Genomic DNA, 50,906 nt, shown 5'->3' on the forward strand with positions numbered 1-50,906 from the left:
TTGCGAGGGTGGGTGTCATCTTGCTCCCCTCCCCTTCAGGGGAGGGGCCGGGGGTGGGGACTCGCAGCCTTGCGCAAGGCCGATGGCCCCCACCCCAACCCCTCCCCTGAAGGGGAGGGGCTCTAATGGATTCATCGCAAATGGATTCATCGCAGCGTTCACAACAGCACCATATGGTCGCGGTGGACCATCGCGCTGCGCGGCGCATAGCCGAGCGCGGCTTCCTGCGCCTCGCGGCCGAGGCCGACGATGTTCGCGGCGTCGGCGCCCGGATATTCGGAAAGGCCGCGCGCGATGACGCGTCCGTCGGGACCGGCGATGTCGAGAATGTCGCCGCGTGCGAAGCTGCCGCTGACCGCGGTGACGCCGGCGGCGAGCAGGCTCGCGCCGCCTTGCAGCGCCTTGGCGGCGCCCGCGTCGATCTCGACCCGGCCCTTCGCGGTGAGCCCGCCCGCGAGCCACGCCTTGCGCGCGCTTGCGCCCTTTTCGGCGGCGAACAAAGTGTGCCGTGCCTCGGTCGACAGCGGCCGGTCGATCCGGCCCGACGCGATCGCGAGATGCGCGCCCGCGGCGTTGGCGATGCGCGCCGCCGCGATCTTCGATACCATGCCGCCCGATCCCATGCCCGAGGCGGAGCCGGTGTCAGCCATCGCCTCGATAGCGGCATCGATGCGTTCGACGCGCGCGATATGGTTCGCGCCGGGAAGGGCAGGATTTTTGTCGTAGAGGCCGTCGATGTCGGAGAGCAGGATCACGCCGCCCGCCGCCGCGGCTTGGGCAACGCGTGCGGCAAGGCGGTCGTTGTCGCCGAAGCGGATTTCTTCGGTCGCGACGCTGTCATTCTCGTTGATGATCGGCACGACGCCGAGGCTGAGCAGCCGGTCGAGCGTCGCGGCGGCGTTGAGATAGCGGCGGCGATGCTCGAGATCGTCGAGCGTGACGAGCATCTGCGCTGCGGTCAGTCCTTCGGCGCCGAGTACTTCGGCCCAGACCTGGCTCAGCGCGATCTGTCCGGTCGCGGCGGCCGCCTGCGCATCCTCGAGCGTTCCGCGTCCGCCCTTGGCAAGCCCCAGCCGCCGCGCGCCGAGCGCGATCGCGCCGGACGACACGACCGCGACCTGCTGGCCCGCGCGCGTCCGCTCGCCGATATCGGCGGCGATCCCGGCGAGCCAGTCGCGCCGGACCGCGCCCGACAGATCGACGAGCAGCGCCGATCCGATCTTGACGATCAGACGGGGGCAGGAAAGGGGCGGAAACAGGCTCATGCCGCCGCCGATAGCGCGATGCGCGCGCGCCGCCAATGCGAATGTCCCGGCGATCGACGCCGCTGCGAGGTGGGACGGAAGTTGACGAAGTTGACGCCCCTCACGCGCGAGGAGCGAAGGGCTGCGGAGTGCGTGGGAGGGGAGGGCGGTGTCATCGGGGCAGGCTAGTCCGGCCCGATTTTGTAGGACAGCGTTTTTCGACGGCGTGGAATGGGCGGCTTTGGGGTGGTGAGCGGACATTCCACAACCGTCGCCCCCGCGAAGGCGGGGGCCGCTAGCGGCCTTACTCAGCGGCATTGTGTAAAACGACAGCGGCCCCCGCCTTCGCGGGGGCGACGGCTAGGTTCGGTCGAAACCCGCCAACCAAGAAAGCCCCGCACGTGGCGGAGCCTTTCCGTCTCCTGGCCCACACAAAAGAATGCCCCTATGCCTTCCTGGGTCGCGGTCGGAAGGCATCTTAGCCCGATGACGGTAACAGCTGTCATGGCACCGTGTAATTGATCCATGTCGGACCAGAATTCATTTGGGGTCGTCCCGCCTTCGGAGGGTCGTGTCGAGAGGCTTGCTGGTTCGGTGGAGCCGGCGGAGCAGGCTCGGGAAGGAGCGAACGTTCCGCGCAGGTGGACGCGCATAGCTCAGGCTTTGCGTTTTCGGTTCCAAGTGGCCCCAATCCCGACCGCGATATTGCCGATACGCCGAATGGCCGCAGCCGGTCCATCGCCCAAAAATGAAGTCCGCCGGCAAGCCGGCGGACTTCAAGAGAGCAAGATGGCCTTGGTTCCACCTTCCTCGGGTCGCGGATCCTTCATCGCCGATTCGCGGCTTCGTTTCGCTACCCACCTGGGTAGGGAGCGGATTTTTTTCATTTTGTCGCATTGCGCTTGCCATCGCGGTTCGGCTCGCCTCAAATGCGGTGGCTGCGTATCTTCTGTGGGGAGAAGTACATGCAGGGCGATCAGCGACCGGCCTTTCCGACCGACCATAATGCGCCGGCCGAATGGGAGGTGCTCAACGCGCTGATCGGCGAAATATACGATTCGGTCCTGCATCCCGAAAGCTGGAACGAGACCCTCGCCCGCATCACCGGCACGCTCTGCCCGCTGAACTGGGACGCGGCTTTCATCCTGTGGGAAAACAGCAACCCGCCGAGCGCGCGTTTCGTCGCCGCGACCGGCCTCGCGGCGGGCATCCAGGAAATCTACACCGCGGTTTACGCCGGCCATCACCCCTGGTCGCGCAAGTTCCAGCGTTACGGCAACGGCAGCGTCGTCGACAGCTTCGACATCATGACGCGCGAGGAATTCTATGAAAGCGAGTTTTTCCGTAACTTCCTGAAACCCTATGGCATCGACCGGCTCGTCGGCGTGCTGCTTGATCGCCGCGATGGCGACCGGCTCGGGCTGATGCTGCCTGGCCCCGGCGACCGCGACGTCGAACGGTTGAAGCGCGGCTTGCGCGTCCTTGCCCCGCATATGCAGCGCGCGATGCGGATCAGCGATCGGATCGCGACGCTCGACCTTGCGGCGGGCGCGGCGCGCGCCGCCGCCGATGCCGCGCCCTTCGCGATCTTCAGCCTCGACGATCAGCTGGGCATCCTCGCGGCGAACGCCCGCGCCGCGCGTTACGAACGCGCGGGGTTCATCCGCACCGCGCAGGATCGTTTTGCCTTCACCCATCCGCCGAGCCAGAAACAGCTGCTCGATCTCGTCAGACGCCCCGATCCCGCCGGCCTCGCCTTTCAGACCGTCGCGCCTTCGGGCAAGGAGTGCCCGGTGCTCGTCGCACGGGTGACGCGGCAGTCGGCGCAGCAACTCGGCGGCGTCCGCCTCGGCGCCTCGCTGATTGTCACGCTGGGCAGCGCGCCGGGCGAAACCCCGGTGCTCGAGATCGACCGCGTCGCGCAATGGTTCGGCCTGACCCCGGCCGAAGCGCGCCTCGCGGTCGCGCTCGCCGCGGGCGAGACGCTGCAGGGCTATGCCGCGCTGCGCGCGGTCAGTCTCAACGCGGTGCGCTTCCTCTTGAAAGGCATTTTTCGCAAGACCGGCGCGGGCAGCCAAGCGCAGCTCGTGGCGCTGCTCGCGCGGCTGCCGGCACCGGGCGAAACCTAGAGCCGCCAGGCGGGACGGCTCAACGGCCGCCGCCGAAGGTATAGCTAAGCGCGATGCCCCCCGACGGCTGGCTGCGCGAACCGAGCTGGCGCGTAACGGGCGAATCGGCGGCGTCGCCGACGAGCCGGTCGTAGCGGCCGTAGACCGCGACCCCCCAATTCTTTCCGACCATGCGGTGATAACCCGCAGTGACGCCGACCGACTGAACGCCGCCGCCCAGGTCATAGGCGGGCAGGCCCGACGTGGCGGCCGCAGCGGGGGTGACGCCGAAATAGGCGCGGTGGTATTTCGAATCGCCGAGCGTGACGCGCGGGCCGATCGAAAAGAGCCAGCCGTCACCCCGCCGCGCGATATAGTCGGCGCTGATTTCGCCGACCCAGCCCTTATGCCCGCTGAGCCCCTTGCGTCCTTCGGCGCGGATGCGGAGCGACGGGGCCAGATAGGCCTGCGCGAAGCCGCCGGCCTCGACCGTGAAGCCGACCTTAGGCAGGTCGGCGCCGATGTCCGACGCCTTGCGCTTGCCGATGAAACCGAAGGCGGGGCCGAAGGCGAAATCGCCCGAATGGACAAGCGGGGAGCCGAAGCTTTCGTCGGGCGCCTCGAACTCGAATGCGCTGTCGCGGGTGCGCGAGACGTCGATATAGGGGCCGACGCTGAACTTGTCCGCGCCCGGCCACGACGGCGAAAGCTGCGGCCCGAGGATGATGCGCGTGCGCTTTTCGGCATTCTCGCTGCCTTCCTGCGCGTTCGCCGGGGCGGCGGCCGCGGCCGCGGCCGCGGCGAGCGCGACGAGCAGCAGCGCGGGAAGCGGGTTGCGTTCGGTCATGCGGAAATCCTTGTTGTTCCGCATGAAATTCCCTGCGGCGGCATTTCGTTCCCCGGGGACAGGGTGCTAAATCGGCGACCAGTCGTCCGGTTCTTCGCTCTCGTCCTCGCCGGGTTCGGGATGGCCGATCGCTTCGAGCAGCTTGTCGAGCACCGCGGGCACGCCCGCGCCGCTGGCGCCCGAGAGCGCCATCACCGGGTGGCCGCTTTCGGCTTCGAGCTCGGCGGACAGCGCGGCGATCAGCTCGTCGTCGAGCGTGTCGGTCTTGTTAAGCGCGACGATCACCGGCTTATCGATCAGGTCGGCGCCATAGGCTTCGAGTTCGTCGCGGACGATGCGGTAGCTCGTCGCCACGTCTTCGTCGTTCGCATCGACGAGGTGGAGGAGGACGCGGCAGCGTTCGATATGGCCGAGGAAGCGGTCGCCGACCCCGGCACCTTCGGCGGCGCCCGCGATCAGCCCCGGGATGTCGGCGACGACGAACTCATGCCCCTTGTGGCTGACGACGCCAAGCTGGGGGCGGAGCGTGGTGAAGGCATAGGCGCCGACCTTGGCCTGCGCGTTGCTCACCGCATTGATGAAGGTCGACTTGCCGGCGTTGGGCAAGCCGACGAGGCCGGCGTCGGCGAGCAGTTTCAGGCGCAGCCACACCCACATTTCCTCGCCCGGCCAGCCGGGTCCGTGCTGGCGCGGCGCGCGGTTGGTCGAGGTCTTGTAGCTCGCATTGCCGCGGCCGCCGTCGCCGCCGCGCAGGAAGTGGATGCGCTCGCCCTCTTTGGTCAAATCGGCGAGCAGGCTGCGCTCCTCGTCGTCGTCGAGGATCTGGGTGCCGATCGGGACCTGGATGACGAGGTCGGGGCCGCCCGCACCGGTGCGGTCGCGGCCGGCACCGGGGGTGCCGCGCTTCGCCTTGAAATGCTGGGTATAGCGAAAGTCGATCAGCGTGTTGAGGCCGGCCACGGCTTCGAAGACGATGTCGCCGCCCTTGCCGCCATTGCCGCCGTCGGGGCCGCCATATTCGATATATTTCTCGCGCCGGAACGACACGGCGCCGGGGCCGCCATCGCCGGACTTGATGAAAATCTTGGCTTGGTCGAGGAAGTGCATGGCGGGGCCTTTAGGCGGAATGGCGCGATTTTACTAGCCGGGCATCCACGAGGGAAGGCGCGCGATACGGATGGCGGCTTTGGGGTGGGAAGCTGTCATCAGTTTGACCGTCATCCCGGCGAAGGCCGGGATCTCGCCGGTGCGGTAAACCGATAGGACGAGATCCCGGCCTTCGCCGGGATGACGAGGAGTGTCGCGCAGCGATGGGGAGGGGGACCGCCGCCGCAGGCGGTGGTGGAGGGGCCGCGACGGTGCGCCATAGCCCCTCCGTCAGCGCTTCGCGCTGCCACCTCCCCATGCCTGCGGCACAGGGAGGATCCAACGGCAACTAACGGTCGGTAGCGGCTATTCATCGCCTCGTTTCAGCTCGCGGGCTTGCCGCCATGTTCGGCCCAGAATTTGGCGATGCGTCCGGTGATGAGTTCGGTCGCGAGCACGCGCGCGGTGTCGCGCGGCAGGCCGAGCGCCTCGGCCATCGGGCCGCCGAGCTGCGCATCGCCCAAGGCCATCAGCACGAGCGCGAGCGTATCCTCGTGCATCAGGCGTTTTTCATGCGCGTCGGGGGCCATGCCGTCGATCAGGCGGTGGATCGCAGCGACGATGGGGTCGAGCGCGTCGTCGTTGCCCGTCGCCGCCATCCAGGTCGCGAGCGCGCCGGCGCCCCCCTCGTTGAAGGCATCGAAGGCGAGGTCGACGATCTCGCGGACATTGCGCTCGCCCGGCGGCGATTCGGCCATTTTCCGGCCGATCGTGTCGCACACGGTTTCGGCCTGATAGGCGGCGAGCGCCTTTTGCAGCCCCGCGGCGCTGCCGAAATGGTGGAGCAGATTGGCGTGGGTGCGGTCGATCCGCGCCGCGACGGCTTTCAGCGTCACCGCCGCCGGCCCCATTTCGACCAATATCTGGCGCGCGGCCTCGAGCGCCGCCGACCGGCTTTCCTCGGGACTCAAACGCTTCTTCACTATTGACATATATGTAAGTAAACCCTATTTTCTGGCCCCGACAACCCTTTTCGACGGTATGAGCCATATGTCCAGCCTTTCCCGGTCGCCGACCCCCGCCGATCTTTCGATCACCCCGCGCGATATGCGCTTCGGCCGCGACGACCGGCAGGGGCGCTGGTGGCTGAACGGCGATCCGATCGCCTCGGCCTTTCACACCGCGCTCTCGGTGACCTTTCCGCGCGGCGAAGCGATGTTCATCGAGGCGGTGAAGGCGCACCGCGACGGCGTCCCCGACAAGCTGGCGCGCGAAATCCGGGCCTTTACCCAGCAGGAGGTGATCCACAGCCGCGAGCATGTCGTCTTTAACAAGAAGGCGGCCGAAGCGGGATATGATCTTTCCGAGCTCGAGGACGACGTCAACCAGGTGCTCGACCTCATCAAGACGCGCCCGCAGATCGTCAACCTGATGGCGACGATCGCGCTCGAACATTATACCGCGATGATGGCGGCGGTGATGCTGCGCGAAGACAAGATGTACGCCGGTGCCGAGCCCGAATGGGCGGCGCTGTGGAAATGGCACGCGATCGAGGAAATCGAGCATAAGGGCGTCGCTTACGACACCTGGCTGCACGCGACGAAGGACTGGAGCCGCTTCAAGCGCTGGCGCGCCAAGTCGCTGATGATGCTCCTCGTCACCACGCGTTTTTGGCCCAAGCGCGTCAAGGGGATGAAGGCGCTGCTCAAACAAGACGGCCTCACCGGCTGGCGCGTCACGGCGCGCATCTGGTGGTATCTGCTCGGCACCCCGGGCGTGCTGCGCAAGAGCTTCTTTCCCTGGCTTTCCTATTTCATGCCGGGTTTCCACCCGTGGAACCACGACGACCGGTCGCTGATCCAGAAATATGAAAGCGACTATGCCGACGCGATCATGCCGGCGCATTCGTCGAAACCCGGGCTGGCTGCGGCGGCAGCCTGACCCGCGAAGGCGGGCACCCGGAGCGGTATTCTCTCTCTCCCCTCTCCGGGAGCCCGCCTTCGCGGCGATAATGTGCCGATCCCCGCTGGACGCCGCGGCGCCCGTCCCATATCGCTGAGCGCGTGGGGAGGGGACCATGCGACCACATCTGACCGCCGCCGAAATCGCGCAGATCGAGCTGCAACTCGCGGGGCTGTCTTCGCTGCTCGAATTCGGCTGCGGCGAAGCCACGCTGGTTGCGGCGCGGCAGGTGCGGCGGATCGTCAGCGTCGATGGCGATCCCGCCCGGCTCGGCCGGATACAGGACGAGGTCGCGCGCGAGGCGGTCGAGTTCACCCCCGTCCATATCGACATCGGGCCGGTCGGCGAGGGGGGCTATCCCGCGGATGAAGGCCGCATCCGCGACTGGCCGCGCTATCACAGCCATATCTGGCGCGGCATGGGCGGCAGCCCCGATGCGGTGTCGATCGCGGGGCGTTTCCGTGTCGCCTGCCTGTTACAGTCGATCATCCACTGCAAGCCCGACTGCGTTTTCCTGTTCCACGATTTCAACGACGGGCCGCATTATCATGCGGTGCTGCGCCATGTGGAGGTGCTGGCGCGGGTCGACGGGCTGGGCGTGTTGCGCGCGAAGCGGCAGGTCGACGGCACCGCGGTGCTGCACGACCTGTTCGATCATTATCTCAACCCCGATTGACCGTTTCGCCGCGCTTCGGCACACCGCGTCCATGGCTTCCGCAACCTTCAGCGCTCCCCCCGTTATCGAAACCGACCGCCTGCGCCTGCGTCCCGGGCGCCTTGCCGACAAGGATGTTCACATCGACATGTGGGCCGACGAACGCGTCACGCGCTTCATCGGCGGCGAACCGCGCGCCCCCGACGTCAGTTGGGGCAAGTTTCTGAGTTCGGCGGGGCTGTGGCCGGTGATGGGATTCGGTTACTGGGTGTTCGCCGACCGCGCGAGCGACGCGCTGATCGGCATGGGGGGGCTCAGCTATTTCTGCCGCGGCATCCCCGAGCTCGAAGGGCGGCCCGAGGCGGGCTGGGCGTTCGACGCCGACCATTGGGGCGCGGGCTATGCGACCGAGGCGATGACCGCCGCGCTAGGCTGGGCCGACGCGAATCTCGATGCGAAGGATGTGCGCTGCATCATCGATCTCGGCAACGAGGCGTCGGAGCGTGTCGCGGCCAAGCTGGGGTTCCGGCGCATCGGCGACAGCGATGCGCTGGGGCATGTGGTGGCGATTTATTTGCGGCCGCGCGGCGGCTAGACCGGCTCGACCAGCAGCACGCCGCCGTCGGCGCTGACCACGCGGACCTTGGTACCTTCGGCCACGTCGGGACCGCGCACCGGCCATTCGCCGTCGCCGACCCTGGCGCGGCCGCGGCCGTCCTCGATCGCTTTCGTTACCGTCAGCACCTCGCCGACGAGGCGGCCGCCGCGCTGGTTGAGGTGCGGGTCGGCCGTGGTGATCGGGTTCGCCTTCAGCCAGCGGCGCCCGCCATAGAGCGCGACGAACGCCAGCGCGGCGAAGATGCCGAGCTGGAGCGGGACGCTGAGCGGGACGACCCAGGCGATGACGCCGGTGACGACCGCGGCGGCGCCGATCCAGATGAGGAAGAAGCCCGGCGCGACGATCTCGGCGGCGGCGAGCAGCACGCCGAGCGAGAGCCATGCCCAATGCGGTTCCATGTTGGTCAGCCAGTCGGGCATGTCAGGCCCCCGTCTTGCGTTCGAGCGCATCCTTGGCGAGTTCGCCGATGCCGCCCAAGGTTCCGATCAGCTGCGTCGCCTCGACCGGGAAGAGGATGGTCTTGCTGTTCGGGCTGGTCGCGAACTGACTCACCGCCTCGACATATTTCTGCGCGATGAAATAGTTGATCGCCTGCGCGTTGCCGCCGGCGATCGCGTCGGACACCATCTGCGTCGCCTTCGCTTCGGCTTCGGCCTCGCGCTCGCGCGCCTCGGCGTCGCGGAAGGCGGCTTCGCGGCGGCCTTCGGCCTCGAGGATCTGGCTCTGCTTCTGGCCCTCGGCGCGCAGGATTTCGGAAGCGCGGCTGCCCTCGGCTTCGAGGATGTTCGCGCGTTTTTCGCGCTCGGCCTTCATCTGCCGCGCCATTGCGTTCGAGATATCGGCGGGCGGGCGGATGTCCTTGATCTCGACGCGGGTGATCTTGACGCCCCACGGGGTGGTCGCATCGTCGACGACGTGCAGCAGCCGCGTGTTGATCTCGTCGCGCTTCGACAGCGTTTCGTCGAGGTCCATCGAGCCCATCACGGTGCGCAGGTTCGTCGTCGTCAGGTTCATGATCGAGAGATAGAGGTCGCTGACCTCATAGGCGGCCTTGGCGGCGTCGAGCACCTGGAAGAAGACGACGCCGTCGACCGCGACCATCGCATTGTCCTTGGTGATGATTTCCTGCCCCGGGATGTCGAGCACCTGCTCCATCATGTTCACTTTCCGACCGACGCGGTCGAAGATCGGCATGATGAAGTTGAGCCCGGGCTGCGCGGTGTGCGTGTAGCGGCCGAAACGTTCGATCGTATAGGCATAGCCCTGCCGCACCGGCGTCAGCGCCCAGATCAGGAACACCAGCGCCAGAACCACCAGTGCGAGTGCGAATTCCATCGATCATCCCCTCTTTGCAAATTGCGTCTCTGCAAACCCGCTTCCTTATTGCGGCAACGGCAGGGTTGCGCCACAGAAAAGCGCATGACCCCAAGCGACTATTCCGCCGACTATCCGCCGCGTTCCTTGCTCTATGTTCCGGGGTCGAATGCGCGCGCGCTCGAAAAGGCGGGCGGCCTTGCCGCCGACATGCTGATCGTCGATCTGGAGGATGCGGTGCCCGCCGATCGCAAGGCCGAAGCGCGCGCCGCGATGCGGGCGGCCGTAACGGCGGGCTTTCCCGGCAAGCGCGTCGCGGTGCGCGTCAATGCGACAGGCAGCGCCGAGCAGGCCGCCGACATCGCCGCGCTCGCCGGATTGGCGCTGGATGCCGTCGTGCTACCGAAGGTCGATGCGCCGTCCGATCTCGACCCGCTGTGCGATCTCGGCCTGCCCATCCTCGCAATGATCGAAACGCCCGCGGCGATCTATGCCGCGCGCGATATCGCCGCCGATCCCGCCGTGACCGGTCTGATCGCGGGGCTCAACGATCTGGCGCACGAGCTGAAGCTGCCCGACGGCATGGACCGCGGCGCGATGAGCCATGCGATTCAGGCGATCATACTTGCCGCGCGCGCGGGCGAGGTCTGGGTTTTCGACGGCGTTTATAACGCGATCGACGACGCCGCGGGTTTCGCGGCCGAGGTTGCGGAAGGACGCCGGCTCGGCTTCGATGGCAAGACGCTGATCCACCCGTCGCAGGTCGACCCGTGCAACACCGCCTTCGCGCCGTCGGAGCGCGAGATCGCGGCGGCCGAAGCGCTCGTCGCCGCGGCGACCGGCGGCGCGCAGCGGCACGACGGCCGGATGATCGAGGATATGCACGTCGCGGCGGCTAGAGCATTGCTGGCGCGGGCGGGGCGGTAGGTAACAAGCCCTCTCCTTCAGGGGAGGGCAGCGAGACTTGCCAGCTTGCTGGCTTAGTCGCAGCGGGTGGGGGCCATCGGCCTTGCGCAAGGCCGATGGCCCCCACCCCAACCCAGTGTCAGGTAAACCGTCCCCCGGACGGTTTAGGTCATGCCGGGGGCATGACCGACCTGACACTCCTAAAGGGGAGGGGCTCTTATACCCGCCGTTCGTCGTTCGACGAACCGCCTTGCCGGGATGCTGCGGACATGCGATGCGGCGCGTCCATGAGACATAGCTCCTTCCGCGCCGCGATCGCGGCTGTCGCCCTGCTTTCCTTCGCCCCCGCCGTTTCGGCCGCGCCCGCCAAGGGTGATGCGCCGGTCACCGAGGCCGACCTCGCCGCGCATATCAAGATACTGGCGGACGACGCGTTCGAGGGCCGCGCGCCCGGCACCGAGGGCGAGGATCGCACGATCGCCTATGTCGTCGGTGAATGGGCGAAGGCCGGGCTCGAACCCGTGCCGGGCAGCGCGACGCCGTGGGTCCAGCCCGTGCCCTTCGTCGAGACGCAGGCGCTCGGCGGAACCGCGAAGTTCAAGGTGAACGGCCGCGAGATCGTGCCGGGCGATGACGGCATTATCCTGACCGGCCGCGACGCGTCGGTCGCGCTGGCGGACGTGCCCGCGCTTTTCGTCGGCTATGGCGTCGACGGCGCGGGGCAGGTCAATGCCGACGTCAAGGGCAAGCTCGCGATCATGCTTTTCGACAATGCGCCCTTCGGCGACAAGCTCCCACGCTATCGCGAGCGGCGGCAGATGCTCGCCGACGCGGGGGCGAGCGCGGTGCTCGTGATTTCTACGGGCGCGGTGCCGTGGCCGGCGCTGCGCGAAAGCGTCGGCGGCAAATATGTGCGGCTGGCGAGCGCGAAGCCGGGCGCGCCGGTGAGCGGCTTCCTTTCGCCCGAAGCCGCCGACACGCTGCTCAAGGCGGCGGGACAGGATAGCGCCGCGCTGCGCGAGGCCGCCAAGTCGCCCGATTACAAGGGCGCCGCGCTGCCGGTGACGGCCGACTTTACTGCGCAATCGACCGTCCGCCCCTTTGCCAGCCACAATATCGTCGCCAAGCTGCCGGGCGCGAAGCCCGACGGCAAGGCGGTGCTGTTCCTCGGCCACTGGGATCATCTCGGCATCTGCGAGCCCGAAGGCGCCGCCGACCGCATCTGCAACGGCGCGGTCGACAATGCGAGCGGGATCGCGGTGCTGATCGAGGTCGCCAAGCGGCTGGGCAAGGGCGCGCGGCCCGACCGCGACATTTATTTCATGGCGACGACGGCGGAGGAAAAGGGCCTGCTCGGCGCGCACTGGTTCGCCGATCATCCGGTGGTGCCGCTGGCCGACATCATTGTCGCGCTCAACGTCGACACGATCGCGATTTCGCCGCGCGGCACGCCGGTGGCGACGATCGGGCGCGGCAAGCCCGCCTATGACGCGGTGGTGCGCGAGGCGGCGACCAAGCTCGGCCGCAAGCTCGACGAGGATGGTGAGGCCGATGCCTTCATCCAGCGGCAGGACGGCTGGGCCTTGGGCGCCAAGGGCGTGACGTCGCTGATGGTCGGCGGCAGCTTTTCGGACATGAAGCTGCTCGAAGCGTTTCTGGGCAGCGACTATCACCGCCCGGCGGACGAATTCTCCCACAAGATCCCGCTGGGCGGCGCGGCCGAGGATGCCGATTTGCACGTCGCGCTGGGCCGGGCGTTCGCCGATACCAAGCGGTGGCCGGGCAAGTAGAGGATGTTGGTTTAGAGGTGGAGAGCGGCGGTTGAAAATCCTCCCTGTCGTGTAGCGATGGGGAGGGGGACCGTCGCCGCAGGCGATGGTGGAGGGGCTCAACCTCGCGTCATAGCCCCTCCGTCAGCGCTTCGCGCTGCCACCTCCCCATGCCTGCGGCACAGGGAGGATCTTATGACAACTATCGGTTGAAGCCCGCCGTACTTGTCGCAGGCTTGAAAAGACAGGATCGCCGTTAAATCAAGCCGCCTGCTTCGCGCGATCCGCCATTTCCTGATTGAGCATTTCGGCGAGCAGGAAAGCAAGCTCGAGGCTCTGCCCCGCGTTGAGGCGCGGGTCGCAATGGGTGTGGTAACGGTCGGCCAGATCCATCTGGGTCACGTCCATCGCGCCGCCGGTGCATTCGGTGACGTTCTGGCCGGTCATTTCGATATGGATGCCGCCGCCATGCGTGCCCTCGGCGCGGTGCACCGCGAAGAAGCCGCGCACTTCGGCGAGAATGCGATCGAACGGGCGCGTCTTGTAACCGTTAGGCGTCTTGATGACATTGCCGTGCATCGGGTCGCACGACCAGACGACGGGATGCCCCGATTCCTTCACCGCGCGCACCAGCTTGGGCAGATGCGCCTCGATCTTGTCGTGGCCGTAGCGCGTGATCAGCGTCATGCGCCCCGCGACATGATTGGGGTTCAGCGTGTCGAGCAGGCGCAGCAGCGCATCGGGCTCGAGGCTCGGGCCGCACTTCATCCCGACCGGATTGCCGATGCCGCGCAGATATTCGATGTGCGCCGACCCTTCGAAGCGCGTACGATCGCCGACCCACAGGAAATGGCCCGAGGTGTCATACCAGCCGCCGGTCAGGCTGTCCTGCCGTGTGAGCGCCTGTTCATAGGGAAGCAGCAGCGCCTCGTGGCTGGTGTAGAAGCTGGTCCCCTTGATCTGCGGGACGGTTTCGGGCGTCACGCCGCATGCTTCCATGAAAGCGAGCGCTTCGGAAATGCGCGCGGCGGTTTCCTGATATTTCTTCGCCCACGGGCTGCGGTCCATGAAGTCGTGCGTCCAGGCGTTGACCTGGTGCAAATTCGCATAGCCGCCGTTCGCGAAGGCGCGCAGCAGGTTGAGCGTCGCCGCCGACTGGTTGTACGCCTTGACCATGCGCTGCGGGTCGGGCTCGCGGCCCGCGGCGTCGAAGGCGATGTCGTTGATGTTGTCCCCGCGATAGCTCGGCAGCGACACGCCATCGATCTCTTCCATGTCGGCCGAGCGCGGCTTGGCGAACTGGCCCGCCATGCGGCCGAGCTTCACCACGGGCATCTTCGAGGCGAAGGTAAGCACGACCGCCATCTGGAGGAGGACGCGGAAGGTGTCGCGGATATTGTTCGGATGAAATTCGGCAAAGCTTTCGGCGCAGTCGCCGCCCTGAAGCAGAAAGGCTTTGCCTTCCGCCACGCGCGCGAGTTCGCTTGTCAGTTCGCGCGCTTCGCCCGCGAAGACGAGCGGCGGATAATTTGCGAGTTCGCGTTCGGCCGCCGCGAGCGCATCGGCGTCGCGATAGGTGGGAAGCTGGCGGGCCTCGTGCGAGCGCCAGCTATGCGGTTGCCAATTTTTCGTCATCTGCCTGTCTTTTCGCGTTCGAATCGAGCGCCACATGGCGCCTATGACGCGCCGAAGCAATGTTTCCGGCACGACCAAAGTCGAAAATTAGCATTATCGTGACATTTGCGCACCTATGCTTTTCTTCAGGGCCAGGAACTGATAGTTTATTACGGACCTTGATGCGGCGATGGGCGCGCGTATCCAAGGTTTTTGGCTATCGGTAACGTCAACCACCCAATGACCGAGGCCCCAATGCGGGGCGGGGTCGGGATGCGAGCGATTGGCTGTGACGAATTTCGATTCCGCGTGGTTCCTCTATGGGGCGCTCTTCCTCCTTTTGGCGACGAGCTTCGTCGTGCGCATCGACTATGCGCGCGTCGGCCTTGCCGCCGCGGCTTTCGTCGCGCTGCCGCTGACACTCTTTCGCGGGTCGGACCTCGGCTACAGCCTGCTCGTGCTCGCGATATTGGCGGTCAATATCGGCATATTGGCGCGCCTGTGGCTGCGCGGAACGAATATCAGCTTTTCGGCCGAGGAAGAGGCGCTGAGGCGCGAGCATTTCACGGGGCTGGGCGCGGGGGCGGCGCGCGATCTGATCGACCAGGGGCACTGGATCTCGGCGAAGCGCGGCGAAGTGCTGATCCGCGAGAATCAGGCGGCGCCGAGCCTCTTCTATCTGGCCGAGGGACAGGCGGCGGTGCTGCGCGACGGCGTCGAGGTCGGGAAATTGTCGGGCGGCGCGCTGATCGGCGAAGCGACCGCGCTCGACGGCGCCCATGCGACAGGCACGGTTGTGCTCGGCAGCAACGCGCGGCTGTGGTTCGTACCCGCGGCGGCGCTGCGCGCCTATCTCGCCGCCAATCCGGCGATCGCGGGCGCGCTCCACGAGGGCTTCGCCCGCGCGCTTCGCGGCAAACTCGCCAGCGCGAACACGCGCATCGCGGACCCGCCCCCGATTTCTTGAGCGCGTCCGCTTCGCGGCCTCGAATCTGCAATCCGTGCCTGCTAGGTTTTGACCCATGACGATGATTCTTTATGGCATTTCGAACTGCGACACGGTGAAGAAGGCGCGGCGCTGGCTCGACGAGCAGGGCGTCGCCTATCGTTTTCACGATGTCCGCAAGGACGGGCTCGACGCGGCGCGGCTGCAGGGCTGGATCGACGCGCTCGGATGGGAAAAGCTGCTCAACAAGGCGGGAACGACCTTTCGCAAGCTGCCCGAGGAGCAGAAACAGGGGCTCGATGCCGCCGCGGCGAAGGCGTTGATGCTCGAGCAACCGGCAATGATCCGGCGGCCGGTCGTCGAAGCCGGTGACGACATGAGCGTCGGCTTTTCGGTTGCGGACTGGCAGGCGCGGTTTGGCGCATGATCCGGCCGCTCATGGCCGTGGCGGCGCTGATGCTGTCCACGGGCTGCACGGCTGACGTCGTGACCGCGCAGCCGACCCTCGACGGACAGCCGCCGATCGTGATCGCGCATCGCGGCGCATCGGGCGAGCGGCCCGAGCATACGCTCGCGAGCTACCGGCTCGCGATCGAGCAGGGCGCCGACTTCATCGAGCCCGACCTCGTGCTGACCAAGGACGGCGTGCTCGTCGCGCGGCACGAAAATGAGATCTCGGAGACCACCGACGTCGCCGCCCATCCCGAGTTCGCGGACCGCAAGACCGAGAAGACGATCGACGGACAAAAGGTCGAGGGCTGGTTCACCGAGGATTTCACCCTCGCCGAATTAAAGACGCTGCGCGCGCGTGAGCGGCTGCCCAAGCTGCGCAGCACTGAATATGACGGGCGGTTCGAAATCCCCACCTTCGAAGAAATCCTCACGCTGCTCGCCGAGGTCAACAAGGATCGCGACCGGCTCGTCGGCGTCTATCCCGAAACCAAGCACCCGAGCTATTTCGTCGCGATCGGCTTGCCGCACGAGGCGCCTCTGCTCGCGATGCTGGGTCGCTTCGGCTATCGCGGCCGCACGGCGCCGGTGTTCATCCAGAGTTTCGAGGTCGGCAATCTGATCGACCTGCGCGCGAAGAGCGACCTGCCGCTGATCCAGTTGATGGACGTCGAGGGCGGGCCCGCCGATCGGCCCGGCACCAGCTATGCCGCCATGGCGTCGCCGTCGGGGCTGAAAATGGTTGCGGCCTATGCCGACGGCATCGGTCCGAACAAGGCGATGGTGATCCCGCGCGCCACGCTCGGCCGGCTCGGCAAGCCGACCGCGCTGGTGCGCGATGCGCACGCCGCGGGGCTGAGGGTGCATCCCTGGACGTTTCGCCGCGAAAATTACTTCCTGCCGCTCGGCGACAAGGCCAGTATCAATCCATCGGGCCATGGCGATTTGGCGGGCGAGATCGACGCCTATCTCGCCGCGGGCGTCGACGGGCTATTCAGCGACAACCCGCGCGAGGCGGTGGTCGCAGTTGAAAAAGGAGTTTCGCGATGACCGAACGCGCGCTGGGCCAAAGCGGCCTGTCGATCCGCCCTTTCGTGCTTGGCGGCAACGTCTTCGGCATGACGGCGGATCGCGAGGCGAGCTTCGCCGTTCTCGACCGCTTCGTCGAGCATGGCGGCGGGATGATCGACACCGCCGACGTCTATTCGGCGTGGGTCCCGGGGCACAAGGGCGGCGAGTCCGAAAGCATGATGGGCGCGTGGCTGAAGGAAAGCGGCGCGCGCGACAAGGTCCTGATCGCGACCAAGGTCGGCATGATGCCCGGCGGCCTCAAGCCCGACCGCATCCGCGAAGCCGTGCAAGGGTCGCTCGACCGGCTCGGCACCGACGTCATCGACCTTTATTTCGCACACAAGGACGACCCCGACGTGCCGCTCGACGAAGTACTCGGCGCCTTTGCCGAGCTGGTCGACGCGGGCATCGTGCGCGCGATCGGCGCATCCAACTATTCGGCGGAACGGTTGGCGGAGGCGTTGCGCTTGGCCGACGACAAGGGTCTGCCACGTTTCACCGCGATGCAGCCCGAACTCAACCTGCTCGACCGAACGCAATATGAGGGGCCCTTGCAGCAGCTTTGCATCGACGAGGGGCTGGGCGTCGTCACCTATTTCAGCCTCGCCTCGGGCTATCTGTCGGGCAAATATCGTGAGCCCGGCGACCTCGGCAAGAGTCCGCGCGGGGCCCGGGTCAAACCCTATCTCGAAGGAAGAGGCCCGGCGGTGCTCGCGGTGATGGACGCCATCGCCGCCGAGACCGGCGCGACGCTGTCGCAGATTGCGCTGGCGTGGGTCGCCGCGCAGCCGGGCGTGACGGCGCCGATCGCGAGCGCGACAACGGTGGCGCAGCTCGACGAGCTCATAGGCAGCGTTGCTCTGAAACTCAGCGAAGATCATCTGGCGGCGCTGAGCGCGGCCTGACGCGCCCTCGCTGCGCTGCAACAAAAACGGGCTTTCGCGCTTTCGCGCCGCTCTTTTAGCGGCTAAACCCTCGCGCCATGTCCACGCTCCCCAAAACGCTCACCCTCGACACATCGACGAGCCGCGCCAATCCGACGCCGCAGCCGATGAAGCGCCTGACGGTGCCGCGTATCCGTCAGCGCAAGGGCGGCGAGCCGCTCGTGATGCTCACTGCCTATACCGTCCGCATGGCGCAGCTGCTCGATCCGCATTGCGACATGCTGCTCGTCGGCGATTCGCTCGCGCAGGTGATTTATGGCCTGCCGCACACGGTCGGTGTGACGATGGACATGATGGCGCTGCACGGCGCCGCCGTGGTACGCGGAAGCTATCATGCCGCGGTGATCGTCGACATGCCGTTCGGCAGCTATGAGGGGAGCCCCGAGCAGGCGTTCGACAATGCCGCGCGGCTGCTCAAGGAAACCGGCGCCGCGGCGGTGAAGGTCGAGGGCGGCAAGGTGCTGGCCCCGACGATCGAATTCCTGACCCAGCGCGGCATCCCGGTGATGGGCCATGTCGGGCTGACGCCGCAGGCGGTCAACATCCTCGGCGGCTATGGCGTGCGCGGCAAAAGCGAGGAGGAAGCGCGCTCGATCGTCGAAGACGCCGTTGCTGTCGCGCAGGCCGGCGCCTTTTCGATCGTTATCGAAGGGGTGCTCGAATCGATCGCGATCGAGATCACCAACAAGGTCGATTGCCCGACGATCGGGATCGGCGCTTCGGCGCAGTGCGACGGCCAGGTTCTCGTCACCGACGACATGCTCGGCATGTTCGAACGCGTCCCGAAATTCGTGAAGCGTTTCGGGAATATGGCGGGCGTCGTCGAGGCTGCGGTCAAGGACTATGCCGACGAAGTCAGGTCCCGTTCATTCCCGACCGAGGATCAGACCTACGCAGGTTGATGGCGCAGGTTGATGGCGCAGGCTGATGGTGCTGGCCGACGGCGCGGCGACGACCCAAAGTGAAACGCTTGGCCTTTCCCCGCGCCATCGCTAAGGAAGCGGGCCGGCCCAGCGCCGCTATTGAGTTATGGAGGTTTGATTGGCCCTGAGCCCGACGAATGACGCTGCGCTGTTGCAGGAAGTCGACGAAGCCGTCCGCAAGGACCGGCTCGACACGATCATGCAGCGTTACGGCCGGTGGATCATCGGCGGCGTGGTCGCCGCGCTGCTGGCGTTCGGGGGCTATCTCTTCTGGGATCACCGGCAGGATGCCGCGCGCGGCGAGCAGGCCGAGGAATTGATCGCGGCGTTCGAAAAGCTCGGTACCAACCAGCCGCGCGCCGCGACCGCCGAATTGCAGAAGATCGCGGTGGAGGGCGACCCCGCCTATCGCGCGGTCGCGCAGATGCAGGAAGCGAACATCAAGGCGCAGGCCGGCGACCTCAAGGCCGCCGCCGCGCTGATGGCCAAGGTCGCCGCCGACACCAAGCTCGATCAGGCGCTGCGCGACCTCGCACTGATCCGTCAGACCGCTTTCGAATATGACACGCTGAAGCCCGAGACGGTGATCGCGCGAATGAAGCCGATGGTCGATGCCAAGGATCCGGCGTCGAGCTGGTTCGCGAGCGCCGCCGAACTGTCGGCCACCGCGCATTATCAGCTGGGCCAGTTCGACCAGGCCGGCGCGCTCTATGGCCGCATCGCCAAATCGCCCGACGTGACGCGGTCGCTGCAATCGCGTTCGGTGCAGATGGCGGGCATGCTCGGTGTCGATGCGGTTACCGACAGGGCGGCGGAAAGTGCCGCCGCCGAAAAGAAAGGCGATGCTGCGCCCAAGGCAGCGGCCGCCAGCAAGACTGAGAAAGCCAATTAATATGCGGCCAGATATTATGCGCAGCGCGCGTTACGGACTTTATGCGACGCTGCTGGCGCTGCCGCTTGCGGCGTGCGGCGTGTTCAAGGGCGACGGTCCGGCGAAGACCCCGACGGTCGGCGAGCGCGTGTCGATTCTGTCGAACGACAACAGCATCAAGGTCGATCCGGCCACCGCCGCGATGGCGGTCGTGCTGCCCGAGCCCGCGGTGAATGCGGCCTGGGCGCAGTCGGGCGGCAATGCCTCGAAATCGATGGGGCATCCGGCGCTGGGCGCGACGCGCGCGAAGCTGTGGGAAGCGAGCATCGCGGGAAGCACCAACAAACAGCGTCTCGCCTCGTCGCCGGTGATCGCCGACAACCGGCTGTTCGTCGTCGATACCGATGCCGTCGTTTCGGCCTTTGCCGCCGATACCGGCGCGAAGCTGTGGAGCGCGGCGATCGGCAGCACTGGCAAGGATTTCAAGGATTCGCTGTTCGGCGGCGGCGCGGCGGTCGACGGCAATGTCGTCTATGCGACGAGCGGCGTCGGCGACGTCGCGGCGCTCAACGCCGCCGACGGTTCGGTGATCTGGAAGGTGAAGCCAACCGGCCCGCTGCGCGGCGCGCCGACGATTGCCTTTGGCGGCGTCTATGTGATCAGCCAGGACAACCAGATTTACGCGCTCAACGCCGCCAATGGCGCGGTGCAGTGGCAGGCGACGGCATCGACCGAGGCCGGCAGCGTGTTCGGCGCGGCGTCGCCCGCCGCGGGGCAGGGGACGATCGTCGCCGGCTTCTCGTCGGGCGAAGTGCAGGCCTATCGTTACGAGAATGGCCGCGACCTGTGGGAAGACGCGCTCGCGCGCACCTCGATGGCGCTGTCGGTGTCGACGCTCACCGACGTCGATGCCGATCCGGTCATCGACCGCGGTCATGTCTTCGCGCTCGGCCAGGGCGGTCGCATGGCGAGCTATGAACTCGTCACCGGCCAGCGCAGCTGGGAAATCTCGATCGCGGGTATTTCGACCCCCTATGTGGTCGGCGAATGGGTCTATGCGATGACCGACGACGGCAAGCTGCTCTGCGTCGCGCGTTCGTCGGGCAAGGTCCGCTGGCTGCAGCAGCTCGCGCGTTTCCGCGTCGAAACCGAAAAGAAGAAGAAGGACCCGATCCGCTGGACGGGACCGATCCTGGCCGGCGGGCGGCTGATCGCGGTCAACAGCGAAGGGACGCTGGCCGAATATTCGCCCACCGATGGCTCGCTGCTCGGATCGACCGAATTCGATTCGTCGCTGTCGCAGTCGCCGGTCGTCGCGAACAACATCTTGTACGTCCTTGCGGACGACGGGACGATCACGGCCTGGCGCTGATAGAAACATCGCGCGGTTATTTATTCCGTATCCCCGAGCGAAGACGAGGGGCTATGCCGAGCGAAGTCGAGGCAGCAACGACGCAGGTTCTCGCTTCGCTCGAACGAGCCCCTCGTCTTCGCTCGGGGATACGGACCTGTTATCGCTTTATGCTTTGAAATGAGGACTGCCTGATGTCGCGACACGCGACGATCGCCATTGTCGGCCGGCCCAATGTCGGCAAATCGACGCTGTTCAACCGGCTCGTCGGCAAGCGTCTGGCGCTGGTCGACGACCAGCCGGGGGTGACGCGCGACCGGCGCGAGGGCGACGGCAAGCTGCTCGGGCTCGAATTCCGCATCGTCGACACCGCGGGCTTTGAGGATCAGGACGCGGCGACGCTACCCGGCCGGATGCGCGTCCAGACCGAAAAGGCGGTGCGCGAGGCCGATGCCGCGCTTTTCATGATCGACGGCCGCGCGGGCGTGACCCCGCTCGACGAGGAAATCGCGCGCTGGCTGCGCAGCGAGGACACGCCGATCATCCTTCTCGTCAACAAGGCGGAGGGGAAACAGGGCGAAAACGGCCTGATGGAGAGCTATTCGCTTGGCTTCGACAATCCGATCGCATTGAGCGCCGAACATGGCGAAGGCGTGGTCGATCTGTTTGATGCGCTCCGCCCGATCGTCGAGGGATATGGCGCCGAAGGGGCCGAAACCCTTCCGCTGGCGGACGGCGAAGAGGATGAGGACGCGCCGCTGGGCCCGATGAAGCTGGCGATCGTCGGCCGTCCGAATGCGGGCAAGTCGACGCTGATCAACCGCATGATCGGCGAAGACCGGCTGATTACGGGCCCCGAGGCCGGGATCACGCGCGATTCGATTCGCGTCGACTGGCAATGGGAAAAGGACGGCGAGGTCCACGAGATCCAGCTGTTCGACACCGCCGGCATGCGCAAGCGCGCGAAGGTCGTCGACAAGCTGGAGAAATTGTCGGTCGCCGATGCGCTGCACGCGGTCGATTTCGCCGAGGTGGTCGTGCTGTTGCTCGATGCGACGAAAGGGCTCGAGGCGCAGGATTTGCGCATCGCCGACAAGGTGCTGCAGGAAGGGCGCGCGCTGATCGTCGCGCTCAACAAATGGGATATCGCCGAAGACCCCTCGGCACTGTTCAACGGCGTCCGCACCGCGCTCGACGACGGGCTCAGCCAGGTCAAGGGCGTGCCCGTGCTCAGCATTTCGGGCGCGACGGGGAAGGGCATCGACACGCTGGTGCGCGTCGCGTTCGAGCAGCGCGAGATCTGGACGAACAGGGTATCGACCGCGCGGCTCAACCGCTGGTTCGAGGGCGCCATCACGGCGAACCCGCCGCCGGCGCCGGGCGGCAAGCGGATCAAGCTGCGCTATATCACGCAGGCGCGGACGCGCCCGCCGACGTTCGTCGTGTTCGGCTCGCGCACCGACGCGCTGCCGGGAAGCTATGAACGCTATCTGGTCAACGGGATGCGCAAGGAGCTTGGGTTCCAGGGTGTGCCGGTGCGGCTCAACTTCCGCAATTCGCGCAATCCCTATGACGAGTGACGCATCGCCGGTGACGGTCGATGCGCGCGGGATGCGCTGCCCCTGGCCCGCACTGCGCCTCGCCCGCGCGATGCGCGACGCGCACGACGTGCTGCTGATCGCCGACGATCCGCAGGCGGGACGCGAAGTCGCCGCTTTGGCCGATGAACATGGCTGGCTGATCGAAGGCGATGCGGCTTCGGCCGACGCGGGGCGCTGGCGCGTGCGGCGCGGTTGATCCAAAACGGGGCGGCTTTGGCCGCGCGCGCGCCGTCATTGTAACGTCTTTTTTACCCAAATTGGGCATGGAACGGCCGGGACCACGGCCGAATATGAACACCAAGGGACGGAACATTGGACGAAATTCTGGTCGATTGGGATGAGTTCCGCGCGACGCGCACCCAGTTGGGCGCCGCTTTCGTACGGATTCTCGGCTATTTTCGTGAGGACGGCACCAAATCGGTCGCCGCCATCGAAGAGGCGATGCGCGCCCGCGACGCGCGCGGCCTTGTCATGCCCGCGCACACGCTGAAGAGCGAAGCGCGCCAGTTCGGCGGCGAGAAGCTCGGCGCGCTGGCCGAGGATATCGAGATGTTCGCGCGGGCCTGCGTCGAAAGCCAGACCAGTCCCGACGAATATCTGCCGCGCGTCGTCGACCTGCGCCGGCTGTTCGAAGAAACGCTGGCCGCGCTCGAGCGCGAAGCCAATCCGCTCGTCCAGCGCCGCCCGGCGGGCTTCGGCCGCGCCGTGAATTACTGATTCTGGCGGCACCGGCCCGCTCCCCCACCCGGCCTTCCCAACAATAGTAGCCTATGGGAGGCCCTTCGACGCCACGCGTCGTCTTCGGGCGGTGGGGGAGCGGGCCGGTGCCGCTTCCGGCGTCAGCCGGAGTGTATCTTCTTCATCGGCTGAACGCGCCATCGCGACAGGCTGCGCCACAGCCATTCGAGCGGCCCATATTGATAGCGTTCGAGCCATGGCTTCGACCACAGCAGCATCGCGGCCCACATGCCGAAGCAGAAAAGATAGAGCGGCAGACGGCCGAAGCTGCCGAAGAGGCCCAGCCCATAGCCGTAGAAGATCGTCGTCATGACGATCGAGGTGACGAGATAGTTGGTGAAGGCCATGCGCCCCGTCGCGGCGAAACGCGCGCGTACGGCGGCACTCGCCCGGGTCTGGATCAGCAGCATGATCAGCGCCGCCCAGCCGACGGTCATCAGCGTATCGAACGGAACCGACAGCGCGATCGTCGATCCGAAGATCGCCACCGCGTCATATCCCGCGTTCATCTGGTAAAGGGCAAGGCCCGCCAGCGGCGGAACGCCGACAAGAAAACAGATCAGCGCCCATTTGCGGTAGCGGGCGGCCTCCCATTCGCCGGTCAGCATGCGCGACTTGAACAGCGCCATGCCGATCAGCATCAGGCCGATCGTTTCCCAAGCGAACATGACGAGGAAAAAGAGCGGGTCGCCGGCCATCTCCCCCGTGCGGTGCGCGACGATGCCCGCATAGCTGCCGAGATAAAGCGCCATTTCCTTCGCATAGGCCGGGGTCGACGGACCCATGTCGGCGTTCATCTGAACGAGTGCCTCGCGCATTCCCGCCGCGGCCTCGGGCGGCAGGCTGCCTGCCTGCGCCATGGAGAGCATCGACCACAGGCTGGCGGGCAGGCCGATGCCGATCAGGAAGAAGGGGACCGACCAGAGCAGCAGCGCCTTCACCGAAAGATTGCGGAACAGGAAGAGCAGCAGCCCGCACATCGCATAGAGGAAGAGGATGTCGCCGAACCAGATCAGGTAGAAGTGGATGAGGCCGAAGATCGCGAGCCAGAACATGCGCGAATAATGCGCGCCCGCGGCGCTGCGGCCAGCCGCGGCGGCGCTGTCGATCACGAGCAGCGTGCTCGCCCCGAACAGCATCGAAAACATGCCGCGCATCTTCGAATCGATGAAGACGAAGTTGAAGAACCAGGTCGCAACATCGGCGCCGCCGGGCGGCCCGCCGGCGGCGGGGTTCGCATAGGCCGGAAAGGGCAGGGCGAAGGCGACGATATTCATCGCCAATATGCCCATCACCGCAACGCCGCGAATGGCGTCGAGGCTTTCGTAACGCGTTGCCGCCCCCTGTGCTTCCATGCCCCATTCCCCTTCGGCCGAGGGCCGACAGGTATCGCGCGGGGTGAAGAGCGTCGAGCGGTTTATTGACGTCGCCGGGCGGCGTTAAACCATTATTGACATCTATGTCAGTAATGCTATTCCAGCAGCATCACCTGATTCGAGCGAGAGCCGCCATGATCCCCACCATCTTCTCCCACCCCGACCGCCAGCCGCAGAAGTTCCGTCCGTTCAAGGCGTTCCAGCACTTCCGCAAGCTGATCAGGGACAAGGAAGATACCGAGCAGGTCTTCCACATCTTCGAAAATCTGCCGCGCAAGGGCTTCATGGACGATGCGCGCGCCTTTGTGACAAGCGATTTCGGCCGGAAGCTGATGGAACGCGAACCCTATCTGCCCGACCTGCTTGACGATCATGGCTGGATCGACGCGCTGCCCGAGGGCAGCGTCGGCCACGCCTATGTCACTTTCATGCGCCGCGAGGGACTGTCGGCCGCGGGCCTCGTCGCCGAGAGCGACAAGATGGGGCGCCCGCAATATGACGATCAGGTGCAATGGTATTCGAACCGCCTGCGCGACACGCACGACCTGTTCCACATCCTCACCGGCTATGGCCGCGACGCGCTCGGCGAACAGTGCGTGCTCGGCTTCACCTATGGCCAGACGGGCAATTACGGCAATTTCTTCATCGCCTATGCCGGCGGTTACGAAGTGAAGCGCAGCGTCAAGAGCAACGCCCCGGTGTTCGGCGCGATCCGCCAGGGCCAGCGCCACGGTCAGGCGGCAAAGGCGATCATCGAACAAGATATCCGCGCGCTGCTCGCCGAGCCGCTCGAAGCTGCGCGCGCGCGTCTCGGCATCGCCAAGCCGACGCTCTATGAGGAGGCGCACCGCGCGTACCGCAACCGCGGTATCGATCCCTATAACTTCCTCGCGGCGCAGGCCGCGGCGGCTTGATCCAGATCCTCCCCTTGGCGAAGCCATGGGGAGGGGGACCGCCCGCGAAGCGGGTGGGTGGAGGGGTTTTACCTTTCGGTACAGCGCCGCACGATGCTGTCCGCGACTGCGGTTGGATCGGCGAGGACATCCTTTGCGGGGATACGCAGCATTCTTATCCCTTGCGATTCGAGCCATTCGGCGCGGGCCTCATCGCGCTCCGGTCGATCGCTCATGTCGTGAGCAACACCATCGATCTCGATCCCGAGTCTCAATTCCAGCACGTAGAAATCGAGAACATATCGCCCGGTCGGGTGCTGGCGCCTGAACTTGATATAGCCGGGTTGCTTCCTCAGGATCTGCTATAGCAGCACTTCGGGCAGCGACATCTTGCGGCGTAACCGTCGGGCGCTCTTGTAGGCGTGATTGCTTGCCGGCACGCTTTGACCCCTCCACCACGCCCTTCGGGCGCGGTCCCCCTTCCCAACGCTTCGCGAAGGGGAGGATTGTGTCAATTGTTCGGCGGGGCGAATTGCACCATTGCGGAGCGATCGGTGCTATAGCTTCGCGATCAGCGCCTGTGCCGCCGCCGGATTGCGGACCTTCGCGCCGGCGATGAAGAAGATATAGACGTCGCGGTCGCCCTTGGCCCATTCGCGCGCCTGCTTTGCCCATTTGTCGAGCGCCCGATCGTCGTAACCCGTTTCGACGTCGTCCTGACTGCGCTGGAGCCGGGCATAGGTGAAGTCGGCGGTCTGTTCGTCGATGCAGGGGAATTCGTCGCTGTCGGCGAAGACGATCGCCATGTTTCGTTCGCGAGCCAAGTCGATGAAGGCCGGATCGCGGAAGCTTTCATGGCGCACCTCGATCGCGTGACGCAGCGGAAGGCCGTCCTGCGTGTCGGGCAGCAGGTCGAGGAAGCCCGCGAAATCGTCGCGGTCGAATTTCTTGGTCGCCATGAATTGCCAGTGGATCGGGCCGAGCCGGTCGCCGAGCTTGGTCAGCCCCTGCGTCAGGAATTTCTCGATCGAGGCGGCGCCTTCCTTCAGCACCTTGCGGTTGGTGGTGAAGCGTGACGCCTTGACGCTGAATTTGAAGCCGTCGGGGACGGCTTCGGCCCAATTGGCGAAGGTTTCGGGTTTCTGGCTGCCGTAATAGGTGCCGTTGATCTCGATGCCCGTCAGGTGTTGCCCGGCGTATTCGAGCTCGCGTTTTTGCGGGAGGCCGGCGGGGTAGAAGGGGCCGCGCCACGGTTCGAAGGTCCAGCCTCCGACGCCGATATGGATGCTCATGACTTCAACACCTCCGTCATCCCGGCGAAGGCCGGGATATCATCGTCGCGTTACACCGCACCGGCGAGATTCCGGCCTTCGCCGGAATGACGAGGTGGGTTGTTAAGCCAGCGCCGCGTCGGCTCCCATCAGGTTCGGGAAGAAGCCCTCATGCGCTTCGCGGAGTTCCGCCAGCGTCACCTGATGGTCGCTCTCGGGCAGTTCGAAGACGATGCGGTCCTTGATGGTGCGGCCGACCGGATCGACCGGCACGTCGGCGCGGCCCGCGGCGTCGAGGAAGTCGGCGAGGCAGGTGTCGCAGACGGTGACGAGATAGAGGCCCTGATCCTCGCCGAAGAAGCTTTCGGCCACGCCGAACGGCTGTTCTTCGCTGACCAGAACGCCGATGTTCGACTTGAGCGCCATTTCGGCGAGCGTCACCGCCATGCCGCCGTCGGAAACGTCGTGGCAGGCGGTGATCCAGCCAGCGTTGATCGCGCCGCGGATGAAGTCGCCGGTGCGCTTTTCGGCCTTGAGGTCGACCGGCGGGGGCGGGCCTTCTTCGCGGCCATGGATTTCGCGCAGCCAAACCGACTGGCCGAGGTGCCCGGCGCGTTCGCCGACCGCGAGGACGATGTCGCCGGTGCGCTTGAAGCCGATGCCGACCGCTTTGGCGAGGTCGTCGATCACGCCGACGCCGCCGATCGCGGGGGTGGGCAGGATCGCGCTGCCGCCGCCGGTCGCCTTGCTTTCGTTGTAGAGGCTGACGTTGCCCGACACGATCGGATAGTCGAGCGCGCGGCACGCCTGCGCCATGCCGTCGAGGCAGCCGGTGATCTGCCCCATGATTTCTGGACGCTGCGGATTGGCGAAGTTCAGGCAGTTGGTGATCGCGAGCGGGGTCGCGCCGACCGCGCTGATGTTGCGCCACGTCTCGGCGACCGCCTGCTTACCGCCCTCGACCGGGTCGGCGTAGCAATAGCGCGGGGTGCAGTCGGTCGACATCGCGAGCGCGCGGTCGGTGCCGTGGATGCGGACGAGCGCGGCGTCGCCCCCGGTCTGCACCGTGTCGGCGCCGACCTGGCTGTCATATTGTTCCCAGATCCAGCGGCGGCTGGCGATATCGGGGGTGCCCATCAGCGTCTTGAGGTCGGCGGCGACGTCCTTCGTCTCGGGGATGTCGGTCAGCTCGGCCTGCTTCGGCGTCGGAACGTGCGGCCGGTCGTAGAGCGGCGCGTCGTCGGCGAGCGGCGCGAGCGGGATGTCGCAGACGATCTCGCCATGATGTTCGAGCACCATACGGCCGGTGTCGGTGACGGTGCCGATCACGGCGAAGTCGAGTTCCCATTTGTGGAAGATCGCTTTCGCAAATTCTTCCTTGCCGGGCTTCAGGACCATCAGCATGCGTTCCTGCGATTCCGACAGCATCATCTCGTACGCCGTCATGCCGGTTTCGCGCTGCGGCACATCGTCCATCTTGAGGTGGAGGCCGACGCCGCCCTTCGACGCCATCTCGACCGACGACGAGGTGAGGCCCGCGGCGCCCATGTCCTGAATCGCGACGATCGCATCCGACGCCATCAGCTCAAGACACGCCTCGATCAGCAGCTTTTCGGTGAAGGGGTCGCCGACCTGTACGGTCGGGCGCTTTTCCTCGGCATCCTCGCCGAAGTCGGCGCTGGCCATGGTGGCGCCATGGATGCCGTCGCGGCCGGTCTTCGAGCCGACATAGACGATCGGATTGCCGACGCCCGATGCGGCCGAATAGAAGATCTTGTCCTGTTCGGCGACGCCGACGGTCATCGCGTTGACGAGGATATTGCCGTCATAGGCCTTGTGGAAATTGACCTCGCCGCCGACGGTGGGGACGCCGACGCAATTGCCGTAACCGCCGATGCCGTGGACGACGCCCGAGATGAGATGCTTCATCTTCGGATGGTCGGGGCGGCCGAAACGTAGCGCGTTGAGATTGGCGACGGGGCGCGCGCCCATCGTGAAGACGTCGCGGAGGATGCCGCCGACCCCGGTCGCCGCACCCTGATAGGGTTCGATGTACGACGGGTGGTTGTGGCTCTCCATCTTGAAGATCGCGGCGAGCTTCTTGCCGTCCGGGCCTTCGCCGATGTCGATGACGCCGGCATTTTCGCCGGGACCGCAGATCACCCATGGGGCTTCGGTGGGCAGTTTCTTCAAATGGAGGCGCGAGCTTTTGTAGCTGCAATGCTCCGACCACATGACCGAGAAGATGCCGAGTTCGACGAGGTTCGGCTCGCGCCCGAGCGCGGTGAGGACCCGCTCATATTCTTCGGGCGAGAGGCCGTGTTCGGCGACGATCTCGGGAGTGATGACGGAGGCGGGCGCGGCTGCTGTCTGAGTCATGGCGCGCCTTTAGCCGCGCGCGGGCAAAACGAACAGACCCCATGATGCGAAAACATCATGGGGTCTGCGTCGGAGAGATCGGTCAGCGCGAGGCGAGGGTGGCGGGCTCGTTCTTGAGCGGTTCGACGTCGCGGAGCGCGAAGCTCACCTGCTGCGAGCCGACGGTGCCGCGGACGCGACGGGCGCCGACGCGGAGCGTGAACGGCTTGCCGGTGCGTTCCTCGAAGCCGCTGATCACGCGGGTGTCGCCCACCTTGGTGACGGTATAGCTGTAGGTCGAGCCTTCATGCTCGAAACGCTTGACCGCTTCGTCCTTGGCGAGCGCGGCGGTGGGTGCCAGCGCGATCAGGCCGAGGGCGGGGAGAATGAATTTTTTCATGGTGCAAGTCCTTGTCGGTTGAACAAAACTTGCCTTCGAGCCCCTCTCTTCTTGTGCGGTGCAACATGGCGGGCGAGGCGCGCGCCAGCAATTGCAAAAAACAGAAGCGTGATTGCGCTGAAGCGAAGGGGTCAGCGGGTAAGGCGCCGCCGGCCCGCTCCCGCCCAAGCCGCGGTACCGGCAAGCAGAGCATAAGCGAAGAGCATCGTCGCCGGGATGGCGGGCGAATAGACCGGCTCCTTCGGGCCGAACCAGTCGGTCGCCTGCGCAAAGGCGAGAAGTCCGGCGAGAATCCACAGCCGGCGATTGCCCGCGGAGGCTTCGGTGCTGCGGGCATAATAGAGGAAGGCGCCACCGATCAGCAGTATTTCCAGCGGCATCGCGACCATCGGATGATTCCAGAGTCCGAGGCCCAGCTTCGGCGGTGCACCATAGAGTGTCAGGTCGGGGATATGGACGAGAAGGTCGATCAACCAGTGCGAGACGACCACCAGCGCGGCGCCGATCGCAGCCTCGCGCCGCTTCGTGGCGAATTGGACCAGAAGGCCGAAGGCGACCGCCCATATCAGCGTGCCGAGCAGGCTGTGCGTATAGGGCATGTGGTGGAGGTCCATCGGGTTCATCGCGGCGATGCCGGGGACGATACGCATCGCTTCGATTCCCGGGATCAGCAGCAGCGCGAAGCCGATGTCGACAAGCTGCGCCGCGACGAACAGCGTTCCGAGCCCCGCCGCTCGTGGGCGGGCCGCGGCGACGAGCGCCGGGGCGAAATGGCCGATGAACATGGCGCGACGCTATAGGGCAAAATCACCACGTCAAGCTTGACCACATGGGGGCGAAGGGGCCAAAGCAGGGGCCATGACGGATACCCCCGACCCCGCTGTCGCTCCCGACATCGCCTCGCTGTCGTTCGAAGCCGCGATGGGCGAGCTCGAAACGATCGTGCGGCGGCTCGAAAGCGGCGACGTCAGCCTTGAGGAATCGGTCACGCTTTACGAGCGCGGCCATGCGCTGCGCGGCCATTGCGAAGCGCGGCTGGCGGCGGCGCAGGCGCGGATCGAGCAGGTCAGCCTGGGCGCCGATGGCCGGCCCACGGGAACCACCCCCTTCGGCGAAGGCTGATCCCCATGGCGCTTGCGGACGACCAGCTTTCGCGGGGCACGCAATTGCTGCTGTCGACCCAGGCCGAGGTCGTGGCGGGGATCGACCGGTTATTCGACCAGTTGCTGCCCGTGCCCGCCGATCCGCGCGGACCGCTCTATGAAGCGATGCGCCATGCAGCGATCGCGGGCGGCAAAAGGCTGCGGCCGCTACTCGTCCGCGCGGCGGGCGATCTTTTCCATGTCGATCGCGCGCTGACCTTGCGCGTCGGTGCGGCGGTCGAGGCGATGCACGTCTATTCGCTGATCCACGACGACCTGCCGTGCATGGACGACGACGACATGCGCCGCGGCAAGCCGACGGTGCACAAGGCGTTCGACGAGGCGACCGCGGTGCTTGCGGGCGATTCGCTCCACGCCCTCGCCTTCGAATGGCTGTGCGACCCGGTGACGAGCGCCGACCCCTTCGTGCGCGGCGAGCTGTGCTGCGAACTCGCGCGTGCCGCCGGGCCGGCGGGCATGGCGGGCGGGCAGATGATGGATCTCGCCGCCGAAACGTCGAACTTCGACCTGCCAACGGTGACGCGGCTCCAGCAATTGAAGACCGGCGCGCTGATCGCCTTTTCGGTCGAGGCGGGGGCGATCCTCGCGCGGATTCCTGCCGAGGGCCGTCGGCCGCTGCGCGGCTATGCGCGCGACATCGGACTCGCCTTCCAGATCGCCGACGACATCATGGACGTCGAGGGCGACGAGGCGCTCGCGGGCAAGGCGCTGCACAAGGACGAAGCGGCGGGCAAGGCGACCTTCGTGACGCTGATGGGGCTGGAGCGCGCGCGCGAACAGGCGACGTTGCTCGTCGATCAGGCGATCCAGCACCTCGCCGGCTTCGGCGAAGAGGCGGCGCTGCTGCGTGCGATCGCGCGCTATGTCGTGGAAAGGGACCGTTGATGCGGGTGGGGGTTTATCCGGGCACGTTCGATCCGATCACGCTCGGCCATATGGACATCATCCGCCGCGGCGCGAAGCTGGTCGACCGGCTGGTCATCGGGGTGACGACGAACATCACCAAATCGCCGATGTTCGACGATGACGAACGCATCGCGATGGTGAAAGCCGAGGTCGCGGCAATCGAGGGCGATATCCGCGTCGTCGGTTTCAACTCGCTGCTGATGGATTTTGCGACGCGCGAGGGTGCGAGCGTGATCGTGCGCGGGCTGCGCGCGGTCGCCGATTTCGAATATGAATATCAGATGGCGGGGATGAACCAGCAACTCAACGACCGGATCGAGACGATATTCCTGATGGCCGACGTCGGCTTGCAGCCGATCGCGTCGCGGCTCGTGAAAGAAATTGCGATCTTCGGCGGCGACATCCATAAATTCGTGACCCCCGCGGTGCGCGAGGCGGTTACCACGCGCATCGCCGAACGCGGCCTTCGCCAGGGCGAAGGGTGATACCATCCATTGAGCGTTCAGCTTTTTCCAGCTAGGGCGCGCCGGACGGGGCGCAATTCCGGAATGTTACACAAAGGCCGATCCAGCATGAAATCTTCCTTCCGCCCTTTGGTTTTGACGGCGATGGCGTTCGGTCTCGCGACGGCCGCCGTAGCGCAGGAAGCGCCGCCCGCACCCTCGCCGAACCCCGAAGGAAGCCAGCCGGTGCCGCCGGTGGAAACACCCGCTCCGGCGCCGGCCGAAACGCCCGCCCCCGCGTCCGAGGCGGCCGACGGGACGCCGGCGGCCGAAGCGCCCGCGGTCCCCGCAATGCCGCCCGAGCAATATATGGGCGTCCCCGAATATATGCTCAACCTCGACCTCTCGACGGGCGGGCGCGTGGTGATCCAGCTTTACCCCAACGTCGCGCCGAACCATGTCGAGCGCATCAAGCAGCTTGCGCGCGCGGGCTTTTACGACGGGATCAAGTTCCACCGCGTGATCGACGGATTCATGGCGCAGACGGGCGACCCGACCGCGACCGGGCAGGGCGGCTCGCAGCTTCCCGACCTCAAGGCCGAATTCAACCCGACCCCGCATTTGCGCGGTACCCTGTCGATGGCGCGCGCGCAGAGCGAGGACAGCGCGAACAGTCAGTTCTTCATCATGCTCCAGCCGCGCTTCTCGCTCGACCGCCGCTACACCGCCTTCGGCCGCGTCGTGTCCGGGATGCAATATATCGATGCGATTCATAAGGGCGAGCCGCCCGAAGTGATGTCGCGCATGGTCCAGGTTTCGGTCGCTGCCGACAACAAGCCGATGCCGCCGGCATCGATGCTGACCGAGACGGTGCCCGCGCCGGCCGTGGTGCCCACCGTGACGGCTGACGAGCTCAACGCCCCGATCAGCCAGTAATCCCGGGGAGGCGCGCGAACCATCATGCGCGTCGACGCCTTCGATTTCGAGCTGCCCAGTGAGCGCATCGCGCTGCGCCCCGCACGCCCGCGCGATGCGGCGCGCATGCTCGTCGTCGATGGCGGGGACATCAGGGATGCCGGGGTGCGCGACCTGCCGGCGTGGCTACGCCCCGGCGACTGCCTCGTCTTCAACGATACGCGCGTGATCCCTGCCCAGCTCGAGGGGCGTAGAGGCGACGCGAAAATCGGCGCCACGCTGCACAAGCGGATCGACCTCCGCCGCTGGCAGGCGTTCGTGCGCAACGCCAAGCGCCTGCGCGTGGGCGAGAGTGTCGATTTCGGATCGGGAGTCGAAGCGGTCGCCGAGGAAAGGCTGGCCGACGGCAGCTTCGTCCTTGCCTTCGCCGGCGACGAACCGGTCGAGCTGCTGCTTGAACGTGCGGGCACGATGCCGCTGCCCCCCTATATCGCGGGCAAGCGCGCGACCGATGCCGACGACCGCAGCGACTATCAGACGATGTTCGCGCGCGAGGATGGCGCGGTCGCAGCGCCCACCGCCGCACTGCACTTCACACCGAAGCTGCTTGAAGCACTCGCGGCCGCCGGGATCGCGACCGAGACGCTGACCTTGCACGTCGGCGCGGGTACCTTCCTGCCGGTCAAGGCCGACGACACCGACGATCATGTCATGCACGCCGAATGGGGACGGATCGGCGTCGACACCGCCGCGCGGCTGAACGCGGTGCGTGCGAAGGGCGGCCGCGTGATCGCGGTCGGCACCACCAGCCTGCGCCTGCTCGAAAGCGCGGCGCAGGATGACGGCACGATCGCACCCTTCGCGGGCGACACCGCGATCTTCATCACCCCGGGCTATCGCTTCAAGGCGATCGACGGGCTGATGACCAATTTCCACCTGCCGCGCTCGACCTTGTTCATGCTGGTCAGCGCGCTGATGGGATTGGACATAATGCAGGCGGCCTATGCGCACGCCATTGCACATGACTATCGTTTCTACAGCTATGGCGACGCGAGCCTGTTACTGCCGCGTCAGAGCGACCGGTCCGCATAAACGGCCATCGCCTCGGCAATAAACTCCGGACATCCCGGCAATTCCGCATCGTCATAGGTACCCCGAAATTCCGGGTTCTCGACATAATGGCGTCCGAGGCCCTTGAATGCCGCGGCGTCGGGTGACCAGCTGTGCGAGACCCAGCGATAATGGCGGTCGGTCACCGCCTGCACCGCGTCGGACGCGGGATCGACGCCCTCGCGGAACAGGCGCTGGAAATCGGCGCGGATCGCCTCCATTTCCGCCTGAATCGCGGCCACCTGATCCTTGCTGAACGTCCGTGCCTTTGCCTGGGCGGCTGCGACAGCATCCTCGCCCCAAAATTCCTCGGCCTCGCGCTGCCAGCGGTCGCGCGTTTCGGGAGCGATGCCGGCGTAATAGTCGTTGTCGTTCATGTCCTCGTCCTTTTCCAATGATGCGATCGTGCGATCGATGGTGCGGATGAGGGTCCGGTAATGGCCGATCCGGCCTTCAAGCGCCGCGCGATGCTCATGCAGTGCGGCCAGCGGGTCGAAGGCCGGATCGTCGAGCACGGCGGCGATCTCTGCCAGCGGCAGGCCGAGCTCGCGGAAAAAGAGGATCTGCTGCAGCCGCAGCAATTCCTCCCTGCCGTAGTAGCGATAGCCGTTGGTGCCGACATGGCCGGGCTTCAGCAGGCCGATGGCATCATAATGATGCAGCGTCCTGACGCTGGTACCCGCTGCCTTCGCCACTTGCCGAACCGTCCGCATTCACCGTCTCCTCATCGCGGGACGGACCTATCGGGGATGACGCAGCGTGAGGGTCAAGCCTTTTTGCGCGCGCCTAATATTCGATCGTGATCCGGACCTTGCCGGGCTCTACGCCGGCCAGCATGGCGATTGCTTCGCGGCTCGTCTCGATCAGTTCATGCAGCCGGTTCGTCGTCACCGACGGTTCGGTCGAAGCGGCGGCGGGCGCTCCGGCAAGAAGCTCGCGTTCGGATACGCCAAACACGTCGGCGAGCGCGATCAGATTGCTGCGGCGCGGCATCGTCTTGCCGCTTTCCCATGCCCAGATGCTCGGCTTGCTGAAGCCCGTCCGGTTCGACAGCTCGACGCGGCTGAGACCGCGTTCCTGCCGCAACCGAAGCAGCCGGTCGGCCAGCAACTCGCTGTCCGCCGCGACGGTGGCGGGATCGACGTCCTGCGGAAGTGGATTGCGGAGCTGCGCGGCGCTGAGCGCTGCGCGCGAGATCGGCCGGTCGAAACGGCAACCGGCGAGCGCCTCGCTGCGCCACACGATGGTCGCCGTGCAGTCGGGCGTTTCAGGCAAACTCACCGCGATCCGCTGGCCAATCTCTAGATCGGAAGTGGTTTCGATCAGCATGCCGGTGGCCGACAAATTGTGAATGATGACGGTGGCGCCCTCATCGCCATCGAGCGACCCCGAGGTTTCCAGCCGCATGTGCATGCGCGCGGCGCCGCGCGCTCCGTCGGCGGCGTCCTTTTCCTGTTCGATCATCGCGTGAATGGGCATGGGCCAGCCCTATGCGGGGCAATCGGTTGTGGAGTGGTTAAGGGTGGGGGCACACTGTGGAGCCATGCGCTCGGGGATATGGCTCAGCAAGATCGATCCGCTGCACGCGAGCCGAAGCGTGCGCCGATTGCGACCGGTCAAGCGCCGTCTTTCCGCGGATTTCCGGCGATTTTCGATTTGCCGATCTGCTAAAAGTTAACCTATATCGAAATATTAAGTTAAGATTTTATAGCGCCTTGTCCCGATTTTGGACGCTGCTAGGCTCGGGATCGCTGGCGCGCGGGTGCAATTAACCCTCGACAGCCGCCAAAATTCAGTATTTCCTTAGAAATTGAAGGGCATCGACATCCGGCCGATTTTCCATCGGCCCAATTTTATGGGTGTGAACCTAACTTAACCTCTGTATTAAGTTTTTCTTAACGGAAGGGGGGTGAGTCGGGTCGTGACTCTCCTGGGCATCGGGGGATGCCTCAAGGTCATCCGCAGTGCGGGACCGGAAACCGTTTGGTTTTTGGGGGATTGAGTCATGAGGTTCATGCTCTTTGCGCTCGCCGCGGCGGCTGTCGTCGTGCCTGCGAACGCGAAAGAAATCCAGAACGTCCGATCGCTCGACATCGCGGTCAGCGGCGCCATCCGCCAGCATTGCGCGATGGGCAGCATCCAGGACATGGATTTCGGCAATCTGGAACGCCGCGGCCTCGGCATCGAAACGCGCGTCGCGTTCGATTGCAACGTCCCCTTCACGATGACGATCAAGGGCGCTCGCGGCGGCCTGACCCACACGACGATGCCGAACGGACAGGGCCCGTACAGCGGTGTCCTTCCCTATAATCTGGCCGTCGAAATGCCGGTACGACTGCCGTCGCAGCAGGTGGTGAGCCGGTCCTTCAACAGCCGTCAGCTTTTGGCGGGCGGCGTCATTTCCAGCAACGGAGGCATCGCCACCGACGGTATGCGCCTGGCGGTCGAACTCGGCGAGCCTTCGGGCGAAGCCGGGCTGCTCGCCGGCGAATATTCGGAGACGATCACGATCACCGTTTCCCCGATTTAGCGAATTCGTCCGCGGGCGAACCGCGGACGGTAGCCGGAAGAGTAGGCACCGCTGCTCTCCCGGTCTCCGACCAGACCGGTGCAGGTATTAGGCCGCGATCGGCAAATGCGCCGGGGCGGTATAATAGAGGGAAGAAGATTATGAAGAAGATCCTTAGCGGCACCGTCGCCGCCATCGCGCTTATCGCGACGCCGGCCGTCGCGCAGACCAGCGAACTTCACTATGCGGGTGGCGTGGTTTCGCCGCTGACCAACCCGTCGGGTTTCGGCGGCGCGATCGCCGCTGGTTTGAACGAAATCGGCATTCTGGCCGGCGTCGGCACGCGCTACACTGCTTTCGCTGACGCTCCGAGCGACAGCGAAACCGCGACCCCGACGGTCAACGTCGTGTTCACGCTGAGCGGCACCGTCAACCGCGACTGCTCGTTCTATGCCGGCAACAACTCGAACGCCCGCAACATCGACTTCGGTGTCATCGGCGTTCGCACCGGCAACAACGAGAACGTCAATTCGGCGTTCGAAATGGTCGGCCCGGCTGTTGCCGCGATCGACACGCTGACCGCTGGTTGCAACACCAACAATGTCGTCGAAATCAACAAGAACGACATCCGTGGTCTCGTGAACGCGAACCCGGGCGGTTATGACACCGACGAGTTCCAGGCGAACATTCCGTACGCAGTGACCGCTTCGTGGACCGGCGTTGCGCTGAACGCGCAGACCACCGGCACGCCGCAGTCGCTCAACGTTCCGACCACCGGCAACGCTGGCCAGAAGCAGCAGGGCGCCTGGCGTTCGAACATGAACATCGACATTGTCGCTCCGGCCGTGACGAACAAGGGCCTGGTCGCTGGTTCGTATACCGGCACGACCACGCTGACGCTTCGCGCTCTCTAAGCGTAGCTGAACAGGGAAAGGGGAAAGAGCGATCTTTCCCCTTTCTTTATGGTTTGATGCGATTATGTCCGCGGATCGGGACAGGGGGATGGGGATCATGACCGCTTTGGCGACGATGAGGCGTCATGCGCGCGCGCTGTTGGCTGCGTTTGCGGCGCTGGCATTGATTGTCACCCCGGCGCTGGCGATGCGCGTGTCGCCGATGGTCGTCGAAATGGAATCGCGCGGCACCAACGCGGTGGCGCGGATCGAAGTCCAGAACATCAACCCCGGCAATCTGGCGTTCCAGACGCGCGTTTTCCGAATGGAAATCGACAAGGACGGGAATATCGTCGAAACCCCCGCCGACCAGGATTTCCTGGTTTTTCCGCCGCAGGGCGTGCTGCCGGCCGGCGGCCGTCAGGTCGTCCGCCTGCAATGGGTCGGCGGCGCGGAATTGGCGGCATCGCAGGCCTATTATTTTTCGGTCGAGCAATTGCCGGTCGCCTTCGAACCCGGCGCTGCCGACGCGATCGGGGCACAGGTGCAGGTGCTCTACAACATGCGCGCTCTGGTGGTCGTGGCGCCCCCCGGTGCGAAACCCGACGTGAAGGCGACCACGGTCAAGCAGGTGATGTATCAGCCCCCCGCGCCGCCGGGATCGAAGGAACTGCCGCCGATGCAGGACGGGGTGGAAATCACCCTGCGCAACGACGGCCGCCGCCATGCGATGATGTCCAATTTCGGCTGGCAGCTCGAAGGCACGGACACCGACGGTAAATGGCTGCGCGTCGACATCTCGCCCGAAGAACTCAATCAGGCGGTCGGTACCGGCTATGTGCCCGCCCAGGGTGAGCGCGTCTTCCGCGTCCCCGTTCCCGGTTTCGGCCCCGGCCCGATCAAGCTTTCGTTCAAACAGTGAAAGCCCGATTGACCCTGTGCTCGGTTGCGCTGTCGGCGCTGTGCGCAAGCACCGCCGCTGCGCAGGTGTCGATCCCCTTGCCGCAGGGCCCGCGGCCTTCGCCGCCGGCGCAAGATCCGGGCACGCCCACGACTATTCCCTTGCCGGGCACGCCGATCCACCCGATCCCGACGCCGACACCGGTGATGCCTCAGCTTCCGATCGGGGCTCATGGTCGTCCGGATATCAATCCCTACGACCGCGACATCGAAATGACGGTGCCGCTGACATTCCAGAGCAGCAGCCTGGGCGATATCCCGATGCTGCTCACCGCCGACGACCGCTTTCTGCTCGAATCAGCGACCTTTCTGCGATTGATGCAGCCGGTGCTGAACGAAGAGGCGCATGCGGAGCTGTCCTCGCACCTCGTGTCGCTGCCCAATTTCGGCCCCGACGATCTCGGCAAGACCGGGGTTCAGCTGACGTACGACCCCAGCACGTTGGCGGTGGTCGTGGTCGAGGTGTCGGCCGAACGGCGCGCGATCAAGGATATTTTCGCGCCGCCGCGCGAAGATGCGAACGATGTGACGTTGCAGCCCGCGGGGTTTTCGGCCTTCCTGAACCTCAGCGCGATCCAGAGCTATTTGTGGGAGGGCGACCAGGCCGATCCGCCGACGATCAACTTCGACGGAGCCGTGCGGCTCGGCCGCTTCGTTTTCGAGGGCGACGCGCAGCTGGGGCAACAGTTCGGCGTGACCGGGGACAGCTATAAATTCACGCGCAACTATGCGCGCCTCGTCTATGACGAGCCCGAGGATTTCCGGCGCTGGTATCTCGGCGATCTCGATCCCGAAATTCGCGGCCAGCAATCTTTCGTCGAAATGGGCGGGATCGGCGTGCTGCGCCAGCGCCGCCGCTTCAACAGTTTCCGCTCGGCGATCCTGCAGGCCAATCGCCAGCTCGTGCTGCAACGCGAATCGACCGTCCGTTTCATGCGCAACGGATCGCTCTATCGCGAGGTCCGGCTGCAGCCCGGCCGTTACGATTTCAGTTCGCTGCCGCTGATCGCGGGCAGCAACGATGTCGATATTCAGGTCACCGACAACAGCGGCGCGGTGCAGAACCTGTCGTATCAGCAATATCTCGACCCGATCGATCTCGATCCCGGCGATTATGAATATGGCGCCTTTTTTGGCCCGACCAGCCAGACCTTCGGCGGCGCGCCCGACTATCGCGGGCCCGTGGCTTTTTCCGGATTCTTTCGCAAGGCCTTTTTCAATCGCCCGGCGATCGGCGTCGGTCTTCAGGCGAGCAAGGATGTCCAGACGCTGACAGGGCAGACCCAGTTCGTCCTTCCCAACGGCGGCCGCCTGCTGCTCGATGCCGGCGGCAGCAATTCGAAAACGGCCGGAACGGGTTTCGCCGGCGGGGTCAGCTACGAACATTTCATCGATCGCGACGGACTGTCCGACAGTTTCACGCTGCGCGCCGATTATCTGTCGCCCCGCTTTGCCAATTTGGGCAACATCGACGGGATCAACACCACCTCGGCAACGGTGAGCGGGCAATATTCGCGGCAGCTTTCGATGCGCCTGACCGCGACGGCATCGGCCTCTTATCTCAAGGGTCGCGGCGACGTCGGCGACAGCTATCGCGTCGCGGCGACGGGCTTTTATCGGATCGACCGGCGCTGGACGATCCGCGCGGGCGTCGATTACGCCAAATTCCCGTCGGCCTTCTCGCGCGGGAACGGGGTCAGTTTCAACGTCGGCGTCGTGTTCCAGCCCGACTATCGCCGCCGGGCCGAGGCACGGTACGAGAGCCGCGACAATCTCGGCGAGCTTTCCTACAACCAGAGCGGTCTGAACCAACTCAACAGCGTCGGCTTTGGCGGGGTCGTCACGCGCGACGACAACAGCGCACGCGCTCTCGGCTATGCGACCTATTCCGCCAATCGTTTCGATGCGTCGATCAGCCACGCGACGTTCGGGCCCAATCTGTCGGACGTCGCCGACCTCAATGTCACGACGGTTCGTGTCGGCACTTCGCTTGCCTTTGCCGACGGGAGCTTCGGCATCGGGCGGCGGATCAACGACAGTTTCATGCTGCTGTCGCCGCACAAGAACCTTGGCAAGCGCAGCGTGGTCGCGGGCCAGTCGCTGGCCGAGAATAATTATATCAGCAAGAGCGGCCCGCTTGGCGCGGCGGTCAACAACTTCCTCGGTTCCTACGCCACCCAGTCGGTACAATATGACGTCGAGGATCCGCCGACGGGTTACGACACCGGTCCGGGCGTGTTCCGCGTCCACCCGCCGTACAAGAGCGGCTATGCGGCGCGTATCGGAACCGACGCGTTCGCGAGCGCGATGGGAACGTTGATCCTTGCCCCCGACAAGCCGGTGTCGCTGATCGGCGGGCGTGTGACGATGCTCGATGTCAAGGACGGCGAAAGCCCCAAGCCAATCCCCTTCTTCACCAATTCGATCGGACGCTTCGCGATTACCAACCTGCTGCCCGGCCGCTGTTATCTTGTCGAAACCTATGGCCCCAATGGTACAATCGACCGGAGCTTCGAATTCACGGTTCCGGCGGACACCGATGGCCTGTTGAACCTCGGTACGGTTCGTCCCGGTACGAAAAATTAGGAGGCACTATGCTGCGCCCAATCCTGTTCCTCGCTGCGACAGCGCTGACGATGCCACTCCATGCGCAAGCACCGACGCCGGGCGCCGCTGTTCCCGGTGCCGAATGTCTTGTTCGGATCAATGCGACGCCGCAAAGCTGGTTGATTCAGGGATATGACCTGTTTGACGGAGCCATTCCCGAGGGGACGTTCGGGATCACTTTCGTAAATGAGGGCACGGGCGAATGTCGTTTCTCGCCGGTGTTCGAACTCGTCCAGCCGCCGTTCGGCCTGTCGAAGGGCAGCGGAAAGCGGATCGGCTACGCGCTGCTCAACCTGACCGATACGCAGGATGTGACGCCGCGCGCGGGGCGGACGCAGCGCAATCCGTCGCAACGGATGCTGACGCTGGGGGCCAGCGGGTCGCGCACCTTGTTGTACAAGCTCGTCGCCGACGCCGACGATGTGAAGGATTCGGGTATTTTTACCCAGGATGTGACGATCGAGGCGCAGGACGACAGCTTCCGTTCGCTTGGCGGCGCCCAGCTCGTCCTCGGCATCAATGTCCTGCCCTCTGCGCGGATCGGCCTTGCCGGCGCCTACACGATGAGCGACGGACATGCGGTGGTCGACCTTGGCGAACTGCGCCCCGGCGTTGCGCCGGTGCCGCTCCAGCTTCGCGTCTCCAGCACCGGTTCCTATGACCTCAACGTCACCTCGGCCAATTCGGGCCGTCTGCGGCTCGGTTCGAGTGACTGGTATGTGCCGTACAGCCTTGCGATTGGCGGCAACTCGGTCAATCTGACGGGCGTGCGCACGATATCCGGGCAGGCGAATGGCGGGCTGCGCCGCGAAGCGTTGCCGATCCAGTTCCTGATCGGCGATACCTCGGATCGGCGCGCCGGGGTGTATAGCGATGTCGTCTCGATCTCGGTGACCGCGCGCTGACGCGGCCTGCTTCGCACGGCCTCCATTGTCAATTTTCTGACGCCCCTTAACTGAATGTTAGATTCGCGAGCCTAGATAATCATCCAAAGCTTCGGCCAACCGGCGGAAAGGTTACGGATGATCAGGGAAGTCTCGCTCGGCCTTGCGAGTGTCGTGCTCGTTGCGGCGCCGACGACCGCCATGGCGGCGTCGTTCGGTTTCAACCTCCGCCTGACGGTCGCGGTGCAGTGCAACGTGCAGCATCAGGCGACGGGTTTCGGCGTCGTCAGCGGCGACGCCGTGTCGCTTGGAACCTTCCGAGAATATTGCAACGCGCCGGCCGGCTATGATCTGGTGATCAATTACGCGCCGGGCTCGCTGGAAGGCACCCGGATCATCGCGGGAAGCGACGAGATCATTCTCAACGGTTCGGGCCAGGCCGTGCTCAGCCGCGTGACGGGGCCGCGGGTCAGGGAGCGGCCGATCGCGGCGATCCCCGGCGAACAGGGTTTCGACACCGATCGTTTCGAATTGCGGATCATTCCGACCTGACGCCGGCGCGTCCTGAACTATCGAAACTATTACGGGAGCCTGGTCGCCGTGCGGCCGGCTAGATCTCGATAGTCAGCTTGATATTGTCGGGTGCGACGCCTGCGGCCTTCGCAATCTGCTCCTTTGCCCGGGCGACCAGATCGCGCAGGCTTTTGGTCTCTTCCAGCCCGAGAAGCTCGTGAATTTCGACGCCGAGCTCATTCGCCAGCACTTCCACCCGACCGGCCTTGGGCCGGGCCTTGTCGAGTTCCCACGCCGAGATTGACGGTTCGCTGACGCCCAGCCGCGCGGCAAGCTGCCCCTGCGTCAAACCCTTTGCGGTGCGCAACCGCAGCAGGCGGGTTCCAAAACTCTCACCGGACGATGCCGGCCGATTTTCGGCCGCATCAGGTTCGGATTCGACGGTAACGCTGCGGAGCTGAGCGGCGCTCAGCGTCGCAGGCGAAATCGGCATTTCGAACTGGCATCCGGCAAGGCGGCCGCTGGTCCAGATGACCTTCGTCGCCATTTTGCCGCTGTGCGGCAAATTGACCTCGATCACCTCGCCGATTTCCAGTTGCGCGCCGCTTTCGACCAGCATTCCCGTCGCCGAAATATTATGGACCAGCGCCTCGATCTCGGCGCCCGTCGCCTTCGACCCGTGCAGCGGCAGTCGCAGTTGCCGGCGGGCTGCCCGGCCCTTGCCCGCGGATCGCGGAACTTCGTTCAGATAGACGGTCATTGCCATGGGCAATCCATCGCGAGACCGATATTAACATTTGGCTTCGCAGGAAGGTTAACGGGACGGATTGCGCGAAAGTCACCGGGGCGCGAGAGGAAGGTGCGATCACCCTCAAATTCCTTCGATGTTTCGCTTTGGGGCAGACCCTGGGATATTTACTCTATCGCAATCTGTTGCCGCGCATAGCGGCGGGGCAGTGGGGATCAGACAAAGAGTTTGTTGGATGGACGTGCCATCGCGGATCGATTCCGGCGACCGGGGACAGGAGGATACCGACGAAGCCCAGCGAGGCTTTTTCGGTAAGCTCGGCTCCCGCATCGGCAAACAGCGCGGCGAGGCCGCGGCGAATCTGCACACGCACGACGCGCTCCTGCTGCTCCGCAATTACGAAGAAAGCGGCCAGGGCTGGTTCTGGTCGACCGATGCCAAGGGGCGGCTGACCTATATCACCGATTCGGTGGCGCGGTTGATGGGACGAACCGGCGGCGCGCTGTTCGGCACCGCCTTCACCGATCTGTTCCTTCCCGTCGACAGCCAGGGCGAACGCCAGCGCACCTTGCCCTTCCTGCTGACCAAACAGTCGAAATTCCATGAACTGCCGCTGCGCAGCGCGTTCGAAGGCGACGATCGCTGGTGGGCGATCTCGGGCCGGCCGCAGTTCGACGCTGGGGGCAAATTCACGGGTTATCGGGGAAGCGGCACCGACATCACCGAACAGCGCCGCTCGGCCGAAGACGCGTCGCGGCTCGCGCTCTATGACTCGCTGACGGGTCTCGCCAACCGCTTCAACATCTCGAAAAAGCTCGACGCCACCCTGGCCGCGTTCGCGCAGCAGCAACGCTCGTGCGCGATCATGCTGATCGACCTCGACCGGTTCAAGCAGGTCAACGACACACTCGGCCATCCGGCGGGCGACGCGCTGCTGAAACAGGTCGCCGAAAGACTGCTCAAGATCGTCGGCGACCGCGAAATGGTCAGCCGGCTTGGCGGCGACGAATTCCAGATCATCCTCCCCGATATCGAGGATCGCGGCAAATTGGGCGAGCTGGCGACCGACATCATCGCCAGCCTGTCGCAGCCCTATTCGGTCGAGGGCAGCCGCTGCATCATCGGCGCCTCGGTCGGCGTCGCGATCGCGCCCTTCGACGGACAGGGCAGCGATGACCTCGTCCGCAACGCCGATCTCGCGCTTTATGCGGCAAAGGGCAACGGGCGCGGCCGTTTCGCTTTCTATTCGAGCGACTTGCATCAGGCGGCCGAACAGCGCCGTGTGCTCGAAGAGGATCTGCGAGACGCGTTGGCGCGCGGCGAAATGGAGCTGTGCTACCAGCCCGTCGTCCAGTCGAAGTCGAACATGGTGACGGGGGTCGAGGCGCTCATTCGCTGGACGCATCCCGAACGCGGGCCGATCTCGCCCGCGCTGTTCATCCCGATCGCCGAGGAAGCCAATATGATCTGGCAACTCGGCGGATGGGTGCTGCGCAAGGCCTGCGAGGACGCATCGCGCTGGCCCGGAGAGATGCGCGTCGCGGTCAATGTGTCGCCGATCCAGTTCGCGAACCCCGACCTGCCGAAAGTCGTCGCGGGCGCCCTTGCCGCGACGGGGCTTGCGCCCGACCGCCTCGAGCTCGAGATCACCGAAAGCGTCTTTCTGGGCGATTCGGCTGAGACGAACCGGATGTTCAAGGCGCTGAAGGAACTCGGCGTCCGCCTCGCGCTCGACGATTTCGGCACCGGCTATTCTTCGCTCGGCTATCTGCAATCGGCGCCGTTCGACAAGATCAAGATCGACCAGAGCTTCGTGCGCGACGCCACCGTGCCCGGATCGCGCAATGGCGCGATCATCGCCGCGATCGTCGCGCTGGCCGAGGCGCTCGAGATGGAAACGACCGCCGAGGGGATCGAATCGCTCGACCAGCTCGACCTGATCCGGGGGCTCCACGTCAGCCATGTTCAGGGCTATATCTATAGCAAGCCCGTGCCGCAGGCCGAGCTGATGGAGCATGCCGAGGCGGGATCGTGGATGATCAAGCCGTCGGGTCCGGCGCGCCAGCGCAACGACCGTGTCTCGCTGTTCCGCAAGGTCGCCGCGATTCACGACAATCACCGCTACGCCGTCGTTATCCGCAACCTGTCGACCACCGGCGCCTTGATCGAGGGCATATTGGACGTGCCGGTCGGTACGCGCTTCGTGATCGATTTCGGCGAGGGACAACTCGTCACCGCGACCGTCCGCCGCTCCGCAAAGCATCAGCAGGGCATCGAATTCGAACAGACAATGGTCAGCGATGGCAATGGCGGGCTGTGCACGCGCCACCGCGTCTCGCCTTATCTGATCGCCGCGGCGGCGCAGCAGACGAGCGGACTGGCGCTGCCCACCTTCACGACGACTGGCGACTGGAAAGCGGCCTGACGCCGGAACCCGTCGCGGCCTGCCCCGTTTTGTCTTCGACCCAGATGGACGGAGACATATATGACCGAGACCAAGATCTTCGCGCGGCTGAAGGCCGATCACGACCGCCATCGCGAACTGCTCGACCGCATCGACGCGACGCATGGCGACAGCGACGAGCGGCGCGAGCTGTTCGAGGCCTTACGCGTCGAAGTGACCGCGCATGCCGCGTCGGAGGAAATGTCGCTCTATGCGACGATGCTCGCGAACCCCGACCTGCGCGACGAAGCGCAGCACAGCGTCGCCGAGCATAAGGAAATCGAGGATTATCTGACCGAATTATACGAGATGGATTTTTCGTCGAGCGGCTGGCTGACGCGCTTCCGCACGATGAAGGACCGCTATCTCCACCATATCGACGAGGAAGAGGAGGACATGTTCCCGGCGGCCGAAAAGGAGCTTTCCGACGCGCGCAAGAAGGAACTGATCAAGATCTTCGACAAGGAAAAGCCGAAGGAAAAGGCCAAGGCGGCTGAAGAAGAGCCGTCGAGCGAAGAGGCGCGCGATTAAGCACTCCGATCCTCCCTGTCGCGAAGCGATAGGGAGGGGAGTGCAAGGTTGGATTGCCCCCGGCAATCCAAGTCCAGTCCGGGGGACTGGACGAGCCAGCACTCCGCCGGAGGCGGTGGTGGAGGGGCGGCGGGTAACGCCAACGGCCCCTCCGTCAGCGCTCGCGCTGCCACCTCCCCATGCCTGCGGCACAGGGAGGATCGGCGACCTCGACTTTTTTCCATTCCCCCGCCATAGGCGCGCGCCATGGCCGACAGATTCGCTTTTCAGATCAGCGCGACCGACGGCGCCGCGCGTACCGGTGTGATCGCCATGCAGCGCGGCGAGATTCGCACGCCCGCCTTCATGCCCGTCGGCACCGCGGCGACGGTGAAGGCGATGCGCCCCGCCGAGGTCCGTGCCACCGGCGCCGACATCATCCTCGGCAACACCTATCATTTGATGCTGCGCCCGACCGCCGAACGCATGGCGCGGCTCGGGGGCCTCCACAAATTCATGGGCTGGGACCGGCCGATCCTGACCGACAGCGGCGGCTATCAGGTGATGAGCCTCTCCGCCCTCACCAAGCAGAGCGAGGAGGGCGTCGCGTTCAAGAGCCACCTCGACGGCTCGCGCCACATGCTCAGCCCCGAACGCTCGATGGAAATCCAGCGCCTGCTTGGCAGCGACATCGTGATGGCGTTCGACGAATGCCCGCCCAGCGGCGTCGATAGGAAGCGCGCCGAGGCGAGCATGGAACGCTCGATGCGCTGGGCCGCCCGCAGCCGCGCCGGTTTCGACGCGGGCGAAGAGCATGCCGCGCGTTCGGCGCTGTTCGGCATCCAGCAGGGCTCGCTCGACGAAAAGCTCCGCGCGCGCTCGGCGGCGGCGCTGACCGGCATCGGCTTCGACGGCTATGCGATCGGCGGGCTCGCGGTGGGCGGGGGGCAGGAGGCGATGTTCGGCGTGCTCGACTATGCGCCGGGCCAGCTTCCCGCCGACAAGCCGCGCTATCTGATGGGGGTCGGCAAGCCCGACGATCTTGTGGGCGCGGTCGCGCGCGGGGTCGACATGTTCGATTGCGTGCTGCCAACACGCTCGGGACGCAACGGGCAGGCGTTCACCCGGGACGGCCCGATCAACATCCGCAACGCGAAATTCGCCGAGGATCAGGCGCCGCTCGACGCCGATTGTCATTGCCCCGTCTGCACGACGTGGTCGCGCGCCTATCTGCACCACCTCGTCCGTTCGGGCGAGATGCTCGGCGCGATGCTGATGACGCAGCATAATCTGCATTATTATCAGGATTTGATGCAGGGCATGCGCGATGCGATCGCCGCGGGGACGTTCGCGGCGTTCCAGCAGGGCTTCGAGGCGCGCTACCGGCGCTGAAAATCAATCGAGCTTGCTCAGCAAATCCAGCAAGTTTTGGGGGATCGACTCATCGACGGTCGATTCATAGGCGCGGCGCAGGGCGCCATTAACGTCCTGCCCCTTGGCGGAAGGTTTTTTGCCCGCGTCCTTTCCGGAGGCTTCGCTGCGTTGCGAACCGGTTTTAGACGACATTATCGAAGCATCCGCTGAACATGGGCCTTTTGCTAACCGCGCATACACCAAAGAGCAATGGCGCGTTTGTTCCTTCGCCATGAAACTATTTTAGCGGTAAATCGTTCCCAAAGGTTGAAATATATCGGATGGTGGCGGGGAGGCACGGGGGTTTGTCCCTTTTCCGGACGCGTCCGCCCCGGTTTTTAGGACTATCAGGAGGTAAAATATGTCATTGGGTCAGTCGGTTGCGCCGCATCTTCCCTATCTGCGGCGTTATGGCCGGTCCATTTCCGGAAGCCAGCAGAACGGCGATGCGCTGGTCGCCCGGCTGCTCGAAACGCTGGTCGCCGATCCGGGCGCGATCGATGCCGGCGCCGACCTGCGCATCCAGCTTTACCGGATGGTGCACGACAATTTCGGGTTGATGGCCGAACAGGCGGCTGCGAACGACGCCGGCGCGCTCACCGACATCGCGATCGCCGACGCGCGGCTCCGCCGCATTCCCTCGCTGGCGCGGCAGGCGCTGCTGCTCACCGCGGTCGAGGGTTTCAGCGCCGAGGACACGGGGCGCATCATCGGCCGCGATGCCGAAGCGGTGCGGTCGCTGATCGCCGAAGCGACCGACGAGATCGATCGCCAGACGCGCGCGCGCATCCTGATCATCGAGGACGAACCGATCATCGCGATGGATATCGAAATGATCGTCCGCGACCTCGGCCATGACGTGGTCGCCGTCGCGACGACGCACCGCGAGGCGGTCGACGAGGCGCAGAAGCACCAGCCCGGCCTCGTGCTCGCCGACATCCAGCTCGCCGACAACAGCTCGGGGATCGAGGCGGTGCAGGAGATCCTGACCGACCTCAAAGTGCCGGTTATCTTCGTCACCGCCTTTCCCGAACGCCTGCTCACCGGCGATCGGCCCGAACCCGCCTTCCTGCTCACCAAGCCGTATCAGCCCGCGACGCTGCGCGCGGCGATCTCGCAGGTGCTGTTCTTCGACGAAAGCACGATCCCGGCCTGAATATCGGGCGAGGGGTTGATACCGCAGGGGTGGCGGGCGATAGCGACGGTCGATGATCGCACCAGACGCTTTCGCGCGCCAGTCCGCGCTTGACCGGCTCGCAGCCAACGCGCCTTTCCTCGCACGGCTCGCCGAGCTCAACCCCGATGATGTGACGCGCTTCCTCGCGGACGGAACCGACGCGGCGCTCGCCGACGTCGCGCCGCCGCCGGCGGGCGACGACGACATCATGCGCGCGCTGCGGCAATGGCGCGGGCGGATGGCGCTGCTGCTCGCGCTCGGCGATCTGTCGGGCGAGCATGATGTCGCGACGACGACGCGGCTCTTGTCCGAATTCGCCGATGCGGCATGCGATGCCGCGCTCGCGGCCGCCTTTGCCGAGCGCGTACCGGACGAAGAGCCGCGCGGGCTGGCGGTGATCGCACTCGGCAAACTCGGCAGCCACGAACTCAATTATTCGTCGGACATCGACCCGATCCTGATCTTCGACCCCGAAACGCTGCCGCGCCGTTCGCGCGACGACCCCGACGAGGCGGCGGTGCGGATCGCACGGCGCATGGTCGAGATTTTGTCGGCGCGCACCGCCGACGGCCATGTGCTGCGCGTCGACCTGCGCCTGCGTCCGCATCCCGAGGTGACGCCGATCGTGCTGCCCGAAAGCGCAGCGATCTCCTATTATGAATCCGAAGCGCTGGCGTGGGAGCAGGCGGCGTTTATCCGCAGCCGCGCCTCGGCGGGCGACCGCACGCTCGGCGAGGATTTCCTCGCGGCGATCCAGCCCTTCATCTGGCGCCGCAGCCTCGATTTCCGGCAGCTCAAGGAAATCGGCGCGATGAGCGACCGGATCCGCGACCATTTCGCGCAGGGGCAGGCGTTCGGCCCGGGCTTCGACGTGAAGCGCGGGCGCGGCGGCATCCGCGAGATCGAATTTTTTGCGCAGGTCCACCAGCTCATCTACGGCGGGCGCGACCCGTCGCTGCGCGTGCCGGCGACGGTCGATGCGCTCGCCGCGCTCGCGGCGGCGGGGCGGATCGAGCCCGATGTCGCGGACCGATTGTCAGACCATTATGCGACGCTTCGCCGTATCGAGCATCGGCTGCAGATGATCGAGGACCAGCAGACGCACAGCCTGCCGACGCAAGCGGCGGCGCTCGATTGTGTCGCGCGGCTCGATGGCGAGACCGGCGGCGCGGCGCTGCTCGCGGCGCTCGAGCCCGTCGTCGCCGACGTCGGTAACTGTTACGACCGCCTCGTAGCCGAGCGCGCGGCGACGACGGGGCTTCCCCGCGACGAGGGCGGCCTGGCGGCGGAGCTGGCGGCGGCCGGGTTCGATCCGCCCGACGCTGCGCTGCGCACGATCACCGAATGGCGCGGCGGCAAGCTGCGCGCGCTGCGCAGCCCGGCGGCGCAGGCTGCGCTCGAGACGGTGCTGCCCGAGCTGGTCAAGGCGTTAGGTGCAGCGCCCGATCCGCAAGCGACGCTGCTACGTTTCGACAAGCTCGTCGGCGGGCTGCCGAGCGCGGTGGGCTTCTTTCACCTGCTCGCGGCGCAGCCCGAACTCGCCCGGATCGCGACGCGCACCCTGTCGCTCGCCCCGACGCTGGCCGACGCGCTTGGCGCGCGGGTCGAACTGATCGAGGGGTTGATCGACAAGCGCGCGTTCGAGGCGCCGGCGACGAAGGCCGGCCTGCTCGGCGAATGGGCACCGGGGTTGGCCGGGCTCGACTATGAGCGGCTGCTCGACCGCGTGCGCGACCGCGTCGGCGAGCGGCGCTTCGCTTATGGCGTGCAGCTGATCGCCGGCGCGAATGACCCGCTCGCCATCGCGTGCGGCTATTCCGAACTCGCCGAGGCGGCGCTGCAGGTGCTCGCCGATGCGACGGTCGCCGAATTCGTTGCGGCGCATGGCCGCATCGCCGACAGCGAGCTTGTCGTCCTCGCGCTCGGACGGCTCGGGGGCAGGGCGCTGACGCATGCGTCGGACCTCGACCTCATCTATCTCTTCACCGGCGACCATCTCGCCGAATCGGACGGGCCGCGTCCGCTGGGCGCCACCACCTATTACAACCGCCTAGCGCAGCGCCTGACCGCGGCCATGTCGGTACCGACCGCCGCCGGAAAGCTATACGACATCGACACGCGGCTCAGACCGCAGGGCGCTCAGGGGCCGCTCGTCGTCACGCTCGACAGCTTCGAACGCTATCAGCGCGAGGAGGCGTGGACGTGGGAGCATATGGCGCTGCTCCGCGCGCGGCCCGTCTATGGTTCGGACCCGGCGAAGCGCGAGGTCCAGGGCATAATCGATACGTTGCTCGCGATCCCGCGCGATCCGGCGAAGCTGGCGGCCGACGCCGCCGAAATGCGCGACAAGATCGCCGCGCACAAGCCGGCCAAGGGCGCGCTCGATATCAAGGGC

Annotated in this window: 50 protein-coding genes; 34 read left to right on the forward strand and 16 right to left on the reverse strand. The window is 65.7% G+C overall.

The window, feature by feature from the left end; genetic code table 11:
* Positions 1-158: 158 nt before the first annotated feature.
* Positions 159-1,265 (reverse strand): glutamate 5-kinase, encoded by a 1,107-nt coding sequence (gene proB / locus FG95_RS11240; protein ID WP_037556008.1) that lies wholly within the window; start codon positions 1,263-1,265, stop codon positions 159-161.
* Between the two features lie 944 nt (positions 1,266-2,209).
* Between proB and FG95_RS11245 the strand changes: the two genes are divergently transcribed.
* Complete coding sequence (locus tag FG95_RS11245) at positions 2,210-3,373, forward strand: helix-turn-helix transcriptional regulator (protein ID WP_037555962.1); 1,164 nt, start codon at positions 2,210-2,212, stop codon at positions 3,371-3,373.
* Between the two features lie 19 nt (positions 3,374-3,392).
* Here FG95_RS11245 and FG95_RS19890 read toward each other — a convergent pair whose 3' ends face one another.
* From FG95_RS19890 to FG95_RS11260, 3 genes are all read right to left on the reverse strand, one after another.
* Entirely contained in the window at positions 3,393-4,199 is an 807-nt protein-coding gene (locus tag FG95_RS19890) for a MipA/OmpV family protein (protein ID WP_161786549.1), read from the reverse strand.
* Positions 4,200-4,265: 66 nt separating this feature from the next.
* Positions 4,266-5,306 (reverse strand): GTPase ObgE, encoded by a 1,041-nt coding sequence (gene obgE, locus FG95_RS11255; protein WP_037555963.1) that lies wholly within the window; start codon positions 5,304-5,306, stop codon positions 4,266-4,268.
* Positions 5,307-5,668: 362 nt separating this feature from the next.
* Entirely contained in the window at positions 5,669-6,277 is a 609-nt protein-coding gene (locus tag FG95_RS11260) for a TetR/AcrR family transcriptional regulator (protein ID WP_037555964.1), read from the reverse strand.
* Positions 6,278-6,335: 58 nt separating this feature from the next.
* Here FG95_RS11260 and FG95_RS11265 point away from each other — a divergent pair, with 58 nt between their 5' ends.
* From FG95_RS11265 to FG95_RS11275, 3 genes are all read left to right on the forward strand, one after another.
* Positions 6,336-7,226, forward strand: coding sequence for a metal-dependent hydrolase (locus tag FG95_RS11265; RefSeq protein ID WP_037556010.1), 891 nt, complete (start codon positions 6,336-6,338; stop codon positions 7,224-7,226).
* A gap of 136 nt (positions 7,227-7,362) precedes the next feature.
* A complete protein-coding gene (locus FG95_RS11270; protein WP_037555965.1) occupies positions 7,363-7,923 on the forward strand; it encodes a hypothetical protein in 561 nt (186 codons plus the stop codon).
* A gap of 31 nt (positions 7,924-7,954) precedes the next feature.
* Positions 7,955-8,497 carry a GNAT family N-acetyltransferase gene (locus tag FG95_RS11275; RefSeq protein WP_037555966.1) on the forward strand — a complete coding sequence of 181 codons (543 nt, stop codon included), beginning with the start codon at positions 7,955-7,957 and terminating at the stop codon, positions 8,495-8,497.
* Here FG95_RS11275 and FG95_RS11280 read toward each other — a convergent pair.
* Positions 8,494-8,940, reverse strand: coding sequence for an NfeD family protein (locus FG95_RS11280; RefSeq protein ID WP_037555967.1), 447 nt, complete (start codon positions 8,938-8,940; stop codon positions 8,494-8,496). The two genes, FG95_RS11275 and FG95_RS11280, sit on opposite strands and share 4 nt — an antisense overlap.
* Position 8,941: 1 nt before the next feature.
* Complete coding sequence (locus FG95_RS11285; RefSeq protein WP_037555968.1) at positions 8,942-9,856, reverse strand: SPFH domain-containing protein; 915 nt, start codon at positions 9,854-9,856, stop codon at positions 8,942-8,944.
* A gap of 84 nt (positions 9,857-9,940) precedes the next feature.
* Here FG95_RS11285 and FG95_RS11290 point away from each other — a divergent pair, with 84 nt between their 5' ends.
* Positions 9,941-10,762 carry an HpcH/HpaI aldolase/citrate lyase family protein gene (locus FG95_RS11290; RefSeq protein WP_052182303.1) on the forward strand — a complete coding sequence of 274 codons (822 nt, stop codon included), beginning with the start codon at positions 9,941-9,943 and terminating at the stop codon, positions 10,760-10,762.
* A gap of 266 nt (positions 10,763-11,028) precedes the next feature.
* On the forward strand, positions 11,029-12,531 hold the full coding sequence (locus tag FG95_RS11295) for a M28 family peptidase (protein WP_235211542.1): 1,503 nt from the start codon (positions 11,029-11,031) through the stop codon (positions 12,529-12,531).
* A 240-nt stretch (positions 12,532-12,771) separates the two neighbouring features.
* Here the strand turns inward: FG95_RS11295 and FG95_RS11300 are convergent, their stop codons facing one another.
* Positions 12,772-14,145, reverse strand: coding sequence for a class II 3-deoxy-7-phosphoheptulonate synthase (locus FG95_RS11300; RefSeq protein ID WP_037555970.1), 1,374 nt, complete (start codon positions 14,143-14,145; stop codon positions 12,772-12,774).
* A gap of 268 nt (positions 14,146-14,413) precedes the next feature.
* Here FG95_RS11300 and FG95_RS11305 point away from each other — a divergent pair, with 268 nt between their 5' ends.
* The 10 genes from FG95_RS11305 (at position 14,414) to FG95_RS11350 (ending at position 22,998) form a co-directional block, all read left to right on the forward strand.
* Complete coding sequence (locus tag FG95_RS11305) at positions 14,414-15,091, forward strand: Crp/Fnr family transcriptional regulator (RefSeq protein WP_235211545.1); 678 nt, start codon at positions 14,414-14,416, stop codon at positions 15,089-15,091.
* 55 nt (positions 15,092-15,146) lie between these two features.
* Positions 15,147-15,497: an ArsC family reductase gene (locus FG95_RS11310; protein ID WP_152567630.1), complete on the forward strand. Its 351-nt coding sequence runs from the start codon at positions 15,147-15,149 to the stop codon at positions 15,495-15,497.
* Complete coding sequence (locus FG95_RS11315) at positions 15,494-16,570, forward strand: glycerophosphodiester phosphodiesterase (protein ID WP_081933111.1); 1,077 nt, start codon at positions 15,494-15,496, stop codon at positions 16,568-16,570. Before FG95_RS11310 ends, FG95_RS11315 begins: the two co-directional genes overlap by 4 nt.
* On the forward strand, positions 16,567-17,496 hold the full coding sequence (locus tag FG95_RS11320) for an aldo/keto reductase (protein WP_037555973.1): 930 nt from the start codon (positions 16,567-16,569) through the stop codon (positions 17,494-17,496). The genes FG95_RS11315 and FG95_RS11320 overlap by 4 nt, the downstream gene beginning before the upstream one ends.
* Before the next feature lie 77 nt (positions 17,497-17,573).
* The gene (panB, locus tag FG95_RS11325; RefSeq protein WP_037555974.1) at positions 17,574-18,437 is read left to right on the forward strand and encodes a 3-methyl-2-oxobutanoate hydroxymethyltransferase; all 864 of its coding nucleotides are present in this window, start codon (positions 17,574-17,576) and stop codon (positions 18,435-18,437) included.
* A gap of 139 nt (positions 18,438-18,576) precedes the next feature.
* Positions 18,577-19,350 carry a tetratricopeptide repeat protein gene (locus FG95_RS11330; RefSeq protein ID WP_037555975.1) on the forward strand — a complete coding sequence of 258 codons (774 nt, stop codon included), beginning with the start codon at positions 18,577-18,579 and terminating at the stop codon, positions 19,348-19,350.
* Between the two features lies 1 nt (position 19,351).
* On the forward strand, positions 19,352-20,701 hold the full coding sequence (locus tag FG95_RS11335) for an outer membrane protein assembly factor BamB family protein (protein WP_037555977.1): 1,350 nt from the start codon (positions 19,352-19,354) through the stop codon (positions 20,699-20,701).
* A gap of 173 nt (positions 20,702-20,874) precedes the next feature.
* Positions 20,875-22,260: a ribosome biogenesis GTPase Der gene (gene der, locus FG95_RS11340; protein ID WP_037555978.1), complete on the forward strand. Its 1,386-nt coding sequence runs from the start codon at positions 20,875-20,877 to the stop codon at positions 22,258-22,260.
* Entirely contained in the window at positions 22,250-22,477 is a 228-nt protein-coding gene (locus FG95_RS11345) for a sulfurtransferase TusA family protein (RefSeq protein WP_037555979.1), read from the forward strand. Before der ends, FG95_RS11345 begins: the two co-directional genes overlap by 11 nt.
* 116 nt (positions 22,478-22,593) lie before the next feature.
* Positions 22,594-22,998: an Hpt domain-containing protein gene (locus FG95_RS11350; protein ID WP_200880192.1), complete on the forward strand. Its 405-nt coding sequence runs from the start codon at positions 22,594-22,596 to the stop codon at positions 22,996-22,998.
* Between the two features lie 122 nt (positions 22,999-23,120).
* Here FG95_RS11350 and FG95_RS11355 read toward each other — a convergent pair whose 3' ends face one another.
* Positions 23,121-24,374, reverse strand: a complete 1,254-nt coding sequence (locus FG95_RS11355; protein ID WP_037555981.1) for a DUF418 domain-containing protein — start codon at positions 24,372-24,374, stop codon at positions 23,121-23,123.
* Between the two features lie 155 nt (positions 24,375-24,529).
* On the opposite strand from FG95_RS11355, the gene FG95_RS11360 reads away from it, so the two are divergent.
* Positions 24,530-25,309 carry a Coq4 family protein gene (locus FG95_RS11360; RefSeq protein WP_037555983.1) on the forward strand — a complete coding sequence of 260 codons (780 nt, stop codon included), beginning with the start codon at positions 24,530-24,532 and terminating at the stop codon, positions 25,307-25,309.
* Positions 25,306-25,656 carry a hypothetical protein gene (locus FG95_RS21360; protein ID WP_443027706.1) on the forward strand — a complete coding sequence of 117 codons (351 nt, stop codon included), beginning with the start codon at positions 25,306-25,308 and terminating at the stop codon, positions 25,654-25,656. The genes FG95_RS11360 and FG95_RS21360 overlap by 4 nt, the downstream gene beginning before the upstream one ends.
* Before the next feature lie 189 nt (positions 25,657-25,845).
* Here FG95_RS21360 and FG95_RS11370 read toward each other — a convergent pair whose 3' ends face one another.
* The 4 genes from FG95_RS11370 to FG95_RS11385 all read right to left on the reverse strand — a co-directional run bounded on the left by FG95_RS11370 (position 25,846) and on the right by FG95_RS11385 (position 30,102).
* Positions 25,846-26,580 carry a DUF72 domain-containing protein gene (locus FG95_RS11370; RefSeq protein ID WP_037555984.1) on the reverse strand — a complete coding sequence of 245 codons (735 nt, stop codon included), beginning with the start codon at positions 26,578-26,580 and terminating at the stop codon, positions 25,846-25,848.
* Positions 26,581-26,682: 102 nt separating this feature from the next.
* On the reverse strand, positions 26,683-28,938 hold the full coding sequence (purL, locus tag FG95_RS11375; protein ID WP_037555985.1) for a phosphoribosylformylglycinamidine synthase subunit PurL: 2,256 nt from the start codon (positions 28,936-28,938) through the stop codon (positions 26,683-26,685).
* 82 nt (positions 28,939-29,020) lie between these two features.
* Positions 29,021-29,317: a hypothetical protein gene (locus FG95_RS11380; protein WP_037555987.1), complete on the reverse strand. Its 297-nt coding sequence runs from the start codon at positions 29,315-29,317 to the stop codon at positions 29,021-29,023.
* A gap of 131 nt (positions 29,318-29,448) precedes the next feature.
* Positions 29,449-30,102, reverse strand: coding sequence for a hypothetical protein (locus tag FG95_RS11385; RefSeq protein ID WP_037555990.1), 654 nt, complete (start codon positions 30,100-30,102; stop codon positions 29,449-29,451).
* A gap of 73 nt (positions 30,103-30,175) precedes the next feature.
* Between FG95_RS11385 and FG95_RS11390 the strand changes: the two genes are divergently transcribed.
* From FG95_RS11390 to queA, 5 genes are all read left to right on the forward strand, one after another.
* Entirely contained in the window at positions 30,176-30,439 is a 264-nt protein-coding gene (locus tag FG95_RS11390) for an exodeoxyribonuclease VII small subunit (RefSeq protein WP_037555991.1), read from the forward strand.
* Positions 30,440-30,444: 5 nt separating this feature from the next.
* On the forward strand, positions 30,445-31,365 hold the full coding sequence (locus FG95_RS11395; protein ID WP_081933112.1) for a polyprenyl synthetase family protein: 921 nt from the start codon (positions 30,445-30,447) through the stop codon (positions 31,363-31,365).
* Positions 31,365-31,871, forward strand: a complete 507-nt coding sequence (coaD, locus tag FG95_RS11400) for a pantetheine-phosphate adenylyltransferase (protein ID WP_037555993.1) — start codon at positions 31,365-31,367, stop codon at positions 31,869-31,871. The genes FG95_RS11395 and coaD overlap by 1 nt, the downstream gene beginning before the upstream one ends.
* Before the next feature lie 87 nt (positions 31,872-31,958).
* The gene (locus FG95_RS11405) at positions 31,959-32,765 is read left to right on the forward strand and encodes a peptidylprolyl isomerase (RefSeq protein WP_037555994.1); all 807 of its coding nucleotides are present in this window, start codon (positions 31,959-31,961) and stop codon (positions 32,763-32,765) included.
* A 24-nt stretch (positions 32,766-32,789) separates the two neighbouring features.
* A complete protein-coding gene (queA, locus tag FG95_RS11410; protein WP_037555995.1) occupies positions 32,790-33,836 on the forward strand; it encodes a tRNA preQ1(34) S-adenosylmethionine ribosyltransferase-isomerase QueA in 1,047 nt (348 codons plus the stop codon).
* On the opposite strand, the gene FG95_RS11415 is transcribed toward queA, so the two are convergent.
* Complete coding sequence (locus tag FG95_RS11415) at positions 33,815-34,567, reverse strand: MerR family transcriptional regulator (RefSeq protein ID WP_037555996.1); 753 nt, start codon at positions 34,565-34,567, stop codon at positions 33,815-33,817. The genes queA and FG95_RS11415 overlap by 22 nt on opposite strands.
* A 73-nt stretch (positions 34,568-34,640) precedes the next feature.
* Positions 34,641-35,333, reverse strand: coding sequence for a helix-turn-helix domain-containing protein (locus FG95_RS11420; protein ID WP_037555997.1), 693 nt, complete (start codon positions 35,331-35,333; stop codon positions 34,641-34,643).
* A 526-nt stretch (positions 35,334-35,859) separates the two neighbouring features.
* On the opposite strand from FG95_RS11420, the gene FG95_RS11425 reads away from it, so the two are divergent.
* The 6 genes from FG95_RS11425 (at position 35,860) to FG95_RS11450 (ending at position 42,259) form a co-directional block, all read left to right on the forward strand.
* A complete protein-coding gene (locus FG95_RS11425; protein ID WP_037555998.1) occupies positions 35,860-36,384 on the forward strand; it encodes a hypothetical protein in 525 nt (174 codons plus the stop codon).
* Positions 36,385-36,524: 140 nt separating this feature from the next.
* Positions 36,525-37,277: a hypothetical protein gene (locus FG95_RS11430; RefSeq protein ID WP_037555999.1), complete on the forward strand. Its 753-nt coding sequence runs from the start codon at positions 36,525-36,527 to the stop codon at positions 37,275-37,277.
* A 97-nt stretch (positions 37,278-37,374) separates the two neighbouring features.
* Positions 37,375-38,178, forward strand: a complete 804-nt coding sequence (locus tag FG95_RS11435; RefSeq protein WP_037556017.1) for a fimbrial biogenesis chaperone — start codon at positions 37,375-37,377, stop codon at positions 38,176-38,178.
* Entirely contained in the window at positions 38,175-40,802 is a 2,628-nt protein-coding gene (locus tag FG95_RS11440; protein WP_235211544.1) for a hypothetical protein, read from the forward strand. Before FG95_RS11435 ends, FG95_RS11440 begins: the two co-directional genes overlap by 4 nt.
* 8 nt (positions 40,803-40,810) lie before the next feature.
* Positions 40,811-41,728, forward strand: coding sequence for a hypothetical protein (locus FG95_RS21110; RefSeq protein ID WP_037556000.1), 918 nt, complete (start codon positions 40,811-40,813; stop codon positions 41,726-41,728).
* Between the two features lie 117 nt (positions 41,729-41,845).
* A complete protein-coding gene (locus FG95_RS11450; RefSeq protein ID WP_037556001.1) occupies positions 41,846-42,259 on the forward strand; it encodes a hypothetical protein in 414 nt (137 codons plus the stop codon).
* A gap of 58 nt (positions 42,260-42,317) precedes the next feature.
* Here FG95_RS11450 and FG95_RS11455 read toward each other — a convergent pair whose 3' ends face one another.
* Positions 42,318-42,986 (reverse strand): helix-turn-helix domain-containing protein, encoded by a 669-nt coding sequence (locus FG95_RS11455; protein ID WP_037556002.1) that lies wholly within the window; start codon positions 42,984-42,986, stop codon positions 42,318-42,320.
* A 217-nt stretch (positions 42,987-43,203) separates the two neighbouring features.
* Between FG95_RS11455 and FG95_RS11460 the strand changes: the two genes are divergently transcribed.
* The 3 genes from FG95_RS11460 to tgt all read left to right on the forward strand — a co-directional run bounded on the left by FG95_RS11460 (position 43,204) and on the right by tgt (position 47,313).
* Entirely contained in the window at positions 43,204-45,393 is a 2,190-nt protein-coding gene (locus FG95_RS11460; protein WP_037556003.1) for an EAL domain-containing protein, read from the forward strand.
* A 60-nt stretch (positions 45,394-45,453) separates the two neighbouring features.
* A complete protein-coding gene (locus FG95_RS11465; RefSeq protein WP_037556004.1) occupies positions 45,454-45,942 on the forward strand; it encodes a hemerythrin domain-containing protein in 489 nt (162 codons plus the stop codon).
* A gap of 246 nt (positions 45,943-46,188) precedes the next feature.
* Entirely contained in the window at positions 46,189-47,313 is a 1,125-nt protein-coding gene (gene tgt / locus FG95_RS11470) for a tRNA guanosine(34) transglycosylase Tgt (RefSeq protein ID WP_037556005.1), read from the forward strand.
* Positions 47,314-47,316: 3 nt separating this feature from the next.
* Here the strand turns inward: tgt and FG95_RS20540 are convergent, their stop codons facing one another.
* Positions 47,317-47,568, reverse strand: coding sequence for a NepR family anti-sigma factor (locus FG95_RS20540; protein ID WP_152567631.1), 252 nt, complete (start codon positions 47,566-47,568; stop codon positions 47,317-47,319).
* A gap of 127 nt (positions 47,569-47,695) precedes the next feature.
* On the opposite strand from FG95_RS20540, the gene FG95_RS11475 reads away from it, so the two are divergent.
* Both FG95_RS11475 and glnE read left to right on the forward strand, forming a co-directional pair.
* Positions 47,696-48,490 carry a response regulator gene (locus FG95_RS11475; protein ID WP_037556006.1) on the forward strand — a complete coding sequence of 265 codons (795 nt, stop codon included), beginning with the start codon at positions 47,696-47,698 and terminating at the stop codon, positions 48,488-48,490.
* 52 nt (positions 48,491-48,542) lie between these two features.
* Positions 48,543-50,906 (forward strand): bifunctional [glutamate--ammonia ligase]-adenylyl-L-tyrosine phosphorylase/[glutamate--ammonia-ligase] adenylyltransferase (gene glnE, locus FG95_RS11480; protein ID WP_037556007.1); only part of this gene is annotated, 2,364 nt, incomplete at its 3' end.

This window comes from Sphingopyxis sp. LC363 (genome assembly GCF_000756385.1).
Lineage (GTDB): Bacteria > Pseudomonadota > Alphaproteobacteria > Sphingomonadales > Sphingomonadaceae > Sphingopyxis.

Coding starts and splice junctions, on each gene's coding strand:
- der (WP_037555978.1), top strand. CDS start 20,875: ATGTCGCGACACGCGACGATCGCCATTGTCGGCCGGCCCAATGTCGGC.
- FG95_RS11260 (WP_037555964.1), bottom strand. CDS start 6,277: ATGTCAATAGTGAAGAAGCGTTTGAGTCCCGAGGAAAGCCGGTCGGCG.
- FG95_RS11475 (WP_037556006.1), top strand. CDS start 47,696: ATGTCATTGGGTCAGTCGGTTGCGCCGCATCTTCCCTATCTGCGGCGT.
- FG95_RS11385 (WP_037555990.1), bottom strand. CDS start 30,102: ATGTTCATCGGCCATTTCGCCCCGGCGCTCGTCGCCGCGGCCCGCCCA.
- FG95_RS11450 (WP_037556001.1), top strand. CDS start 41,846: ATGATCAGGGAAGTCTCGCTCGGCCTTGCGAGTGTCGTGCTCGTTGCG.
- panB (WP_037555974.1), top strand. CDS start 17,574: ATGTCCACGCTCCCCAAAACGCTCACCCTCGACACATCGACGAGCCGC.
- FG95_RS11270 (WP_037555965.1), top strand. CDS start 7,363: ATGCGACCACATCTGACCGCCGCCGAAATCGCGCAGATCGAGCTGCAA.
- FG95_RS11275 (WP_037555966.1), top strand. CDS start 7,955: ATGGCTTCCGCAACCTTCAGCGCTCCCCCCGTTATCGAAACCGACCGC.
- tgt (WP_037556005.1), top strand. CDS start 46,189: ATGGCCGACAGATTCGCTTTTCAGATCAGCGCGACCGACGGCGCCGCG.
- FG95_RS11415 (WP_037555996.1), bottom strand. CDS start 34,567: ATGCGGACGGTTCGGCAAGTGGCGAAGGCAGCGGGTACCAGCGTCAGG.
- FG95_RS11435 (WP_037556017.1), top strand. CDS start 37,375: ATGACCGCTTTGGCGACGATGAGGCGTCATGCGCGCGCGCTGTTGGCT.
- FG95_RS11360 (WP_037555983.1), top strand. CDS start 24,530: ATGATCCCCACCATCTTCTCCCACCCCGACCGCCAGCCGCAGAAGTTC.
- FG95_RS11430 (WP_037555999.1), top strand. CDS start 36,525: ATGAAGAAGATCCTTAGCGGCACCGTCGCCGCCATCGCGCTTATCGCG.
- FG95_RS11370 (WP_037555984.1), bottom strand. CDS start 26,580: ATGAGCATCCATATCGGCGTCGGAGGCTGGACCTTCGAACCGTGGCGC.
- FG95_RS20540 (WP_152567631.1), bottom strand. CDS start 47,568: ATGGCGAAGGAACAAACGCGCCATTGCTCTTTGGTGTATGCGCGGTTA.
- FG95_RS11300 (WP_037555970.1), bottom strand. CDS start 14,145: ATGACGAAAAATTGGCAACCGCATAGCTGGCGCTCGCACGAGGCCCGC.
- FG95_RS11465 (WP_037556004.1), top strand. CDS start 45,454: ATGACCGAGACCAAGATCTTCGCGCGGCTGAAGGCCGATCACGACCGC.
- proB (WP_037556008.1), bottom strand. CDS start 1,265: ATGAGCCTGTTTCCGCCCCTTTCCTGCCCCCGTCTGATCGTCAAGATC.
- FG95_RS11295 (WP_235211542.1), top strand. CDS start 11,029: ATGAGACATAGCTCCTTCCGCGCCGCGATCGCGGCTGTCGCCCTGCTT.
- FG95_RS11315 (WP_081933111.1), top strand. CDS start 15,494: ATGATCCGGCCGCTCATGGCCGTGGCGGCGCTGATGCTGTCCACGGGC.
- coaD (WP_037555993.1), top strand. CDS start 31,365: ATGCGGGTGGGGGTTTATCCGGGCACGTTCGATCCGATCACGCTCGGC.
- purL (WP_037555985.1), bottom strand. CDS start 28,938: ATGACTCAGACAGCAGCCGCGCCCGCCTCCGTCATCACTCCCGAGATC.
- obgE (WP_037555963.1), bottom strand. CDS start 5,306: ATGCACTTCCTCGACCAAGCCAAGATTTTCATCAAGTCCGGCGATGGC.
- FG95_RS11455 (WP_037556002.1), bottom strand. CDS start 42,986: ATGGCAATGACCGTCTATCTGAACGAAGTTCCGCGATCCGCGGGCAAG.
- FG95_RS11285 (WP_037555968.1), bottom strand. CDS start 9,856: ATGGAATTCGCACTCGCACTGGTGGTTCTGGCGCTGGTGTTCCTGATC.
- FG95_RS11345 (WP_037555979.1), top strand. CDS start 22,250: ATGACGAGTGACGCATCGCCGGTGACGGTCGATGCGCGCGGGATGCGC.
- FG95_RS11395 (WP_081933112.1), top strand. CDS start 30,445: ATGGCGCTTGCGGACGACCAGCTTTCGCGGGGCACGCAATTGCTGCTG.
- FG95_RS11405 (WP_037555994.1), top strand. CDS start 31,959: ATGAAATCTTCCTTCCGCCCTTTGGTTTTGACGGCGATGGCGTTCGGT.
- FG95_RS11390 (WP_037555991.1), top strand. CDS start 30,176: ATGACGGATACCCCCGACCCCGCTGTCGCTCCCGACATCGCCTCGCTG.
- FG95_RS11280 (WP_037555967.1), bottom strand. CDS start 8,940: ATGCCCGACTGGCTGACCAACATGGAACCGCATTGGGCATGGCTCTCG.
- FG95_RS11265 (WP_037556010.1), top strand. CDS start 6,336: ATGTCCAGCCTTTCCCGGTCGCCGACCCCCGCCGATCTTTCGATCACC.
- queA (WP_037555995.1), top strand. CDS start 32,790: ATGCGCGTCGACGCCTTCGATTTCGAGCTGCCCAGTGAGCGCATCGCG.
- FG95_RS11290 (WP_052182303.1), top strand. CDS start 9,941: ATGACCCCAAGCGACTATTCCGCCGACTATCCGCCGCGTTCCTTGCTC.
- FG95_RS19890 (WP_161786549.1), bottom strand. CDS start 4,199: ATGACCGAACGCAACCCGCTTCCCGCGCTGCTGCTCGTCGCGCTCGCC.
- FG95_RS11355 (WP_037555981.1), bottom strand. CDS start 24,374: ATGGAAGCACAGGGGGCGGCAACGCGTTACGAAAGCCTCGACGCCATT.
- FG95_RS11310 (WP_152567630.1), top strand. CDS start 15,147: ATGACGATGATTCTTTATGGCATTTCGAACTGCGACACGGTGAAGAAG.
- FG95_RS11245 (WP_037555962.1), top strand. CDS start 2,210: ATGCAGGGCGATCAGCGACCGGCCTTTCCGACCGACCATAATGCGCCG.
- FG95_RS11425 (WP_037555998.1), top strand. CDS start 35,860: ATGAGGTTCATGCTCTTTGCGCTCGCCGCGGCGGCTGTCGTCGTGCCT.
- FG95_RS11420 (WP_037555997.1), bottom strand. CDS start 35,333: ATGCCCATTCACGCGATGATCGAACAGGAAAAGGACGCCGCCGACGGA.
- FG95_RS11320 (WP_037555973.1), top strand. CDS start 16,567: ATGACCGAACGCGCGCTGGGCCAAAGCGGCCTGTCGATCCGCCCTTTC.
- FG95_RS11335 (WP_037555977.1), top strand. CDS start 19,352: ATGCGGCCAGATATTATGCGCAGCGCGCGTTACGGACTTTATGCGACG.
- FG95_RS11380 (WP_037555987.1), bottom strand. CDS start 29,317: ATGAAAAAATTCATTCTCCCCGCCCTCGGCCTGATCGCGCTGGCACCC.
- FG95_RS21110 (WP_037556000.1), top strand. CDS start 40,811: ATGCTGCGCCCAATCCTGTTCCTCGCTGCGACAGCGCTGACGATGCCA.
- FG95_RS11460 (WP_037556003.1), top strand. CDS start 43,204: ATGGACGTGCCATCGCGGATCGATTCCGGCGACCGGGGACAGGAGGAT.